Annotated in this window: 44 protein-coding genes, 1 pseudogene and 1 riboswitch; of the genes and pseudogenes, 19 read left to right on the top strand and 26 right to left on the bottom strand. The window is 70.5% G+C overall.

Annotation, left to right across the window (positions count from 1 at the left end):
• Positions 1-349: 349 nt before the first annotated feature.
• The 15 genes from glpD to thrA all read right to left on the bottom strand — a co-directional run bounded on the left by glpD (position 350) and on the right by thrA (position 19,837).
• Positions 350-1,891 (bottom strand): glycerol-3-phosphate dehydrogenase, encoded by a 1,542-nt coding sequence (gene glpD / locus AC3A57_RS14620; protein WP_487579568.1) that lies wholly within the window; start codon positions 1,889-1,891, stop codon positions 350-352.
• A 310-nt stretch (positions 1,892-2,201) separates the two neighbouring features.
• Positions 2,202-3,290, bottom strand: coding sequence for a 3-isopropylmalate dehydrogenase (gene leuB, locus AC3A57_RS14625; protein WP_487579569.1), 1,089 nt, complete (start codon positions 3,288-3,290; stop codon positions 2,202-2,204).
• On the bottom strand, positions 3,280-3,924 hold the full coding sequence (gene leuD / locus AC3A57_RS14630) for a 3-isopropylmalate dehydratase small subunit (protein ID WP_487579570.1): 645 nt from the start codon (positions 3,922-3,924) through the stop codon (positions 3,280-3,282). Before leuD ends, leuB begins: the two co-directional genes overlap by 11 nt.
• A complete protein-coding gene (leuC, locus tag AC3A57_RS14635) occupies positions 3,924-5,372 on the bottom strand; it encodes a 3-isopropylmalate dehydratase large subunit (protein ID WP_487579571.1) in 1,449 nt (482 codons plus the stop codon). The genes leuD and leuC overlap by 1 nt, the downstream gene beginning before the upstream one ends.
• A gap of 158 nt (positions 5,373-5,530) precedes the next feature.
• Positions 5,531-7,141 (bottom strand): 2-isopropylmalate synthase, encoded by a 1,611-nt coding sequence (locus AC3A57_RS14640; protein WP_487579572.1) that lies wholly within the window; start codon positions 7,139-7,141, stop codon positions 5,531-5,533.
• On the bottom strand, positions 7,138-8,310 hold the full coding sequence (locus AC3A57_RS14645; protein WP_487579573.1) for a threonine dehydratase: 1,173 nt from the start codon (positions 8,308-8,310) through the stop codon (positions 7,138-7,140). Before AC3A57_RS14645 ends, AC3A57_RS14640 begins: the two co-directional genes overlap by 4 nt.
• A gap of 4 nt (positions 8,311-8,314) precedes the next feature.
• Positions 8,315-9,175, bottom strand: coding sequence for an aminotransferase class IV (locus AC3A57_RS14650; protein ID WP_487579574.1), 861 nt, complete (start codon positions 9,173-9,175; stop codon positions 8,315-8,317).
• A 185-nt stretch (positions 9,176-9,360) separates the two neighbouring features.
• Positions 9,361-9,597, bottom strand: a complete 237-nt coding sequence (locus AC3A57_RS14655; protein ID WP_221671353.1) for an ACT domain-containing protein — start codon at positions 9,595-9,597, stop codon at positions 9,361-9,363.
• Positions 9,581-11,350, bottom strand: coding sequence for an acetolactate synthase 2 catalytic subunit (ilvG, locus tag AC3A57_RS14660; protein WP_487579575.1), 1,770 nt, complete (start codon positions 11,348-11,350; stop codon positions 9,581-9,583). Before ilvG ends, AC3A57_RS14655 begins: the two co-directional genes overlap by 17 nt.
• Positions 11,350-12,378, bottom strand: a complete 1,029-nt coding sequence (gene ilvC / locus AC3A57_RS14665) for a ketol-acid reductoisomerase (protein WP_487579576.1) — start codon at positions 12,376-12,378, stop codon at positions 11,350-11,352. Before ilvC ends, ilvG begins: the two co-directional genes overlap by 1 nt.
• A 54-nt stretch (positions 12,379-12,432) precedes the next feature.
• Entirely contained in the window at positions 12,433-14,166 is a 1,734-nt protein-coding gene (gene ilvD, locus AC3A57_RS14670; RefSeq protein ID WP_487579577.1) for a dihydroxy-acid dehydratase, read from the bottom strand.
• Between the two features lie 149 nt (positions 14,167-14,315).
• Positions 14,316-14,480 (bottom strand): hypothetical protein, encoded by a 165-nt coding sequence (locus AC3A57_RS14675; protein WP_487579578.1) that lies wholly within the window; start codon positions 14,478-14,480, stop codon positions 14,316-14,318.
• A 320-nt stretch (positions 14,481-14,800) separates the two neighbouring features.
• On the bottom strand, positions 14,801-16,099 hold the full coding sequence (gene thrC / locus AC3A57_RS14680; RefSeq protein ID WP_487579579.1) for a threonine synthase: 1,299 nt from the start codon (positions 16,097-16,099) through the stop codon (positions 14,801-14,803).
• Positions 16,100-16,271: 172 nt separating this feature from the next.
• Positions 16,272-17,249, bottom strand: a complete 978-nt coding sequence (locus AC3A57_RS14685; RefSeq protein ID WP_487579580.1) for a homoserine kinase — start codon at positions 17,247-17,249, stop codon at positions 16,272-16,274.
• Positions 17,246-19,837, bottom strand: a complete 2,592-nt coding sequence (gene thrA / locus AC3A57_RS14690) for a bifunctional aspartate kinase/homoserine dehydrogenase I (protein ID WP_487579581.1) — start codon at positions 19,835-19,837, stop codon at positions 17,246-17,248. Before thrA ends, AC3A57_RS14685 begins: the two co-directional genes overlap by 4 nt.
• A gap of 730 nt (positions 19,838-20,567) precedes the next feature.
• Between thrA and AC3A57_RS14695 the strand changes: the two genes are divergently transcribed.
• Positions 20,568-21,725 carry a M23 family metallopeptidase gene (locus AC3A57_RS14695; RefSeq protein ID WP_487579582.1) on the top strand — a complete coding sequence of 386 codons (1,158 nt, stop codon included), beginning with the start codon at positions 20,568-20,570 and terminating at the stop codon, positions 21,723-21,725.
• 49 nt (positions 21,726-21,774) lie between these two features.
• Here AC3A57_RS14695 and AC3A57_RS14700 read toward each other — a convergent pair whose 3' ends face one another.
• Positions 21,775-22,440 (bottom strand): hypothetical protein, encoded by a 666-nt coding sequence (locus tag AC3A57_RS14700; RefSeq protein ID WP_487579583.1) that lies wholly within the window; start codon positions 22,438-22,440, stop codon positions 21,775-21,777.
• Between the two features lie 172 nt (positions 22,441-22,612).
• A riboswitch (TPP riboswitch) is annotated at positions 22,613-22,715 on the top strand.
• Positions 22,716-22,779: 64 nt separating this feature from the next.
• Between AC3A57_RS14700 and thiC the strand changes: the two genes are divergently transcribed.
• The 7 genes from thiC to AC3A57_RS14735 all read left to right on the top strand — a co-directional run bounded on the left by thiC (position 22,780) and on the right by AC3A57_RS14735 (position 33,797).
• Complete coding sequence (gene thiC, locus AC3A57_RS14705) at positions 22,780-24,657, top strand: phosphomethylpyrimidine synthase ThiC (RefSeq protein WP_487579584.1); 1,878 nt, start codon at positions 22,780-22,782, stop codon at positions 24,655-24,657.
• A gap of 203 nt (positions 24,658-24,860) precedes the next feature.
• Positions 24,861-25,541 (top strand): ion channel, encoded by a 681-nt coding sequence (locus tag AC3A57_RS14710; RefSeq protein ID WP_336132549.1) that lies wholly within the window; start codon positions 24,861-24,863, stop codon positions 25,539-25,541.
• 289 nt (positions 25,542-25,830) lie between these two features.
• The gene (locus tag AC3A57_RS14715) at positions 25,831-28,164 is read left to right on the top strand and encodes a winged helix-turn-helix domain-containing protein (protein WP_487579585.1); all 2,334 of its coding nucleotides are present in this window, start codon (positions 25,831-25,833) and stop codon (positions 28,162-28,164) included.
• A gap of 143 nt (positions 28,165-28,307) precedes the next feature.
• Complete coding sequence (locus AC3A57_RS14720) at positions 28,308-29,228, top strand: helix-turn-helix domain-containing protein (protein ID WP_221671364.1); 921 nt, start codon at positions 28,308-28,310, stop codon at positions 29,226-29,228.
• Between the two features lie 367 nt (positions 29,229-29,595).
• Positions 29,596-29,832, top strand: a complete 237-nt coding sequence (locus AC3A57_RS14725) for a hypothetical protein (protein ID WP_487579586.1) — start codon at positions 29,596-29,598, stop codon at positions 29,830-29,832.
• Positions 29,833-30,037: 205 nt separating this feature from the next.
• Positions 30,038-32,956 (top strand): TonB-dependent receptor plug domain-containing protein, encoded by a 2,919-nt coding sequence (locus tag AC3A57_RS14730; RefSeq protein ID WP_487579587.1) that lies wholly within the window; start codon positions 30,038-30,040, stop codon positions 32,954-32,956.
• Positions 32,957-33,359: 403 nt separating this feature from the next.
• Entirely contained in the window at positions 33,360-33,797 is a 438-nt protein-coding gene (locus tag AC3A57_RS14735) for a VOC family protein (RefSeq protein WP_487579588.1), read from the top strand.
• Positions 33,798-33,890: 93 nt separating this feature from the next.
• On the opposite strand, the gene ppa is transcribed toward AC3A57_RS14735, so the two are convergent.
• Complete coding sequence (gene ppa / locus AC3A57_RS14740; RefSeq protein WP_487579589.1) at positions 33,891-34,439, bottom strand: inorganic diphosphatase; 549 nt, start codon at positions 34,437-34,439, stop codon at positions 33,891-33,893.
• Between the two features lie 361 nt (positions 34,440-34,800).
• Between ppa and AC3A57_RS14745 the strand changes: the two genes are divergently transcribed.
• From AC3A57_RS14745 to AC3A57_RS14760, 4 genes are all read left to right on the top strand, one after another.
• A complete protein-coding gene (locus tag AC3A57_RS14745; protein WP_487579590.1) occupies positions 34,801-35,796 on the top strand; it encodes a sterol desaturase family protein in 996 nt (331 codons plus the stop codon).
• Complete coding sequence (locus tag AC3A57_RS14750; RefSeq protein ID WP_487579591.1) at positions 35,793-36,281, top strand: discoidin domain-containing protein; 489 nt, start codon at positions 35,793-35,795, stop codon at positions 36,279-36,281. Before AC3A57_RS14745 ends, AC3A57_RS14750 begins: the two co-directional genes overlap by 4 nt.
• A 172-nt stretch (positions 36,282-36,453) precedes the next feature.
• A complete protein-coding gene (locus AC3A57_RS14755) occupies positions 36,454-37,989 on the top strand; it encodes a M91 family zinc metallopeptidase (protein WP_487579592.1) in 1,536 nt (511 codons plus the stop codon).
• Between the two features lie 329 nt (positions 37,990-38,318).
• Positions 38,319-38,918, top strand: coding sequence for a hypothetical protein (locus tag AC3A57_RS14760; protein WP_487579593.1), 600 nt, complete (start codon positions 38,319-38,321; stop codon positions 38,916-38,918).
• 101 nt (positions 38,919-39,019) lie between these two features.
• Here AC3A57_RS14760 and AC3A57_RS14765 read toward each other — a convergent pair whose 3' ends face one another.
• Both AC3A57_RS14765 and AC3A57_RS14770 read right to left on the bottom strand, forming a co-directional pair.
• Positions 39,020-39,388, bottom strand: a complete 369-nt coding sequence (locus AC3A57_RS14765; RefSeq protein ID WP_487579621.1) for an OmpA family protein — start codon at positions 39,386-39,388, stop codon at positions 39,020-39,022.
• A 93-nt stretch (positions 39,389-39,481) separates the two neighbouring features.
• A pseudogene (locus tag AC3A57_RS14770) lies at positions 39,482-41,506 on the bottom strand (sodium-translocating pyrophosphatase); the annotation flags it as partial.
• A gap of 602 nt (positions 41,507-42,108) precedes the next feature.
• Between AC3A57_RS14770 and AC3A57_RS14775 the strand changes: the two are divergent.
• On the top strand, positions 42,109-42,633 hold the full coding sequence (locus AC3A57_RS14775; RefSeq protein ID WP_487579594.1) for a hypothetical protein: 525 nt from the start codon (positions 42,109-42,111) through the stop codon (positions 42,631-42,633).
• A gap of 72 nt (positions 42,634-42,705) precedes the next feature.
• Here AC3A57_RS14775 and AC3A57_RS14780 read toward each other — a convergent pair whose 3' ends face one another.
• From AC3A57_RS14780 to AC3A57_RS14800, 5 genes are all read right to left on the bottom strand, one after another.
• On the bottom strand, positions 42,706-43,512 hold the full coding sequence (locus AC3A57_RS14780) for a hypothetical protein (protein WP_487579595.1): 807 nt from the start codon (positions 43,510-43,512) through the stop codon (positions 42,706-42,708).
• Between the two features lie 226 nt (positions 43,513-43,738).
• Positions 43,739-44,179 carry a VOC family protein gene (locus AC3A57_RS14785; RefSeq protein ID WP_487579596.1) on the bottom strand — a complete coding sequence of 147 codons (441 nt, stop codon included), beginning with the start codon at positions 44,177-44,179 and terminating at the stop codon, positions 43,739-43,741.
• A gap of 123 nt (positions 44,180-44,302) precedes the next feature.
• Entirely contained in the window at positions 44,303-45,145 is an 843-nt protein-coding gene (locus tag AC3A57_RS14790; protein WP_487579597.1) for a helix-turn-helix domain-containing protein, read from the bottom strand.
• On the bottom strand, positions 45,142-46,140 hold the full coding sequence (locus AC3A57_RS14795; protein ID WP_487579598.1) for a hypothetical protein: 999 nt from the start codon (positions 46,138-46,140) through the stop codon (positions 45,142-45,144). The genes AC3A57_RS14790 and AC3A57_RS14795 overlap by 4 nt, the downstream gene beginning before the upstream one ends.
• Positions 46,141-46,202: 62 nt before the next feature.
• A complete protein-coding gene (locus tag AC3A57_RS14800; protein WP_487579599.1) occupies positions 46,203-47,459 on the bottom strand; it encodes a 6-phosphofructokinase in 1,257 nt (418 codons plus the stop codon).
• Between the two features lie 178 nt (positions 47,460-47,637).
• On the opposite strand from AC3A57_RS14800, the gene AC3A57_RS14805 reads away from it, so the two are divergent.
• The 3 genes from AC3A57_RS14805 (at position 47,638) to AC3A57_RS14815 (ending at position 50,576) form a co-directional block, all read left to right on the top strand.
• The gene (locus AC3A57_RS14805; protein WP_487579600.1) at positions 47,638-48,216 is read left to right on the top strand and encodes an adenylate kinase; all 579 of its coding nucleotides are present in this window, start codon (positions 47,638-47,640) and stop codon (positions 48,214-48,216) included.
• A 244-nt stretch (positions 48,217-48,460) separates the two neighbouring features.
• Positions 48,461-49,849 (top strand): UDP-N-acetylmuramate:L-alanyl-gamma-D-glutamyl-meso-diaminopimelate ligase, encoded by a 1,389-nt coding sequence (gene mpl / locus AC3A57_RS14810; RefSeq protein WP_487579622.1) that lies wholly within the window; start codon positions 48,461-48,463, stop codon positions 49,847-49,849.
• Between the two features lie 145 nt (positions 49,850-49,994).
• Positions 49,995-50,576 (top strand): LON peptidase substrate-binding domain-containing protein, encoded by a 582-nt coding sequence (locus tag AC3A57_RS14815; RefSeq protein WP_487579601.1) that lies wholly within the window; start codon positions 49,995-49,997, stop codon positions 50,574-50,576.
• A 19-nt stretch (positions 50,577-50,595) separates the two neighbouring features.
• Here AC3A57_RS14815 and AC3A57_RS14820 read toward each other — a convergent pair whose 3' ends face one another.
• A complete protein-coding gene (locus AC3A57_RS14820) occupies positions 50,596-52,614 on the bottom strand; it encodes a bifunctional DedA family/phosphatase PAP2 family protein (RefSeq protein ID WP_487579602.1) in 2,019 nt (672 codons plus the stop codon).
• Between the two features lie 187 nt (positions 52,615-52,801).
• Between AC3A57_RS14820 and AC3A57_RS14825 the strand changes: the two genes are divergently transcribed.
• Together AC3A57_RS14825 and AC3A57_RS14830 are read left to right on the top strand one after the other, a co-directional pair.
• Entirely contained in the window at positions 52,802-53,470 is a 669-nt protein-coding gene (locus tag AC3A57_RS14825) for a protein kinase family protein (RefSeq protein ID WP_487579603.1), read from the top strand.
• 203 nt (positions 53,471-53,673) lie between these two features.
• Complete coding sequence (locus tag AC3A57_RS14830) at positions 53,674-54,489, top strand: SDR family oxidoreductase (RefSeq protein ID WP_487579604.1); 816 nt, start codon at positions 53,674-53,676, stop codon at positions 54,487-54,489.
• A gap of 97 nt (positions 54,490-54,586) precedes the next feature.
• Here the strand turns inward: AC3A57_RS14830 and AC3A57_RS14835 are convergent, their stop codons facing one another.
• Complete coding sequence (locus AC3A57_RS14835; protein ID WP_487579605.1) at positions 54,587-55,864, bottom strand: DUF3472 domain-containing protein; 1,278 nt, start codon at positions 55,862-55,864, stop codon at positions 54,587-54,589.
• Between the two features lie 459 nt (positions 55,865-56,323).
• Here AC3A57_RS14835 and AC3A57_RS14840 point away from each other — a divergent pair, with 459 nt between their 5' ends.
• Positions 56,324-57,544 (top strand): aspartate aminotransferase family protein, encoded by a 1,221-nt coding sequence (locus AC3A57_RS14840; RefSeq protein WP_487579606.1) that lies wholly within the window; start codon positions 56,324-56,326, stop codon positions 57,542-57,544.
• Positions 57,545-57,671: the final 127 nt, after the last annotated feature.

Here is a 57,671-nt window from a genome sequence, read left to right on the forward strand (position 1 = left end):
GCTGGGCGGGATTTGGAAAGACTCGAAAGGCTTGGCGCGATCCGGCGAGGTTTCGCGCGATCTGGCGCGGTCTGCTACCCGTTGCGAAACACTCTCCCACCGCCATCCCCGCGAGAGCGGGGATCCAGGGCCGCACCGCGACATGGCTGCGAAGTCTCCGGATTCCCGCCTTCGCGGGAATGACGGCAGCAACGAGCGCTGAAGCCCGGCCGGGGACGATGGCGAGAGGGAGCGCCGCTGGAGCCTGGCCGAGCATGAGGTGCGGCAGTCCTTCGGCGAGCGGACCTTCGGCGAGCGGATGCGGGCAGGCCGCCCGCGCAGACCTCGCGCCCTGCGGATGCGCGGCGACTCATGCCAACCCCACTTCCAGCTGCGCATCCGCCCGGCTGGCCATGCGCCGCGCCACATAGTCCTGCAAGCGTTCGACGCCGGCCGCGTCGATGCGCAGGCCGAGCTTGGACCGCCGCCACAGGATGTCTTCGGCGGTGCGCGCCCATTCGCAGTCGACCAGGTAATCGACTTCGATCGCGTACAAGTCGGCGCCGAAGCAGGCGCCCAGGTCGTCCATGCGCGCGCAGCTCTCGAGCATGCGCAAGGCGCGGCTGCCGTAGCTGCGGCACAGGCGCAGCGCCAGCGCATCCGGCAACCATGGCCGGCGCAGGCTGAAATCCTCGTGGAAGGCGCCGAAGTCGGCGCCGGGCAGGTCGCCGCCGGGCAGCGGCGCATCGCCGGTCCAGGCCGGCCGCAGCTCGCCGAGCTGCGCGGCGAGGCGGTCGCAAGCTTCCTCGGCCAGCTTGCGTGCGGTGGTCAGCTTGCCGCCGAACACGTTCAGCAGCGGCGCGCCGTCGCGGTCCAGGTCGAGCTGGTAGTCGCGGGTGATCTGCGAGGCCTGGTCGTTGTCGTCGTCGAGCAGCGGGCGCACGCCGCTGTAGCTCCAGACCACGTCGTGCGGCCGGATCGGCCGCTTGAAATAGCGCGAGGCGGCGGCGCACAGGTAAGCGGTCTCGGCCTCGTCGATGCGCGGCGCGGCCGGGTCGCCGCGATAGTCGACATCGGTGGTGCCGATCAGGGTGTAGGCCTGCTCGTAGGGGATGGCGAACACGATGCGCCGGTCGGGCTGCTGGAAGATATACGCATGGTCGTGCTCGAACAGCCGCGGCACGACGATATGGCTGCCCTTGATCAGGCGCAGCTGGCGCACGTGCGGCAGTCGCGCGACTTCGTCCAGAAAGCGCGCCGCCCATGGCCCGGCGGCATTGACCAGCGCGCGCGCTCGCGCCTCGCGGACCCTGCCGCCGGGGCCGCGCAGGCGCACCCGCCAGCCGTCGCGCTCGCGCTGCGCGGCGACGCAGGCGGTGCGGGTCAGCACGCCTGCGCCGCGCTCGGCGGCGTCCATCGCGTTGAGCACGACCAGGCGCGCGTCCATCACCCAGGCGTCGGAGTAGACGAAACCGCGTACGAACTCGTCCTGCAGCGGACGCCCGGCGATGTGCTTGCGCAGGTTGACCGAGCGCGAACCGGGCAGGCCGCGGCCGCGGCGTCCGCCGAGGCGGTCGTAGAGGAACAGGCCCAGGCGGATCAGCCAGGCCGGGCGCAGATGCGGCTGGTGCGGCAGGACGAAGCGCAGCGGCCAGATGATGTGCGGGGCCATGCGCAGCAGGCGCTTGCGCTCGGCCAGGGCCTTGCCGACCAGGGCGAACTCGTACTGCTCCAGGTAGCGCAGGCCGCCGTGGATGAGCTTGGTGCTGGCGCTGGAGGTGTGCGCGGCTAGGTCGTCGCGCTCGCACAGCAGCACCGACCAACCGCGGCCGGCGCCATCGCGCGCGATCGCGGCACCGTTGATGCCGCCGCCGACCACCAGCAGGTCGACCTTGAGATCCGTTTCGGTCATGCGTTCCCGCGACTGGCTGCAGGTCGCGCGTGGCCGACCCAGGTTGCGTCAGGATGATGGCACAGGCTCGTGGCGCGATTGTTGCCTGGGTTCACATCAACGGCGGGTGAGGGTTGCGCGATCGCGCGGTTGTGACGCGGGCAAAAAAATCCCGAAGCCGCCCGGCTTCGGGAAGAGGGTTACAGACGGGCCGGAGAGACCTCTTTGTAATGCGGAGTATCCGCGCGAGGCTGCGGGGCGCGGCACCCGCGCGGCGATGGGGTCGAGCGCATTCGCCGCTACGGTTTCGGGTGCCGCTGGCCGCGCCCGGTCAGTCGCGCAGCTCGGCCACCTGGCACGGCAGCTCGAGTTGGGCCAGCACCGCCGCGGTGACCTCGGCGGTGGTCGCGGCGCGGCCGGCCGGGGCCAGGTCGGCGGTCAGCGTGCCGGCCTCCAGCACCGCGGCGACCGCGCGCTCGACGCATTCGGCCTCGGCCTCCAGGCCCAGCGAATGGCGCAGCAGCAGCGCGGCGCTGAGGATGGTGCCGCAGGGGTTGGCGATGCCGCGGCCGGCGATGTCCGGCGCCGAGCCGTGGATCGGCTCGTACAGCCCGACCTTGCCCTCGCCGAGCGAAGCCGACGGCAGCAGGCCCAGCGAGCCGGCCAGCATCGAGGCTTCGTCGGTGAGGATGTCGCCGAACATGTTCTCGGTGACGATCACGTCGAAGGCGCGCGGCTTGGCGATCAGGTGCATCGCCATCGAATCGACCAACTGGTGTTCCAGGGTGACGTCGGGGAATTCCTCGCGCGCCACCTTCGCGGCGACCTCGCGCCACAGCCGCGAGGTCTCCAGCACGTTGGCCTTGTCGACCGAGACCACGTGCTTGCGCCGGCCGCGGGCCAGTTCGCAGGCGCGGCGCACGACCCGTTCGATCTCGGCCACGCTGTACTCGCACAGGTCGCTGGCGGCCTCGGCGCTGCGCTGCTTCTGGCCGAAATAGATGCCGCCGGTGAGTTCGCGCACCACCATCAGGTCGACCCCGGCCAGCAGGTGCGGCTTGATCGGCGAGGCGCCCAGGGTGGCCGCGTGCGGCTGCACCGGACGCAGGTTGGCGTACAGCCCCAGGCCCTTGCGCAGCGCCAGCAGGCCTTGTTCGGGGCGGACCTTGGCCTGCGGGTCGGACCACTTCGGACCGCCGACCGCGCCCAGCAGCACCGCGTCGGCGCGCTGGCAGGCCTGCAGGGTCGCCGCCGGCAGCGGTTCGCCGCTGGCGTCGATCGCGGCGCCGCCGATGGCGTGCTCGCGCAGTTGGAACTGATGGCCGTAGCGGGCGGCGACCGCGCGCAGTACTTCGACCGCGGCGGCGGTGACTTCCGGACCGATGCCGTCGCCGGGCAGAACGACGATGTCAGCGCGCATGGGTGAACTCCTGGGTTTGGGACTGCGCCGCGGCGCGGCGCTGTTCGTAGCGGTTGATGGCTTGTTGCTGGCGCAGCAGATAGCCGAGCTGGTCGACGCCTTCGATCAGGCAGGTCTGGGCGAAGGCATCGAGCGGGAACTCGACCGAGCGTCCGTCGGGCAGGTGCAGGCGGCGTTCGCGCACGTCGATGCGCAGCTCGATGCCCGGCTGGGCCAGCAGCTGGTTGAGCAGGGCCTGTTCGACCACCACCGGCAGCAGCCCGTTCTTGAGCGAGTTGCTGCGGAAGATGTCGGCGATCTCGCTGCTGATGACCGCGCGCAGGCCGAGGTCGGTCAGCGCCCACGGCGCGTGCTCGCGCGAGGAACCGCAGCCGAAATTGCGCCCGGCGACGAGGATCGCGGCGCCGGCGTTTTCGGGCTTGTTGAACTCGAAGGCCGGGTTGGGCGAGCCGTCGGCCTGGTAGCGCCAGTCGTTGAAGGCGAACTTGCCCAGACCCTTGCGTTCGGTGGTGGTCAGAAAACGCGCCGGGATGATCTGGTCGGTATCGATGTTGCGCTCGCGCAGCACCACGGTGCGCGAGACCAGTTCGACGAAGCCGGCGCCGGCGTCGGTAGAAGCGATGGAAGCGGACATCACGCGACCTCCTGGACGGCCGAGGCTTGGGCGGCATGGGCGAGGTAATCGCGCGGGTCGACCACCTGGCCGGCGACGGCGCAGGCCGCCGCGGTCAGCGGCGAAGCCAGCAGGGTGCGCGCCCCCTTGCCTTGACGGCCCTCGAAATTGCGGTTGCTGGTGGATACCGCCAACTGACCGGCGCCGACCAGATCGCCGTTCATGGCGATGCACATCGAGCAACCGGGTTCGCGCCATTCCGCGCCGGCGGCGCGGATCACCGCGTCCAGGCCCTCGGCCTCGGCATCGCGCTTGACCTGCTCGGAACCGGGCACGACCAGCATGCGCACGCGCGGATGCACGTGGCGGCCGCGCAGCACGTCGGCGGCCTGGCGCAGGTCGGACAGGCGCGAGTTGGTGCAGCTGCCGACGAACACCACGTCGACCGGACGCCCGGCCAGCGCGGCGCCGCCTTCGAAGCCCATGTAGGCCAGGGCCTTGGCCTCGTCGGCGTCGCCGGCCTGCGGCAGGGTCGCATCGACCGCGGCGACCTGGCCCGGGTGCGTGCCCCAGGTCAGGGTCGGCTTGATCGCGGCGGCGTCGATATGCACTTCGCGGTCGAAGCGCGCGCCCTCGTCGGTCTTGAACTCGCTCCAGCGCGCCAACGCCTGGTCCCAATCGCTGCCGCGCGGCGCGCGCGGGGTCTTGGCCAGATAGTCGTAGGTGACCTGGTCGGGCGCGATCAGGCCGGCGCGGGCGCCGGCCTCGATCGACATGTTGCAGACCGTCATGCGCTCGTCCATCGACAGTCCGCGCACGGTCGAACCGCGGTACTCGATGACGTGGCCGGTGCCGCCGTTGACGCCGATCTCGCCGATCACGTGCAGGATCAGGTCCTTGGCGCCGACGCCCGGGGCCAGTTCGCCTTCGATGTTGATCGCCAGGGTCTTGGGCTTGCGCTGCAGCAGGCACTGGGTGGCCAGCACGTGGCCCACTTCGCTGGTGCCGATGCCGAAGGCCAGCGCGCCGAAGGCGCCGTGGGTGGCGGTGTGGCTGTCGCCGCAGACGATGGTCTGGCCGGGCTGGGTCAGACCCAGTTCCGGGCCGATCACGTGGACAATGCCGCGATGGGCGCTGTCGAAATCGAACAGTTCGATGCCGTGGCGCGCGCAGTTCCGGCGCAGGGTCTCGACCTGGTGCTCGGCCTCGGCGGTGTAGTACGGCAGGCGGCCGTCGGCGCCGGCGGGCAGGGTCGGGGTGGAGTGGTCGAGCGTGCCCTTGGTCAGGTCGGGGCGGCGCGGCTTGAGGCCGCGTGCGTCGAGTTCGGCGAAGGCCTGCGGCGAGGTGACCTCGTGGATCAGATGCAGGTCGATGTACAGCACCGCCGGCGCGGCCTCGGATTCGGGCGCGACCAGGTGGGCGTCCCACAGTTTGTCGAACAGGGTGGTGGGTTGGGTGGCTGAAGTCATGATGGAGGCGACTATGGCTTTCGGCTTTGAGTGATTCGATCTTCGGTTTCCCATCTCCCGCTTGCGGGAGAAGGTGGCCCGAAGGGCCGGATGAGGGTGAGCGAGGCATGCCTGGCCTCACCCCAACCCCTCTCCCGCGAGCGGGAAAGGGGCTCAGGTCATGCGGTGGCGGCGACCTTGTGCGGCTGCGCTTGCGGCTGCGGCTGCGGCTGCTGGCGCGTGCGCACCACCCGGTTGGCCAACTCCAGCCAGGCCAGCGCGCTGGCCTCGATGATGTCGGTGCTGGTGCCCGAGCCGGTCAGCTCGACCCCGTCCACGCGCGCCGTCACGCTGGCCTGGCCCTGGGCGTCGTCGCCGGTGGTCACGCTGGAGACGTTGTAGCTGTCGATGCGCAGGGCGATGCCGGTGGCGCGGGCCAGGGCGGCGAACAAGGCGTGCACCGGACCGTCGCCGACCGCGGCCTCGCTGATCGTGGCGCCGTCGGGCTCGACCAGTTGCACGCTCGCGGTCGGCAGACTGCCGTCGGCGACGCCGGTGCTGACGTGGGCGCGCACCAGCCGGTAGCCGCGCGCCGCCTTGGCGTCGGCGCCGAGCACCAGCGCTTCCAGATCGGCGTCGAACACTTCGCGCTTCTTTTCGGCCAGGGCCTTGAAGCTGGCGAACACCGCGTTCAAACGCGCCTCGTCCAGGCTGAAGCCCAATGCCTGCAGGCGGTCGCTCAGCGCGGCGCGGCCGCTGTGCCGGCCCATGACCATCTGCGATTGCGCCCAGCCGACGGTTTCCGGATGCATGATCTCGTAGGTGCCGCGGTGCTTGAGCATGCCGTGCTGGTGGATGCCCGATTCGTGCGCGAACGCGTTCTGGCCGACGATGGCCTTGTTGCGCTGGACCACCATGCCGGTGATGCGCGACAGCAGGCGCGAGGTCGGCACCAGGCGACGGGTGTCGATCCGGGTGCCGACGTTGTAGTAGGCGTTGCGCACCCGCAGCGCCATCACCAGCTCTTCCAGCGCGCAGTTGCCGGCGCGCTCGCCGATGCCGTTGATGGTGCACTCGACCTGGCGCGCGCCGCCTTCGATCGCCGCCAGGCTGTTGGCCACGGCCAGTCCCAGGTCGTTGTGGCAGTGGGCGCTGAACACCGCCTGGTCGGCGCCGCGCACGTTGGCGCGCAGGTACTCGAACAGGGCGCGGATCTCGCTCGGGGTGGTGTAGCCGACGGTGTCGGGAATGTTCAGGGTGCGCGCGCCGGCGGCGACCGCGGCGCTGCAGATTTCGACCAGGTAATCGTGCTCGGTGCGCAGCGCGTCCTCGCAGGAGAATTCGACGTCGTCGACATAGCGGCGCGCCTGCTCGACCGCGGCGATCGCGCGCTCGGTCACCTGCTGCTTGTCCAGGTTGAGCTTGTGCTGGCGATGCAGCGGGCTGGTGGAGATGAACACGTGGATGCGCGGCTTGGCCGCGCCTTCCAGGGCGCGCGCGCAGGCTTCGATGTCGCCGGGGTGGCAGCGGGCCAGGGTGGCCAGGGTCGAACCGCGCACTTCGCGCACGATCGCCCGGGTGCCTTCCAGGTCGGCCTCGGAACTGGCGGGGAAGCCGGCCTCGATCACGTCGACGCCGAGCTCGGACAGGGCGTGGGCGAAGCGCAGTTTCTGGCTGGCGGTCATGCTGCAGCCCGGCGACTGTTCGCCGTCGCGCAGGCTGGTGTCGAAAATGGTGACCTGTTGCTGCGGCGCGTCGGTCGGTACTACCGGTCCTGACGTGTCGTTCATGGGAATCGGTCCTCTAATACGGCGTAACGCGGGTTGGAAGTCGGGGCATGGTCGGTGGGGCGGGAGTCGGGGCCGCTGCGGCCCCGACTAAGTCGCATCGCGGGATCGAGATTGGCGAGCTTGTAAATGTCCGCCTCGACGGTTGCAGCCTCGCGACCGAGGCCCTCGCGGTTGCGCCGGCGCGGTCGCCGCGGCGGCCGCGGCCGCACCTCCGACAACAACTGCGCCAGCACCCCGGCATCCAGATTGCCGCCCGACACCACCGCGCATTTGCGCTTGCCGACGATGCGGCGCCCGGCCGCCAGGGCCAGTGCGCCGGCGCCCTCGGCGATGATGTGTTCCTCCAGCGCCAGCCGGACCAGGGTTTCGCGCAGTTCGGCCTCGCGCACGATCACCACGTCGTCGAGCAGTTCGGCCAGCACGCGCTCGGTCAGCCGGCCGGGGTCCTTGACCCGCACGCCGTCGGCCAGGGTCGCGGCCGGTTCGACCAGTCGGCGGTCGCCGCGCAGGGCGCGCGCCATCGAATCCACGCCTTCGACCTGGGCGCCGATCACCCGCACCTTGCGTCCGGCGGCGCCGGCCGCGAGCAGTTGCGACTTCAGCGCCATCGCCACGCCGGCGGCCAGGCCGCCGCCGCCGATCGGCACCAGCACCACGTCGGGCAGGAGCCCGGCCAGCTCCAGGCCGACCGTGCCCTGGCCGGCGATCACGTCCGGATCGTCGAAGGCCGACAGCAAACGGTAGCCGTGCTGTTCGGCCAACTCCTGGGCGAAGGCCTTGGCCTCGTCGTAGCTGTCGCCGTGCAGGCGCACCGTCGCGCCCCAATGGGCGACGCCGGCGACCTTGGTCTGCGGCGCGCAGCTCGGCATCACCGTAATCGCATTGACGCCCAGGCGATACGCGGCCCAGGCCAGGCCTTGGGCATGGTTGCCGGCCGAGGCGGCGATCACCGGGCGCTGATCGCCGCGTTCGCGCCCGGCCAGCAGCGCGTTGAGCGCGCCGCGCACCTTGTAGGAACCGGTGCGCTGCAGGTTCTCCAGCTTCAGCCAGCAGCCGAAGCGCTCGGCGTGGTGCAAAGGCGTCGGTTCCAGGTACCGGCGCAGCCGCACCTGCGCCGCCAGCAGGTCGGCGGCGTTGAGCGTGGCCAGGCTGGCTACGTCGCAGTCCATGGCCTCAGACCGCGGTCAGCCAGGCGGCGTAGCGCGGCTCTTGGCCGCGCACGACGCGTGCGTACAGGGCGGCCAGCTCGCGCGTGACCGGGTTGTCGCCGAACTCGCGCCGGTCCAGCACGCAGATCGCGGTCGCCTCGGCGGCGGTGCCGCAGACGAAGACTTCGTCGGCGTCGAGCAGCTCGTGCAGGGTGACTTCGCGCGATTGCGCGCCGGACAGCTCGATCATGGTGTCGCGGGTGATGCCGGGCAGGGCGTCGCGATGCTCGACCGAGGTGACCATGCCGTTCTTGACCATGAACACGTTGGCGCCGGTGCACTCGACCACATAGCCCTTGTCGTCGGTGAACAAGGCCTCGTCGAAGCCGCGCTGCTTGGCTTCGCGCTTGGCCAGGATCGAATTGACGTAGGCGCCGCTGAGCTTCAGCGCCGGCAGCGAAGTGGCCGGGTTGCGCTTCCACGGCGACACCGTCAGGCGGGTGCCCGCGCCGCCCAGGTGCACCAGCTTGGGCAGGGTCGCGATCATCAGGTGCTGGGTCAGCGGATCGACGTCCAGGCCGATGCTGCCGGTGCCCATCCAGGTCAGCGGGCGGATGTAGGCGTCGCGGTGGCCGTTGGCGCGCAGGGTGGCCAGGGTGGCCTGGCTGGCGCGCTCGACGTCGAAGTCGATGCCGAACATGTCGGCGCCCTTGCGCATGCGCTCCATGTGCTCGGGCAGGCGGAACACCGCCGCGCCGCCGTCGGCGGTGGCGTAGCTGCGGATGCCCTCGAACACCGCGGTGCCGTAGTGCATGGCGTGGGTGGTCAGCGGCGCTTCCGGCGCATCGCCGGGGATGAACTGGCCGTCGAACCAAATGAGCGGCATTCGCTGGGAAGTCGGGACTTCGCTGCGAGCGCGGGACTTCGAACCGTGAGCCCCGCTCGAGGGCTCGACTTCAGCGCGCGCAGCCTCGCTGCGCGCCGGCGCATATGCGCGCTCGCGCACCGCGGCCGCGGCTTGCGCCGGCGATTGGTTCTCGGCGGCGGCCGGGCGTTCCAGGGTTTCGGCGGTCAGGTGCATGGGGAAACCTCAACGGCAAGACAGTCGTAGAGCTTGGCGAGCTGGGTCTGCAGCGCGGTGTCGGCGCGTTCGCCCTCCACCGTCATGCGCAGGTGCCAGCGATCGCCGTCGGGTTGCGCTTCGCCGTCCACCGACAGGGGACGGAAGCCGCGGCGTTCGGCGGCGCCCAGTACGCGAGCCAGCGCGCCTTCGGCCTGGCGCAGGGTCAAATCAAGCTGGTATCGCATGGGCATCCTCCTTCGCGTTGGGAGTGGCGGGGGTCAGGCTGACGATCGCGTCGGCGTCGCCGGCTTCGGGGTCGAGCATCTGTGCGTTGTTGTGGTTCGGCGGCACCAGCGGCCAGACGTTGGCGGCCTGGTCGATGGCGACGTGCAGCAGCACCGGACCCGGGGTTTCCAGCATGTAGGCCAGGGCTTCGTCGACCGAATCGGCGCGGTCGAGATACATCGCCTTGACTCCGAACGCGGCGGCCAGGGCGCAGAAGTCCGGGTTGTCGGACAGGTCGATCTCGGAGTAGCGGCGTTCGAAGAACAGCTCCTGCCACTGCCGCACCATGCCCAGGGCCTGGTTGTCGAGCAGCACGATCTTCACCGGCAGGCGGTAGCGGGCGATGGTGGCCAGTTCCTGCACGTTCATCAGGAACGAGCCGTCGCCGCTGACGCAGATCACCCGCGCATCCGCCTCGCCTCCGTCGGCATGGGCCAACTGCGCGCCCATCGCCGCCGGCACGCCGAAGCCCATAGCGCCCAAGCCGCCGCTGGTCAGGTGCTTGCGCGGATCGTCGAAGCGCCAATGCTGGGCGACCCACATCTGGTGCTGGCCGACATCGCAGGCGACCACCGCCTCGGGCGCCAGTTGCGACAGGCGCCGCAGCAGGGCCGGCGCGTACACGGTTTCGCCGGGCGCGTCGTAGCGCGGCGCGCAATCGCGCTTGCGCTGCACGCAGGTGTCGCGCCAGGCGCGGCGGGCGCCGCCGTTGCGGCCCTGCAGCTGAGCGGTGACCGGCGGGGTCAGTGCGTCCAGCGAGCGGCGCAGGTCGCCCTGCACCGCGGCGTCGGCGTAGCGCAGCTTGCCGATCTCGCAGGCGTCCAGGTCCATGTGCACGACCCGCGCATTGGGCGCGAACTCGGCCAGCTTGCCGGTGGCGCGGTCGTCGAAGCGCGCCCCGACCACGATCAGCAGATCGCATTCCTGCACCGACAGATTGGCGGCGCGGTTGCCGTGCATGCCCAGCATGCCCAGATTCAGCGCGTGCTCGGCCGGCAGCGCGCCCAGGCCTTTCAGGGTCAGCACCGCCGGAATCTGGCTGCCTTCGACGAAGGCGCGGAACGAGGCCGTGGCCTCGGCCAGGGCGATGCCGCCGCCGCCGTAGATCAGCGGCTTGCGCGCATGCGCGATCAGCGCCGCGGCCTCGTGATAGGCCGCATCCGGCGCGTGCGGCGTCGGATCGACCGGCAGCGGCGCGTGCGCGGCCAGGTGCGAGGCGTCGGCGTTCTGCACGTCCTTGGGCAGATCGATCAGCACCGGGCCGGGCCGGCCGGAACGGGCCAGGCGGAACGCCTCGGCGACCATCCGCGGCAGCTCGTCGACGCTGCGCACCAGGAAGCTGTGCTTAACGATCGGCAGGGTCATGCCGAACACGTCCAGCTCCTGGAACGCGTCGGTGCCCATCAGGGTGGTCGCGACCTGGCCGGTGATGGCGACCATCGGCACCGAGTCCAGCATCGCGTCGGCGATGCCGGTGACCAGGTTGGACGCGCCCGGACCGGAGGTGGCTACGCAAACGCCGACTCGCCCGCTGGCACGGGCATAGCCGTTGGCCGCGAAAGCCGCGCCTTGCTCGTGGCGGACCAGGACGTGCTTGAGGTCCGACCCGTGCAGGGCGTCGTAGAAAGGCATGATGGTGCCGCCCGGATAACCGAACAGCGTGTCCACGCCTTCTGCGGCCAGTGCTTGCACCAGCCAGCGGGCACCGTTCATCAGGCGGCCTCTTCCTGTCGTTCGCCGCGGGTCGCGGCGGGAGCGGCGGGCTGCGCCTTGGGCGCGGTGTCCAGCCACTTCATGTTGGCGCGCAGCTTCTTGCCGACCGCTTCGATCGGATGCTCCAGGTCGCCCTGCTTGAGCGCCTTGTAATTGGCGTTGCCGGAGGCGTACTCGGCGATCCACTGCTTGGCGAAGGTGCCGTCCTGGATCTCGGCCAGGACCTTGCGCATCTGCGCCTTGGTGTTGTCATCGACCACATAGGGGCCGCGGGTCAGCGCGCCGTACTGAGCGGTCTCGCTGATGAACTCGTGCATGCGGGTCACGCCGCCTTCGTAGAACAGGTCGACGATCAGCTTCAGTTCGTGCAGGCATTCGTAGTAGGCGACTTCCGGCTGGTAGCCGGCTTCGACCAGGGTTTCCCAGCCGGCCTGGACCAGCTTGGTCGCGCCGCCGCACAGTACCGCCTGCTCGCCGAACAGATCGGTCTCGGTCTCTTCCTTGAAGGTGGTCTTGATCGCGTTCTGGCGCGCGCCGCCGATGCCGGCGCAGTAGGTCAGGGCGAACTCCTCGGCGCGGCCGCTCTTGTCCTGGTGCACGGCGTAGACGCTGGGCACGCCGCGGCCGATTTCGTACTCGCGGCGCACCAGCGCGCCCGGACCCTTGGGCGCGACCAGGACCACGTCCAGATCGGCGCGCGGCGCGATCTGGCCGTAGTGGACGTTGAAGCCGTGCGCGAACAGCAGGCAGGCGCCCTGCGCGATGTTGGGTTCGATCACCTCGCGGTAGAGCTGCGCCTGCACCATGTCCGGGGTCAGCACGGCGACGAGTTCGGCGCCGGCGACGGCTTCGGCCGGCGACTTTACGGCGAAGCCGTCGGCCTTGGCCTTGAGCTCGGTCGGGCCGCCCGGGCGCAGGCCTACGGTGACGTCGAAGCCGGAGTCGCGCAGGTTCAGCGCATGGGCGCGGCCCTGGCTGCCGTAGCCGACGATGGCGATCTTGGGGCTGGAGGCGGTGCTGGTGGTCATAGCGGTCTCGGGAGGAGTGAGTGGAGAAGAGCGAGGGGAGAGGAACGAGTTGCGTCAGGCGGGTTCGGGAACGGCGCTGTCGATCAGCGCCGCGTCGATCCTTCTGGGCGCCGGCGACTGCAGCGGACCGGGCGCGGTGACCGCGCCGCGCGAGGCCGAGCCGACCAGGCGCGCGTACTTGGCCAGCACGCCGGTGGTCACGCGCGGCGCCATCCGCGCCGGTTCGCGCGCGGCCAGGTCGGCGTCGACGCTGAGGGTGCGGGTCTTGACGTCGATGCCGACGATGTCGCCCTCGCGCAACCGCGCGATCGGGCCGCCGTGCGCGGCCTCGGGCGAGATGTGGCCGACCATGAAGCCGTGGGTCGCGCCGCTGAAGCGGCCGTCGGTGATCAGGGCGACGTCGTTGCTCAGTCCCTGGCCGACCAGAGCCGCGGTGACCGCCAGCATCTCGCGCATGCCCGGGCCGCCGGTCGGGCCTTCGAAGCGGATCACCACCACGTCGCCGGCGCGGATCTGCCGCGCCTGCACCGCGGCGAACGCGGCTTCTTCGGAGTCGAACACCCGCGCCGGGCCGGCGAAATGCTCGCGGCCGTGGCCGGCCAGCTTGAGGATGCAGCCGTCCGGCGCCAGGTTGCCGTAGATGATCGAGTAGCCGCCGCGCGGCTTGATCGGATCGGCGACCGGACGCACCACGTCCTGGGTCTCGCTCATCGCCGCGTCGGCCAGTTCCTGGAAAAAGGAACGGCCGGTGACCGTGGGAATGTCCTCGATCAGACCGGCCGTCTTGAGTTCGCGCGCCACCAGTGCCGCACCGCCGAATTCGAACATCTCCGCGGCGGTGTAGCGCCCGCCCGGTTTCAGGTCGGCGATCACCGGCGTGTGCGCGGCGGCTTCGAACTCTTCCAGGTCGAAGGCGACGCCGGCTTCGTGGGCGATCGCCAGCAGATGCAGGGCGGCGTTGGTGGAGCCGGCGGTGGCCGAGACCGCGCGCGCGGCGTTGCGCAGCGCCTGGGGAGAGAGCAGTTCGCGCGGTCCCGGCCCGCCGTCGCGCAGGCGTCGCATCACCATTTCGCCGCAGGCGCGCGCGGCTTCGGGCTTGTCGGCGTGGATCGCCGGAATATCGTTCAGGCCCAGCGGCGACAGGCCGAGGAAGGTCAGCACCATGGCCATGGTGTTGGCGGTGAACTGGCCGCCGCAGGCGCCGGCGCCGGGGCAGGCGTGGGTTTCGATGCGCTGCAGTTCGGCGTCGTCGATGCGCCCGGCCGAATGCGCGCCGACCGCTTCGAACACGTCCTGCACGGTCAGCGGCTTGTCCTCGCCGGTGCCGCGCTTGGACGGGCAATGGCCGGGCATGATCGTGCCGCCGTAGAGGATCACGGTCGGGATATCCAGGCGTGCGGCGGCCATCGCCGCGGCGGGGATGGTCTTGTCGCAACCGACCAGCAGCACCATCGCGTCCAGGCAATGGCCGGACACCGCCAGTTCGATCGAGTCGGCGATGGTTTCGCGCGAGGCCAGCGAGGCGCGCATGCCGTCGCTGCCCATGGCGATGCCGTCGGTGACGGCGATGGTGTTGAACTCGATCGGCGTGCCGCCGCCGTCGTGCACGCCGCGGCGCACGTGCTGGGCCAGATCGCGCAGGGTGATGTTGCACGGCGACACGTCGGACCAGGTGTGGACCACGGCGACCAGCGGTCTGGCGATGGCCGCGTCGTCCAGCCCGGTGGCGCGCAGCATCGCGCGCGCCGGGGCTCGGGCCGGGCCTTGCTTGATGGCGTTGCTTCTCACGTACAACGGTTCCTGTGTTGCGCGTCCGTGGCGCGAATCCGCACGTCCGCGTGCGGTGCTGCAGGAACCCAGGGCCGTAAAAACGAAAAACCCCGCGCCTTTGGGGCGCGGGGTTCGAGGTTCTTTCGACCTTGGGTTGTGTGGTTTTGCTACACGAACCCGACTCCCGCGCTGGTAAGCGAGGTAATAAGTACGAGGACGAGAATAATCGTGGCGATCGCGGGTGCGAGCTTGAGCGCGGCGCGCGCGGCGTCGTTCGAGGCCTTGGCGGCCTGGAGCGAAGTCGTCTGCGTGCGGGTGCTGCGCTGCGTCATGCGAACGAGAAGAACACGCCCGTTTGCGGCTTGTCAATAGTTTCTTGGAAAACCATCGCGGGCCGTGCGAGCAGTCACAGCAGCGAAACGGACGCGTTGGCGCTCGGTCATCCGAATTAGTGTGCTTTAAGAGGAAATTACGATCGGCACGAGTCGGCGCTTGCGTGCTTGCGTTGCGGCGTCGCGAGCGTTCAGCGCGTTCAGCCGCACCGCGCGTTTGTGCCGAGTCGGCGCAGCCATCGCGAAGGCATCGCGAAAGGGACGGACGGGTAAGCCGCCGGCTTAGCCCCCTCCGTCCCTGGGGCGCCCACCTGGGGCGCTCAGGCCCAGGCGGTCGCCAGCAGACGATCGCGCAAGGCGGCGTAGTCGGCCGCCAGCGGCTCGGCCGAGGCCGGCCGCGCCAGCGACTCGGCCAGGGCCGGCGGCGGTTCGACTGCATGCCCGACCAGCGGCTCGACGATGCCGTCGAACTTGGCCGGATGGGCGGTCGCGACCACCGCCCACGGCCGCTCGTCGCCGTGCGCGCGCAAGGTCTCGAGCAGGTGCAGGCCGGTCGCGGTGTGCGGACAGGGCACCACGCCGTGCCGTTGCGGCGCCGCGGCGATGGTGGCGCGGATGGTGGCGTCGTCGACGCCGACCGCGCGCACCGCCGCGCGCAGCTCGGCGTCGTCGCGATGCCAGTGGCGCAGGCGTTCGAAATTGCTCGGCGCGCCGACGTCCATCGCGTTGGCCAGGGTGGCGCGGGTCGGCTGGGCGGCGTAGTCGGCGCCGGCGAAGTAGCGCGGCAGGGTGTCGTTGGCGTTGGTGGCCAGAGCGATCTCGCCGATCGGCAGGCCCATGCGGCGGGCGACGAAGGCGGCGCAGGCGTTGCCGAGATTGCCGGTGGGGACGATGAAGTTGAGCGGCTCGCCGCGCTGCGCGTAATGCTGGCTGGCGGCATGGGCGTAGTAGGCGGCCTGCGGCAACAGCCGGCCCAGGCTGATGCTGTTGGCCGAGCTCAACGGCAGGCGCGCGCGCAACGCCTCGTCGGCCAGGGCCTGCTTGGCCAGGCGCTGGCAGGCGTCGAAATCGCCGTCCACGCGCAGCGCGCGCACGTTGTCGCCCCAGCAGCCCAGGCCGTGGGCCTGGCGCGGCGAGACCCGGCCGTCGGGATACAGGATCGCCACTTCGAAACCTGGCCGGCGATGGAAGGCGGCGGCGACCGCGGCGCCGGTATCGCCCGAGGTCGCGACCAGGATCGTGGTAGGCGCGTCGTCGGCGCGGCGCAGGCCGGCCAGGGCGCCGGCGAGGAAACGCGCGGCGTAGTCCTTGAACGCGGCGGTCGGGCCGTGGAACAGCTCGAGCAGCCAGTCGTCGGCGCCGGCGAGCGGGCGCAGCGGCGCGTCGAACGAGAACGCCTGCGCGCAGATCTCGCCGAGCCGTTCGCGTAGCGAGGACTGTTCGAAGTAGGGCGCGAGCAAGGCATGGGCGGTCTGGTGCAGCCGCTCGGCGGCGAGCGGTTGCGGCAGCGCCGGGATGCGTTCGGGAACATACAGGCCGCCGTCGGGGGCGAGGCCGGCGGCGAGCGCGGCATCGACGTGCGTCGGGGCGGTGCGGCCGCGGGTGCTGAGGAAGTTCATGCGGGGTCCGGTGATGGGGCGTGGGTGCTTGCCGGGAAGAGCGAATCCGCCTCGGCCCCTTTTTAAAGGGGGAAGACAAGCAGGTCGAATAGGTGAGGGCCTAGGCTCTTGCGGTTGCCTTTGCCTTTGCTGTTCCCCTTTTGTCGAGGGGGTAGGGGGGGCTTTGCTCTGCCTACCCGATCACCTCCGCCCGCGGTCCCGCCACCGGACCGACGTAGGCGCGCGAATCGAATCCCGCCGCCGCGAAGGCCGCGCGCATCGCCGCCGCCGCGGCCTGCGCCTGGGCCTCGTTGACGAACCAGGCGAAGCAACTCGGGCCGGCGCCGGAAATGCTGGCGCCGAGCGCGCCCTGCGCCAGCGCGGCGGCCTTGACCTGGGCGAAGCCGGGAATCAGCGGCGCGCGGCGCGGCTCCACCAGCAGGTCCACCAAGCCTTCGCGCAGCAGGCTGGCGTCGCCGCGTTGCAGGCCGGTCAGGAACAGGGCCAGGTGCTCGCTCTGCTTGACTACCTGCGCCAGCGGATACGGCTCGGCGAGCGCGGCGCGCGCGCGCCGGGTTTCCAGCACCTGGTCCGGATGCACCACCACCGCATGCAGGAACGAGGGCACTTCCAGCGCGATCATCCGGGTCGAGGTCGCCATGACCACGCCGCCGAGCAGCATCGGCGCGACGTTGTCGCCGTGGCGGCTGCCGCTGGACACCGACTCGCCGTCGAGGGCGAATTCGTACAGCGCTTCGCGCGACAGCGGCTGGTCGAGCAGCGCGTTGGCGGCGACCAGGGCGGCGACGCAGGACGCGGCCGAACCGCCGAGGCCGGAGCCCAGTGGAATGCCCTTGTCGAGTTCGAGTTCGAAGCCGTAGCCCAGGCCGAGCTTTTCGCGCAGCGAAATCAGCGCCTGGCCGGCGGTGTTGCGCGCCGCCTCCAGCGGCAGCGCGTCCGCGCCCGGCACTTCGCCGCGGATCGCGCGGATCCGCACCGTCGCCTCGTCGATCCGCCGCACCGTGGCCAGGTCGCGCGGGCCGGCGATGGAATGGCCGAGCACGTCGAAGCCGACCCCGATGTTGCCGACGCTGGCCGGGGCGAAGGCCCGCGCCTGCCGCGCCGCGGCTGCGGACGAGTCGGCGGCGGATGAAGACGTAGCAGCGCTCATGCACGGGCTCCCAAGGCTTGCGCGATCGTCAGCAGGTCGCCGAACACGCCGGCGGCGGTAACGTCCGGGCCGGCGCCCGGCCCTTGCACCACCAGCGGATTATCCGCGTAACGCAGGGTGCGGAACTGGATCAGGTTGTCGGTCAGCGCGCCGTGCAAAGCCGCGTGCCCGGGCGGCGGCGAAACCACGCCGACGCTGGCGCGGCCGTCGCGGCCGAGCCGGGCCAGGTAGCGCAGGCTCAGGCCGGCGGCGCGGGCGGTGTCGAAGCGTTGCTGCAAGGGCGCATCGAGTTCGTGCAGGCGTTCGAAGAACTCTTCCTTCGATACCGAGCGCAACGCTTCCGGCACCAGGCTCTCGACTTCGATCTGCTCCAGCGACAGGGCGCGGCCGGCCTCGCGGGCCAGGATCACCAGCTTGCGCGCGACGTCGGTGCCGGACAGGTCGTCGCGCGGGTCGGGCTCGGTATAGCCCAGCGCGTGCGCCTCGCGCACCAGTTCGGAGAACGCGGTGCGGCCATCGTAGCGGTTGAACAGCCAGGCCAGGGTGCCGGACAGGATGCCCTCGACTTCGGTCAGTTCGTCGCCGGTGTCGAGCAGCGAGCGCAAGGTCTGGATCACCGGCAGGCCGGCGCCGACCGTGGCCTCGTAGCGGAACTGGCCGCCGTTGCGCGAGGCGTCGCGGATCGCCTGGTAGCGCTCCAGCGGGCCGGCGCCGGCGTGTTTGCTCGGCGTGACCACGTGGATGCCGGCGGCGATCCATTGCGGGTAGTGCGCGGCGACCGCGTCGCTGCCGCTGCAGTCGACGATCAGCGCGTGCGGGATGTGCTCGGCGCGCACGTGTTCGGCGAAACGCTCCAGGTCCAAGGGTTCATGCGCGTCGGCCAGCGCCGCGGCGCCGTCCTCGAACGCCAGCGCGCGCGGCGCCAGGTGCATGCGCCGGCTGTCGGCGAGCGCGCGCAGGCGCAGGTCCAGGCGCGAATTGCGCTGGAAGCGCGGTTGCGCGGCGGCGAGCTGGGCGAGCAGGGCGCGGCCGACCTTGCCGGGGCCGATCAGGCCGATCGAGATGCAATGCGGCGACAGCCAGAACGCCGAATGCGCGGCGCGCAGGGCGCGGGTCGCGTCGCGCGCGGCGATCGCCACCGAGATGTTGCGCTCGCCGGCGCCCTGGGCGATCGCGCGCAGATTCACCCGCGCTTTGGCCAGGCCGTCGAACAGTTGCGCGGCGACCCCGGGCAGGCCGACCATGCCGTCGCCGACCGCGGCCAGCACGCAGATGTCGTGCGTGACCGTGACCTCCTGGGCCTGGTCGTCGGCCAGCGCCTCGGCGAACGCGGCCAGGATCGCCTCGCGGCCGCGCTCGGCCTGGTCGGCGCGCACCGCGCAGCAGATCGAATGTTCGGACGAGCCCTGCGAAATCATGGTCACCGATACGCCGGCGCTGCGCAGCGCGCCGAACAGGCGCTCGGCGGTGCCGGGCACGCCGACCATGCCGTTGCCGACCAGCTCCAGCACCGCCAGGTCGTGGACCAGGCTCAGGCCTTTCACCGGCACCGCATCGGGCTGGCTGTGCAGGCTGATCAGGGTGCCGGGCGCCTGCGGGTTGCGGGTGTTGCGGATGCGCAGCGGAATGCCGCGCTGCTGCACCGGCGCCAGGGTCTGCGGGTGCAGCACCTTGGCGCCGAAGTAGGCCAGTTCGCAGGCTTCGGCGTACGACATCGACGGCAGGCAGACCGCATCCGGCACCAGGCGCGGATCGGCCGAGAGCACGCCGTCGACGTCGGTCCAGATGGTCAGCGCGTCGGCGTCGAACAGGTTGGCGAAGATCGCCGCGGAAAAATCGCTGCCGTTGCGGCCGAGCGTGGTGTCGCGCCCGTGCGCGTCGCGGGCGACGAAGCCGGTGATCACCACCTGACGGTCGTCGTGATCGCGGCGCCACTGCGCCAGGCGCTCGCGGCTGGCCGTCCAGTCCACGCCGACGCCCATTTCGCCCGGGTGCACCACCAGCACCTCGCGCGCGTCCAGTCGGCTCCACCCCGCCGGCGCGCCGCCGAGCGCGGCCTGCAGCAGATGCGAGGACAGCACTTCGCCGAGCCCGGGCAGGGCCGCGGCCAGCGCCGCGTCGTCGTGCGCGGCCAACTGTTCCAGGCGGCGGCGCAGGCCTTCGCATTCGGCTTCGACCGCCTCGCGGGTGCCGTGGCGGCGATGCGGGTCCAGCGAGTCGGCGGTGTCGACGTGACGCTTGCGCAGCGCCGCCCAGGCCGGCGCCCAGTCCTGGCCGGCGCGGACTTGCGCGACCAGGGCGACCAAGGCGTCGGTGACGCCCTGCATCGCCGAAACCACCGCCAGCCGCTGCGGTGCGCCGTCGTCGAGCAGGCCGACCGCGACCCGGTAGCGGTCGGCATCGGCCAGGCTGCTGCCGCCGAATTTATGCGCGTGGCGCTGCGGCAGCGGCGCGGGGCGGGCGATCGGCCCGGCTAGACAGGCGTCGGGGTCGGAAGGATCGGGCAGGGACGCACCCGGCGCGGACGGATCGGCATCGCGATCGAGCGCGGGGGATTCGAGTACGGCTTGGGAGAGGGCGGACGACATGGGGAGGCTCCTGGTGGAGCTCCGCGTCCGGTTCCGGGTTCAGGCTGCCAGCCCGCACCCTGGTCGGGTGCGGAGCGGCGTGGTGGTTTACCTGGACACGCCCGTCCGCACCCCTGGCGAGGTGGTACCGGTACCGGTGGTGGTAATCGACATCGACGCGCACGACGACGAGCCGGCGGACCGGGTCGAGGCGCTGCGTACGAGGGCGATGGCGGGGTGCATGGGGTTAGCAATAACCCGCCGTTGTGCGGCGCGTCAAGAGGGGCGGCGAAGGTTTCCGGCGGACGGTCGTCCGCTGCGTGGGCCGCGCAAAGAGGCCCCGCGCGGGCGCGGCCAGCGCTCGCATCGGGGCTTACGCGCTCGTGGAATCCGCCCGCGACGGCATGTTGCGCGACGCGATTTCGCCCTGCGTTGCAGCAAATACCATTGTCGCCTGCGACGGCACACTGCGCGGGCGGGAAAAGATGTGCCTTCGCATCGCCCGCCGTCTCACTCCGAATCTCGGCTGTTTCGCGTATTCCTGCGTTTCGCCGCTGCCTGCGCAACGGAATAGCCAAAGCGTCGAAGCCGTCGCACTCGCGACTAGACGCGATGCGTCAATCGCCCGGCGCCGGCGCGTCGCAGCGGGCAGAGTCGGGCCGCTCGCGTTCTTCAGGGCGGCGGAGGCGAGCGATATCCGTGCGCTTCGGTATGCGCGCAGTCGCCCGCATCCATCAGCGAAGAGGGCGACATGAAGCGAGTTTCCAAAGTGGGTTGTGCGGTGCTGGCCGGTTGCGTGCTGGCGGCGTTCGGCGCCGGCGCGGCGGCGGCCGAGCGCGCCGAGGCGGGCGGCTTGAACAGCCGCGACCTGGTGTATTCCTACGACGAGATGTTCGATTTCGACATCGAGCGCTATCTCGACAAGCAAGCGCCGCACCTGCGGCCGTATGCCGAGACCATCTCGCACTGGGCCGGCTACAGCGCGATCAGCCCGAAGGTGTTGATCGCCCTGATGGAGCAGCAGAGCGGCGTGGTCAGCCGCAAGCAGGCCAGCCGCGACGCGCTGCGGCGCCCGTTCGGCAAGCTGGCCAAGGCCGGCGATTTCAACGGCCAGACCCGCGAAGTCGCGCTGGCGCTGCGCCAGGCGCTGTACGAGCGCGAAGACGCCGACCTGGCGGCGAAGGGGCCGGTGCCGCTGGCGCGGGCCAATCCGCTGCAGGCCTTGTACGCGCAGTCGGGCGAGAACGAAGCCAATGCCGCGCTGCTCGGCGACGGCCAGTTCCAGTTGGTCTACGGCCGTCTGTTCAACGAGCCGCGCCGGGCCAAGGCGCCGTCGGCGCGTTTCGCCGCGCAGGGCGACATGGCCGCGCTGGCCGGCCCGCCGAACGGCTTCCTGCAGTTCCCCTACCCGCGCGGCCAGCGCTGGCACGTCGGCGGCGCGCACACCAACACCGGCTCGGGCAATTACCCGATGTCGTCGCTGGACATGTCGCTCGGCGGCGGCTGGGGCAGCAACCAGAGCGGCGTGTGGGTGTCCTCGTCGGCATCGGGTTCGTTCAAGCGCCACTCCTCGTGCTTCGCCGAGGTCGTGCACAGCGGCGGTTGGTCGACCACCTACTACCATCTGATGAACATCCAGTACGGCACCGGCGCCAGCGTCGCGGCCAACACCCGCATCGCCAACCCGGCCAACACTCAGGCCCAGGCGCTGTGCAACGGCGGCGCGTCGACCGGCCCGCACGAGCACTGGTCGCTGAAGTCGAACGGCAGCCACTACCACCTCAACGGCGTCTACCTGTCCGGCTTCCAGATCACCGCGATCGGCAGCAGCTACGACACCAACTGCAGCCGTTTCTATCTGACCAAGAACGGCACGCGTTACTGCTCGGGTTGGTTCACCAACCCCTAAGCGCTTCGCGACGCGCCCGGCCGGCATCCCCGGCCGGGCGCGTCGGCGCTCAGCCGCCCCAAGGCGGCGGCGGGGCCGGGACCGGCGCGCTCAGGTCGAACTCGACCCGGAACAGACGCCCGGGCCGGGCCAGTTCGTAGACGAAGCGGCCAGGCTCGACTTCGAGCGCCCAGACGTTGCCGATCGACGCCTCGCGTCCGAGCCGGCGGAACAGCGCCTGGCTCTCGGCATCGGCCGGAAATTCCCAGCGCCCGGCGGTTGCGCCCGGGCCCAGCTCGCCGCCGTACCAGGTCAGCGCATCGGCGCTGCCGTCGCGGTGGCGGTGATCGTGTTTCAGCCGCAGGCGGCCGTCGCCGAGCGCGTCGATCACCCAGGTGCGCGAGCGGTCCTCGCCGACCTGGAACGGAATGCGGATCTGGCCGGCGCGACAGTCGCGCACGTGCATCACCAGGCGCTTGCCGGCGAACGGGTCGTCGGCGCTGGCCGGGGTGTCGGTCGCGACCCGTCCGGCATAGGCGCGGCCGCACAGCGGGCGCAGGGCCGCGAGCAGGTCGGCCGTGGCGGCCGTGGCCGCATCGGCGCCTGCCGGGCGCGGCGCCGGCGCGGCGCGGGCGGCCAGTCCCAGGCCCAGGGTCACGGCGAGGGCCGGCAGCAGGCGGCGGATCGGGGCGCGACGGCGCGGGTAGCGGAAACGAGGCGGGAAGAGTGGGCGCATCCGGCCACGCTAGCCGCAGCGCCGGTTGCGGGCAATTGCCGTGGCAGGGCGGTGACGGCCCCGGGGCGGCAGGCCGCCGCGGCCCGCTGTCGCCGGCTTCCGGGCGGGGCCGCCTGAACGGGGTCGGCCCCGCGCGCCGATTGGCGCCGGCTGCGGTTTCCATGTCTAATGCGCACTGAAGCGGGGGTACCGCGGTCTTCGGATCGACGGTTGAGACAGTCCCTTCGAACCTGATGCGGTTGAGACCGCCGTAGGGAAGCTTCGCCGGACGCGCCGCGGGCGCGGCCGCGCGCGCCCGCTTCGTCCCGGCTCGAAAGAGCGAATCTCAGGACGAAAGCCATGAATGCGGTGCCCTCCGAACTGATCCAGCAAGCCGAGCAGCTCTCGGCCGACGTCACTCGCCCGATCCCCGGTTCGCGCAAGATCCACGTGCAAGGCTCGCGCGCGGACCTGCAGGTGCCGATGCGCGAAATCGCGCTGGCGCGCACGCCGACCATCTTCGGCGGCGAAGACAACGCGCCGCTGGCGGTGTACGACACCTCGGGCGCCTATACCGATCCGGCCGCCGCCATCGACCTCGCGCGCGGCCTGGCGCCGCTGCGCGCGGCCTGGATCGCCGAGCGCGGCGACACCGAACAGCTCGCCGGCCTGTCCTCGGAGTTCGGCCGCAAGCGCGAGCACGACCCCAAGCTGGCCCACGTCCGCTTCGGCAACCGGCCGCTGCCGCGGCGCGCGATCGCCGGCGCCAACGTGACCCAGATGCACTACGCGCGCCGCGGCATCGTCACCCCGGAAATGGAATACATCGCGATCCGCGAGAACCAGCGCCTGGAGGCGATCCGCGAGGCGCACCTGCTGAATCAGCATCCGGGCCACAGCTTCGGCGCCGACATCCAGAAGATCATCACCCCCGAATTCGTCCGCGACGAAGTCGCCCGCGGCCGCGCGATCATCCCCAACAACATCAACCACCCGGAAAGCGAGCCGATGATCATCGGCCGCAACTTCCTGACCAAGGTCAACGCCAACATCGGCAATTCGGCGGTGTCCTCCGGCATCGCCGAGGAAGTCGAGAAGCTGGTGTGGTCGATCCGCTGGGGCGCGGACACGGTCATGGACCTGTCCACCGGCAAGCACATCCACGAAACCCGCGAGTGGATCATCCGCAACTCGCCGGTGCCGATCGGCACGGTGCCGATCTACCAGGCGCTGGAGAAGGTCGACGGCCGCGCCGAAGAGCTCAACTGGGAGATCTTCCGCGACACCCTGATCGAACAGGCCGAGCAGGGCGTGGACTACTTCACCATCCACGCCGGCGTGCTGCTGCGCTACGTCCCGCTGACCGCCAAGCGCGTCACCGGCATCGTCTCGCGCGGCGGCTCGATCCTGGCCAAGTGGTGCCTGGCGCATCACAAGGAGAATTTCCTCTACACCCATTTCGAGGAAATCTGCGAAATCATGAAGGCCTACGACGTGGCCTTCTCGCTCGGCGACGGCCTGCGCCCGGGCTCGATCGCCGACGCCAACGACGCGGCCCAGTTCGGCGAGCTGGAAACCCTCGGCGAGCTGACCCAGATCGCCTGGAAGCACGACGTGCAGACCATGATCGAAGGCCCCGGCCACGTGCCGATGCAGCTGATCAAGGAAAACATGGACAAGCAGCTGGAGGTCTGCGGCGAAGCGCCGTTCTACACCCTCGGCCCGCTGACCACCGACATCGCCCCGGGCTACGACCACATCACCAGCGCGATCGGCGCGGCGATGATCGGCTGGTACGGCACCGCGATGCTGTGCTACGTGACGCCGAAGGAGCACCTGGGCCTGCCCAACAAGCACGACGTGCGCGAAGGCCTGATGGCCTACAAGATCGCCGCCCACGCCGCCGACCTGGCCAAGGGCCATCCGGGCGCGCAGGCGCGCGACAACGCGATGAGCAAGGCGCGCTTCGAGTTCCGCTGGGAAGACCAGTTCAACCTCGGCCTGGACCCGGAGCGGGCGCGCGAGTACCACGACGAGACCCTGCCCAAGGACGCGCACAAGGTCGCCCACTTCTGCTCGATGTGCGGCCCGCATTTCTGCTCGATGAAGATCACCCAGGACGTGCGCGACTACGCCCGCGAACACGGCGTCGACGAGCAGGCCGCGCTGGACGAGGGCATGGCCGAGAAGTCGGCCGAGTTCCGCGCCCAGGGCGCGGAGGTGTATCACCGCGCCTGAGGGCGCGCCGGGACGGAGGCATCGGACGTGCTGGATGCCTTCCGCCCCGGCTGCGGCGCGACGCATCGCCGCGCCTGAGGACGCGGCCGGCGGCCCCCGGATGGCGCACAGTCGCCGGCGCCGCGGGGCAGGCTTGCCGCGGCCCCGGCTTTGGCCCCTACTATCCGCCGACTCCAGCCCGCGACCTCCCGGCTCCCCGCTCCATGGCCAGCTACGCTTCGCTCAAATGGCGCGCCCTCGCGCGCCGGCATCCGTCCGCCTTCCTGCTCGCGGCGCAACTGTTGAGCATGCTGGCCTATCCGCTGTTCGAGCCGGCCGGCGGCGGGCGGGTGGTGTTCGGCGCGTTCGGCGTGCTGGTGCTGGCGCTGGCGGTGTGGGTGGTCAACCGCAGCCCGGCGATCAAGTGGATCGCCTGGATCATCGCGATACCGGCGTTCGCGCTGTCGGTGCTGTCGGTGCTCTACGCCAGTCCGGTCCTGCTGGTGATGTCTTCGGCGCTGGAGGCGGCGCTGTACTTCTACGCCGCCGGCGCGTTGATCGCCTACATGATGAGCGACCACCGGGTCACCGCCGACGAACTGTTCGCCGCCGGGGCGACCTTCACCCTGCTGGCCTGGGGCTTCGCCTATGCTTTTCTGGTCTGCCAGGCTTGGTACCCGGGCAGCTTCGTCGGTGCCGAGCGTCCAGGCGAGCCGCGGACCTGGATCGAGCTGCTGTTCCTGAGCTTCACCAATCTGTCGGCGGTGGGCCTGGGCGATATCCTGCCGATGAGCCCGGCGGCGCGCGTACTGACCATGTTCGAGCAGTTCGCCGGGGTCGGTTACATCGCCGCGGTGGTGTCGCGCCTGATCGGCCTGACCATCCTGCGCCACGACCCGCGTTAAGCCGTCGGCGGGTTTTCTTACAGAAAAACACACACTTATCGGCGCCTTTTGGAACGATACGTTTCGGCGTCTTCACGCTAGCCAGGCGTTTTCGCCCAGCCAAACCGACCCGTCCCGGCTGCCGGGGCGCTAGAATAGTGTGCTGGTGGTGCGCTTTTCCCATCGCGCCACCGCGCCATGCCGGATATGTCGGTTTGTCGTTCGGCCGCCCATGCGTTCAGGCACATGACTGGCGGTGGGCGAGTGCGCACCATCAGCAGGATCCATGCCCCGAGTTCACGAGCCATCGATGCCGCCCTTGCCCGCAGAGCACCTGCGGGTCGGCGATTGCCTGGTCGACATCCCCTTGCGCGAGATCCGCGCACCGGGGGCGCGTCGTCCGCGCCGGATCACGCCCAAATCCATGGGCGTGCTGCTGGTGCTGGTCGAGCACGCGGACCGGGTGGTCAGCCGCGACGCGTTGATGGCCGAGGTCTGGCCGGACACCCTGCCGACCGACGACGTGGTGACCCAGGCGATCACCCAGCTGCGCAAAGCCTTCGACGAAGACCGCGGCAATCCGCGCTACATCGAAACCATCGCCAAGAACGGCTACCGCCTGCTGGCGCGGGTGGAATGGCTGCGCGCCGAAGGCGCGCCTGCGCCGGCCGCGGACGCCGACATCGAAGCCGCGGTTGCGCCGGCCCATGCCGCCGCGACGGCGCTGCCGGGGGCGCCGGGCTACGCCGGCCGGCCCGCCACCGAGCGGCTGGACCCGATTCCGCCGCTGCCGGGCAGCGCGCGCCCGCGCGGCAACTGGCGCTCGATCCTGGGCGTGATCGGCGCGGTGCTCGGCCTGGTCGCCGGCCTGGTCTGGTGGTCGCTGGCGCGCCAGCCCAACCTGCAGGCGGCGCTGCCGACCGCCGATCCGGCACGGGTCGCGGCCAATACCGCGCGCGCCTACCGGTTGATCACCTCGATGCCGGGCTTCGAACTGGCCCCGACCCTGTCGCCCGATGCGGCGATGGTCGCCTATGTCGCCGTTCCCGAGGGCCAGCGCGGCACCGCGATCCTGGTCCAGACCACCGACCAGACCCCGCCGCGCCAGTTGACCCAGCCCAGCGGCCTGGCCGAAGACAGCGCCCCGGCCTGGTCGCCGGACGGCCGCTCGATCGCCTTCCTGCGGGTCGAGCCGGGGGTGTCGTGCCGGATCCTGATGGTCGCCGCCAACGGCGGCGCCGAACGCGAGCTGGGCGACTGCGATTCGCGCAGTCCTCCGACCTACGACTGGACCCCGGACGGCCGCGGCCTGATCTTCGGCAGCATGTGGACCCCGCAAGGCACGGTCGGCATGCGCGTGCTCGACCTGGCCAGCGGCGAGTGGCGCGCGGTGCCGTACGAGCCGGGCGTGGGCAATCTGGACCTGTGGCCGCGCTTCTCCCCGGACGGGCGCTGGCTGGTGTTCGTGCGCAACAACCCGCAAGGCGATTTCTGGCGCCTGCCGGCCGAGGGCGGTACGCCCGAGCGGCTGAGCAAGCTCGGCGCCGACGTGCGCGGCTGGGACTGGCTGCCGGACAGCCGCGGCCTGCTGTTCGGACGCATGATCGACGGCGATACGCGCATGTTCCGCCTCGATCTCGACGGCGGCCAGGCCCGCGACCTCGGCATCGAGTCGGCCCAGGCGCCGGCGGTGGCGGCGGCGCGGCCGGCGGCCGCCTTCGTCCAGCGCAAGCCTTACTTCGGCCTGTTCCGGGTCGTGCTCGGTGATACCTCCAAGGGCGCGGTGCACGTGGTCGATCCGCTGTTCCCCTCGTCGGCGCGCGACATCCTGCCGACCGTGGCTCCGGACGGGCGCCAGATCGTGTTCGCCTCCGACCGCTCGGGCAGCACCCACCTGTGGTGGGCCGATCTCGACCAGCCCGATTCGCTGCGCATGCTGCAAGGGGTGCTGCCGAACATCCGCTACGCGCCCTCGTGGTCGTCCGACAGCCAACGCCTGACCGCGGTCGGTACCGATGCCGAAGGCCGCAATGCCCTGTACGAAATCGTTCCGACCAGCGGCAAGGTGACCCGCCTGCCGGCGCCGGTGGCCGAACCCTTGCAAGTGGTGCAGATGCCGGACCCGGATCGCCTGCTGGTCGTGGCCGGCGGCAGCGACGGCCGCCTGCAGGCCCAGCTGTTCGACCGTCGCCGTTCGCCCTGGCGCCCGGTCGCCGCCCTGTCCGACGTGTCCCAGGTCCGGCTGGACCGGGCCCAGTCGCGGCTGCTGTTCACCCGCCAGACCGAGGCTGGGCTGTGGCAGTCCGATCTGCAGCTGTCTCCGGCTAGCGTGCGACGCATCGACGCCAACGAACCGGTCGCCGACCGCTACCGGCTGTGGGATGTGGCCGGCGCGACCGGCGAGCTGCGCTACCTCGACCAGCAGCCGACCTGCCTGTCCTTGCTGCGCCGGGTGGCCGATCCGAGCGCCGCGCCGTCGGTGCTGTGCCTGGACCAAAGCCGGCGTTCGGCGATCAACGGATTCAGCCTGAGCCCGCGCGGCGACACCGTCTATCTGGCCCTGGCCAAGTGGGATGGCGCTGATATCGGTTACATGGATCTGCCCGAAGAACCGAAGACCTTCGTTCCGGGCTGGCTCAACTGATTGATAACAAAGGAAAATGAGCTTTCGGAAAAGCTTCGGTTGTGACCTCGTTCCGAATTCGCCTAACTCTCCGTCAAATTTCCGGCGCCGCGGTCCTTGCTCAGGCAAATAAAAACCTCATTCCCCGCAAATGAGGTGGACCAATGGAGCAAGCATTGTGGGCGGATCGCGGACAGCTGTTGCAGCTGGACGCGCAGGATCCCGCCGCCCAGGCCAGTTGCGTCGGCGTCTCGCGTCTCGGCAGCGCCCAGCTGGCCGGGGCTCATTTCTCGATCTGGGTCCAGCTGCGCGGCAGCTCCTGGGTCGAAGCCAAGGAAGGTAAGTTCCGGCTGAAGCGCGGCGACTGGATCGCGTTCGAGCGCGACTCCAAGCCGGTGCTGCAGGCCGACCGCTACGGCGTCTGCATCGGCCTGAACCTGACCGGCGAGGCGATCAAGGCCATGGCCCGCCTGGCCGACTGCACCCTGTACTCCGGCCGCGGCCGGATGAGCGTGCACGACGCCCGCATCGCCCTGCGCCTGTGGCGCCAGGCCCATGCCCGCAACGGCGAGGCCGATACCGGTTTCGACCTGAACGCCCTGCGCCCGATCCTGCTCCACCTGGCCGGCGTCCAGCGCGACCTGACCGCGCGCATCCAGCGTTGCCCGGGCCGCTCGCGCAGCCGCAAGCGCCAGGTGTTCGGCCGTCTGCAGCGCGCCCGCCTGTACCTGGAAGGCAACTGCGACCGGGTGGTGCGGATCAGCGAACTGGCCGAGCTGACCAGCTTCTCCAGCTGGTACTTCTCCAAGACCTTCCACAGCCTGTACGAGGAGAGCCCCCAGGCCGCCTCGGCGCGGATGCGTCTGGAGCACGCGGCCGATCTGCTCGAGAACACCTCGATGATGATCGGCGAAGTCGCGGCCGCCAGCGGTTTCGACAACTGCTGCAGCTTCGCCCGCGCCTTCCGCGCCCGCTTCGGCACCTCGGCGACCCGCTACCGCAGCGCCGCGGCCAACGCCAAGCAGGAAGCGGCCAAGCCCAAGCCCGCGCCGGTGGTGGCGATGGTGCGCAAGCTCGCGGCCTGAGGCCCGTCGCACCGTTTCAGTCGTTCGTTCTACGCCAGCACGCATTACCGCAACGCCAGCAACACGACTCCCCCAAGTCGCAGACCGTCTGAAGCCGTCCGAGTGACGCCATAGCCCGCCGAAGTTTCGACCGCGCCGCGCGCGGCGAAACTTCGGCGCCGCGCAAGCCGGCGCACCGCCTTCCGTTCCGCCCTCCCGTTCCCGGCTCCGCATGCGCGCTGCGCCTGCGGGCTCGGCCGCGCCCGGCGGATCGGACGCGGTCGACGCCCTCCGCCGCTGCGTCGTCGCCGCGCCTGCGCGGATCGCCCGCCGCGCCGGCGCCATACATATGCACGCGCGCGAGTAACCGCTGGCGGCCAAACGAGGCATGAACGAAGCCGGCGCGGCGATGCCGGATGCGCCGATGCCTTTGCCGAATGCGGCCGATGTTCGTCCGAAATTCTTCCGCGCGCGTCGCGCGACGGGTCGGAACGTCTTGCGCCATCGGCGCGCGCGACGCGATCGCGTCGTCGCACAGCGCGCCGCATGCGTCCGGCAGCGTTGTCGCGCATCGTCCGCGCCGCGATTCGCGTCCGATAACCGCGCGATGCAAAACAGCGCATGAACGCAGCGATGGATGCGATCCGATGCGCGAAACCGCAACGCGATTGCATCTTCGCGCTTGCATTTTTCATGCGCATGCGCGCGCGTCCGCGACGACTCACTCAGCAAAATCTCTCAACGTCAGCCGCAAAGCAGTCCAGGCGCATGGGCCGTACTTTTGCGAGGCGTTTTAACACGCCTATAACGAGATTACTGGAGAGAGATAGATGAACCATCGCAGTCTGCGCCACGAGGCGCGGTTCGGCATGCTGCCGACCGCCATCGCCGCGGCGTTAGTGTCGGCTCTGGTCCCGGCGGTTGCCGGCGCTCAGGAAGCCGATGCCTCCAAGAGCACCACCACCCTCGACCGCATTGAGGTCACCGGTTCGCGCATTCGCCAGGCCAACCTGGAAACCGCGCAGCCGGTGGTCACCATGTCGCGCGCCGACATCCAGAAGCAGGGCTTCACCAGCGTCGCCGACATCGTCCAGAACATCACCGCTTCGGGCTCGCCGGCGATCTCGCGCGCCGACGCGCTGTCCTCGGGCGAAGAAGTCGGCGGCCAGTACGTCGACCTGCGCAACCTCGGTCCGGAGCGCACCCTGGTCCTGATCGACGGCAAGCGCATGGGCATCAGCTCGGCCGGCTACTCCGACCTGGCTTCGATCCCGAGCTCGATCGTCGAGCGCATCGAAGTGCTGACCGACGGCGCCTCGGCCCTGTACGGTTCGGACGCCATCGCCGGCGTGATCAACATCATCACCCGCAAGCGTTTCGACGGCCTGGAAGCCAGCGCCTACCTCGGCCAGTACGGCCAGGGCGACGGCAACAAGGAGATCTACAACTTCGTCATCGGCCAGACCGGTGAGCGCGGTTCGATCACCCTCGGCGCCGAGTACAGCAAGGAAGATCCGGTCCTGGCCAAGGATCGCAGCTTCACCCGTTACCCGAACGGCAAGGGCCACCCGGTTCCGGATCTCGACGCCAACGGCGAGTACCGCGACAACGGCTGGAGCAACATCTCGCGCAACGGCATCCTGGTCCGCGACAGCGGCAACCTGACCGCGCTGCCGGGCCGCGGCACCACCGGTTCGCAGGCCGATTTCCGCGCCTACAACCCGCTGACCGACGCCACCAACACCAACGAGCAGATGTACCTGCAGACGGGTCTGGAGCGTCGTTCGGTGTTCGCCAACGCCGAATTCGACATCACCGACAACCTGCGCGCCAAGGCCGACGTCCTGTACACGGACCGCGAAGCCACCCAGCAGATCGCCGGCTATCCGTTCCGTTCGTTCGGCTTCTCGCGCTACGAGGGCGACCTGTCGCTGTCGGGCCAGAGCGCGTTCAACCCGTTCCAGGGCGAGAACGTCGACTACATCCGCCGTACCTGGGAAGTGCCGCGTCAGACCAAGTCCGAGCTGACCACCTACCGCTTCAGCGCGGGCCTGGAAGGTTCGTTCGAACTGGCCGGCAAGCCGTGGGACTGGGATGTGGGCTACATCTACAACCAGAACAAGGGCAGCAAGACCGGCACCGGCAACCTGTTCCTGCCGAACGTGGCCAAGGCCGTCGGCCCGTCGTTCATCGACGCCGCGGGCGTGGCCCATTGCGGCAGCGCCGGCGCCGTGATCGCCAACTGCGTGCCGTGGAACCCGCTGCTCGGCTACGGCCAGGTCGGCCCGGGCTCGCTGACCAATAACCCGGAACTGCAGAAGTACCTGTTCCTGCCGACCCACGACCGTTCGGAAACCGAAACCCAGGTCTACAGCCTGAACCTGAGCGGCGTGCTGGCCGCGCTGCCGGCCGGCGACCTCGGCCTGGCGGTGGGTTACGAACACCGCAAGGAATCGGCCCGTTACGAGCCGGACGCGCTGCTGCAGTCGGGCCTGAGCTCCGACCTGGCCGGTGCGATGACCGAAGGCGGCTACAAGCTCGACGAGTTCTACGCCGAACTCAGCGTGCCGGTGCTGGCCGACGTCGCCTTCGCCAAGGAACTGTCGTTCAACATCGCCGGCCGTTACTCGGACTACGACACCTTCGGCGACACCACCAACGGCAAGTTCAGCCTGAAGTGGAAGCCGATCGACGACTTGCTGATCCGCGGCACCTACGCGACGGGCTTCCGCGCCCCGACCGTGGCCGACCTGTACGGCGGCACCAGCGAAACCTTCGACAACTACACCGACCCGTGCGATACCTCGTTCGGTTCGGCGGTGCGCAACCCGCAGGTTGCCGCCCGTTGCGCGGCCGTGGTCCCGGCTAACTTCCGTCAGGCCGCTTCGGGCGGTCCGGCGACCGGTCCGAACGCGCAGTCGAACTCGCCGTTCGCTTCGGGCTCCAACGCCCTGCTGAAGCCGGAAACCTCGAAGTCGACCACCGTCGGTTTCGTCTACAGCCCGAGCTTCGTCGGCGGTCTGGACATCAGCCTGGACTGGTGGAAGATCAAGATCGAAGACGTGATCGCCGCCGAGACCGTTACCTCGCTGCTCAATAACTGCTACGTGCTGGGCATCCAGTCGGCGTGCAGCCGCTTCGAGCGCGACTCGGACGGTCAGGTGGTCGACGTGACCCGCACCCTGATCAACGGCGGCTACCAGGAAACGGCCGGTTACGACCTCGGCGTCGCCTACCGCCTGACCGACACCCGCTTCGGTAACTTCACGTTCAACTGGAAGACCAGCTACGTCGATTACCTGGAGTACAAGCGCGACAACGAATCGACCACCCCGGTCGAGCAGAAGACCAGCTGGGCCATCGACGGCACGGCCAACTTCCGCGTCCGCTCGAACTTCAACACCGACTGGCAGTACGGCGACTTCGGTGCGACCTGGAACGTGCGTTACTACTCGGGTCTGAAGGAAGACTGCGCGTACGACACCGCCGGCGGTCCGGAGTGCGGCAACCCGAACTACACCTCGGCTTACCGCGGTCAGCAGCCGGTGCGCGAAGTGGGCGCCAACACGTTCCACGACGTCCAGGTCCGTTACAACACCCCGTGGAACGCCACGGTGGCCCTGGGCGCCAACAACGTGTTCGACCACCAGGGTCAGACCATGTACAGCCAGCCGAACAGCAGCTTCGTCTACAACGGCAGCTTCGACATCGGTCGCTTCGTGTACATGAAGTACACCCAGCGCTTCTGATCCAAGCGGTTGCTTCAAAAAAACTACGGCCCCTTTTGGGGCCGTAGTTTTTTGGGACTCGGGACTCGGGACTCGGGACTCGGGACTCGGGACTCGGGACTCGGGACTCGGGACTCGGGATTCGGGATTCGGGATTCGGGTTTGGCGAGGGCCGGCGGCCCAGCTCCTGCAGGAACGGCGTGCGCGGCGACCCAGACCCGGCGAACGGCCCGTCCCGCAGCGAACTACCCAGGCCGCCGGAGGCGGCTTTTTCATGCCGCGCGCGGCCGGCGCCTGCGCGACTCGTTGTTCTTTGCTCTTTCTTTACTCGTTCCTGCTCGCCGCCTCGCGCCGCCGCCCGGAATCCTCTAGGCTGGGGCGCATCGCAAGCCTTGCTGCGGCAGGTTCAAGACGGAAACCGGACATGGCGCTCAAGCGGATGGACAACGTGGGCATCGTGGTCGAAGACCTCGGCGCGGCGATCGATTTCTTTGCCGAGCTCGGCCTGGAACTGGAAGGGCGGGCGACGATCGAAGGGGAGTGGGCCGGGCGCGTCACCGGGCTGGCCGACCAGCGGGTCGAGATCGCGATGATGCGCACCCCGGACGGCCACAGCCGGCTCGAACTCTCGCGCTTCCTCGCCCCGCCGGTCGCCGCCGACCACCGCAACGCCCCGGTCAACGCCCTGGGCTATCTGCGGGTCATGTTCGCCGTGGACGGCATCGATGAGACGCTCGCCCGGCTGCAGGCGCGCGGCGCGCAACTGGTCGGCGAAGTCGTCCAGTACCAGGACACCTATCGGCTCTGCTACATCCGCGGGCCCGAAGGGCTGCTGATCGGGCTGGCCGAAGAACTGCGCTGAAGCGCGAACCAACAAAAAGGCCGCCCGTGGGCGGCCTTTCTGCATCGAATCGGCGGCAGCGGCGACTGGTTCGCGTTGCCCCCCGCCGGTCGCTCAGAACTTGGGCTTGTCTTCCTCGGCGGCGTAGCGCTCGATCGCCTCGACCAGGATCTTCTTGGCCTCGTCGGCGTTGCCCCAGCCGTCGAGCTTGACCCACTTGCCCTTCTCCAAGTCCTTGTAGTGCTCGAAGAAGTGGCCGATGCGCTCCAGCCAGTGCGGGCTGACCTGGTCGATGTCGTGGATGTGGCTGTAGCCGGCGAACACCTTGTCGACCGGCACCGCCAGCAGCTTCTCGTCGCTGCCGGCCTCGTCGGACATCTTCAGCACGCCGACCGGACGGCAGCGGATCACCGAGCCGGGGATCAGCGGCAGCGGCAGGATCACCAGCACGTCGGCCGGGTCGCCGTCGCCGCAGACGGTGTGCGGGACGTAGCCGTAGTTGCAGGGGTAACGCATCGGGGTCGAGAGGATGCGATCGACGAAGATCGCGCCCGAGGCCTTGTCGACCTCGTACTTCACCGGCTCGGCGTCCTTCGGGATTTCGATGATGACGTTGATTTCGTGCGGCGGATTCTTGCCGGTGGAAACGTGGTCCAGACCCATTGTGTTCCGACTCCTGGCGGGCCCGCGGCGGGGGCGGCGGGCACGGTGATGAAAAGAAAGGGTGGGGCATTCTACGCGCCCGGGTGTTGCGATGCAGCAGGGGCCGGGGCGGGCAGGGGGCCGGCCCGGGAACGCGCCGGCGCCGGCGTAATCGTCGAACGGCCGCGAAGCGGCGCGCTACGGCGCCGATCGGCCGCCCAGCGGACCGCACCGGAGCGATAGGCGCAGCCGGCGATGCGGCGCCGTCCAAACCGGTCTAGCGCGCGTCCAATGCCCGCAGGCGGTCTGTCCGGGGTCGGACTTGAGTCCGCCCAGCGCCCTGGCTATACCGTATGGATCGATCTAAATCCGGGGAATCGCGATGGATTGGGGAGCGCAGGCGCTGCACGAGCTGGTCGGCTTCTTCGGCCTGGGGGCGCTGCTGGAATTGCTGGCCGCCGACGGCTACCGCGCCTTGCTCAGCGCCGACGGCGCCAAGGCTCTGTTGTACCCGGTGATCCCGGTCCTGCTGGTGTACGAACTGTTGCGCACCATCGCCCGGCGCCGGTTCAAGTTCGAGGACTACCGGGTGCCGTTCCTGACCCTGGTCGCCAACCGCCTGATCGGCGCGGTGCTGAGCTTCGGCATGGTCGCCGCCTGCATCGGGCTGTTCCAGCCGTACGCGCCGTTCCAGGCCGAGATCGGCCCGCTCGGGCTGATCTACGGCTATCTGGTCTGGGAATTCGCCCACTTCGTCTATCACTACCTCGCCCACAAGGTGCGGCTGCTGTGGTGCCTGCATTCGACCCACCATGCGCCGGCCGCGATGAATCTGTCGGTGAACTACGCCCATCTGTTCCTGGAGGCGCCGTACGCCGACATCGTCCGCACCACGATCTGCATCCTGGCCGGGGTCAGTCCGCCGCTGCTGCTGTTGATCATGTTCATCGACGGGCTGTGGGGGCAGTTCATCCACCTGGGCGAGCATGCGCTGGGCGATGGCCGGCTGGGCCGGCTGCATCGCTGGATCCTGACGCCCGCGCATCACCGCGTGCACCACGCGCGCAACCCCCTGTACATGGACACCAACTTCTGCAATCTGCTCAACGTCTGGGATCGCGCGTTCGGCACCTACCAGGCGCAGCGCGAGGACATCCGGATCGAATACGGCATCACCCGGCCGGTTCGGCCCGGCAGTTTCCTGGATGCCTATCTGGGCGAATTCCAAGTGTTGCTGCGCGACGTGGTCGCGGCGCCGGGGTGGCGCAACAAGCTGCTGTACCTGGCGATGCCGCCGGGCTGGAGCCACGACGGCCGCTACAAGACCGCGTTGCAGAGCAAGCGCGAATGGCTGGCGCAGCAGCAGGGGGCGGCATGAAGCGCGCGTCCGCCGCGCTGCTGGCCTGGCTGGCGCTGGCGGCCGCGCCGCCGCTGCCGGCGGCGGACAACCTGGCCTTGCGCCGGCCAGCCACCGGCTCGCCGACCTGCAAGCCCGGCGAGGAAGCCGGCAAGGCCTTCGACGGCCGGCTCAGCAGCAAGACCGAGCACAAGTTCTGCACCCTGCAACGGCCCGGGTGGCTGCAGGTGGACCTGCAATCGCGCCGGCAGGTGCGCGAATTCGTGCTCAAGCACGCCGGCGCCGGCGGCGAGCCGGAAGCGATGAACACCCGCGCCTACACGCTGTCGCTGTCCGACGACGGCGCGCGCTGGCGACCGGTGGCGCAGGTGCGCGACAACCGCGACAGCGTGCGCACGCACGTCATCGCGCCGGCTTCGGCCCGCTATGTGCGACTGCAGGTCGACCAGCCGGCGCAGGATCCGGCCGACCCGGCCACCCGGATTTACGAGCTGGAAGTGCGCTGAGCGATCGCTGCAGGCCGGTCCGGCCGGAAAACAGACCGGCCGCCGCAGGTCCTCCTGCGGTCCGCACCGGGCGGCCTGGGGACGACCCTAGCGTGGGGTACGCCCTAGCTTGGCCGTGGCCATACCGGTGCGTATCCATGGAGGCCGATTCCGTCCAGCAGGTCCGCCCGCCATGTCCGTAACGCTCGATGCCCGCTCCGCGACTGCGCCCAGCACGACCCAGTCTTACTGGGACCCGACCGCCTCCGGCGAGGCCGCCCGGCAGGACAGCGCGCCGCTGGCCGAGACCGCGCCGGCCGCCGCGCCGACGACCGCCGAAGCGGGCGCCGACGAGGCGGTCGCGATCGACGGCAACGCGACCAACCCGCAGCAGCGCAGCGAAGGCCGCACCGCGGACGGCAAGACCGTGCAGATCGACCCGCTGCACCGCGGCGGCGAAGTCCAGATCGCGCGCGAGCGCACCCTGGCCGACGCCGGCTTCGGCCGCAGCTACGTCAGCACCGACCAGGTCGTGCTCAGCACCGGGGCCAAGAACGATCAGGTGCGCGTCACCCAGCGCGACGACGGCACCCTCGACGTCGCCGTCAACGGCGAGCGCTACGAACTGCGCCTGGCCGAGAACCAGGAACTCACTATCCGCAGCGGCGCCGGCGACGACACTATCGAGGTCGCGCCCAACGTCAAGGTCAACCTGGTGGTCGAGGCCGGCGACGGCGACGACCGGATCGCCACCGGCGCGGGCAACGACCGCATCGATGCCGGCCTGGGCGACGACACGGTCGCCGGCGGCGACGGCCGCGACGACCTGTTCGGCAACGCCGGCGCCGACCGCCTGGAAGCGGGGGCCGGCGACGACGTGGTCTACGGCGGCGACGGCGCGGACCGACTGCACGGCGGCGACGGCGTGGATTTCCTCGAGGGCGGCCGCGGCAACGACGCGCTGGCCGGCGACGCCGGCAAGGACATGCTGTCCGGCGGGCTCGACGACGACAGCTTGCGCGGCGGCGACGGCGACGACGCGGTCTACACCGGCGACGGCCGCGATACGGTCGACAACCAGGCCGGCAACGACACCGTTTACGCCCAGCGCGCGGTCGACCTGATCAACGCCGCCAGCGGCGCGCGCAACACCGTGATCAACGTCGAGATCGGCGCCGCCAAGGGCGTCAGCATCGAAGGCTCGGACGCGTTCAAGCAGCGCGTCGGCGCCGAAATCGACTTCCTGCGCAGCTCGCCGAACGGCCAGCGCATGCTGGCCGAGTTCGACCGCGCCGCCGCGCGCGGCAACACGGTCACGATCAAGGAGCTGGCCAACGAGCAGAACGGCTACGCCCAGACCTTCAGCAACGACGCCGACATCGTCGCCGGCAAGCCCGGCGCCGGCGGCGACGTGCAGATCAGCTACAACCCGTCTTTCCACATGGACGCGTTCCCGGCCCCGGTGGTGGTGCTCTACCACGAGATGTCGCACGCCTATAACGGCGTGACCGGCACCTTCCAGCAAGGCACCTACCAGGGCAGCGGCCCGGACAGCGGCCAGGTGCCGAACGCCGAGCGCCAGGCGGTGGGCCTGGAGACCAGCGCGCCGGCCTACGACTTCGACCGCGATGCGAGCACGCCCAAGACCACGACCAATCCCGATCATCTGACCGAGAACGGGTTGCGCGGCGAACTGGGCCTGCCGGACCGCCCGAGCTATACGCTCTGAGCCGGATGCGATTGAGCTGGATTGGGCTCGATCGGCGCGCGCGGGGTAGCGGCCCGAGCGGGTGCGGTCGCATTCGGTCCGCGGCCGACCGCGGGGCGGGATCGCCGCGACGGCGGGTCGTCCCGTCGTCGGGCGGCGGCAGCTCGCTGGCCCGAGGTTAAGGGCCGGCGGGCGATGCTCGCCGAGTCCCGTCGCGCAAGGCCCGCAGCGCTTGTGGAGAGGCCATGTCATCAACCCGCACCCTTCGCCGGTTCGCCCGCCACGCGGCATGGGCCGTCTGCGCCACCGCCGGCGTGGCCGCCGCCCACGCCCAGGAGCCCCTCGTCGCCATGAGCGCATCCATCGTCAGCACTGGGATCGCCGGCCCCGACGCGGGCGCCGGCGCCGCTACCGATATCGCCGGCGAAGGCGTGCGCCTGCACGCCGGCTTCGTCTTCGACCCGGCCCGACGCACCCTGCGGGTCGACTACCGCCTGCGCAATACCGGCCCGGCGCCGCTGGCGGTGTTCGACCGCGGCGATCGCCATGCCGTCGCCAGTGGCCGCATGTCGCTGGGAGCGATCGCCGAGCCGACGGTGCAGACCCTCGGCGACGACCTGGTGTTGAGCCATGTCGCCTTGCCCCTGCCGCATCCGGCGCCGGTATCGCCGCCGACGCCGCTGGCGCGCCGGCTGGCGCCGGGCGCCGAGTCGGCGGCGCAGTTCGAGTTCGCCTTGCCCGGCCTGCAGACGCCGCGGCGCCTGCGCTGGTGCCTGGGCGTGGCCGGCTTCGACGAGCAGCGCTTCAGCGCGCCGCAACAGGTCGGCGAGATCGAACTCTGGCGCGCTTCGTTCGCGCTGGCGCAGAGCCAGCAGCGCTTGTGCACGCCGTGGTTCGACGTGGCGACGGCGCGGTTCGAAAGCGCGAAACCAGCGCACGGTAACCGATAACGAGCCCGAGCCGGTTAGCCGGTATGCCGGGTTCGCTACGGCCTTGCGCAAACGACGACGGCGGCCGCGGCCGCCGTCGTCGCGGTTCCAGCGGTCCGGCCTTACTCGACCGCCACCTCGACCCGGCGCGCTTCGCGTGCGTCGCCGCTGCCGGTGGTGACCGCCGGCTTGTCCAACTCGATCCGTTCGGCGGCGATGCCCTGGCTTTCCAGCCAGGCCTGCACCGCCTGCGCGCGTTGCTTGGCCAGCTCGGCATTGGTCGCGGCGCTGCCGGAGGTGTCGTGGAAGCCGGAGATGCGCGCCTTGCGTTCGGGCTCGGCCTTGAGCGCGGCGGCCACGCCGGCCAGTTCGGCGGCGGCGTCGGCCGGCGGCGTCGCCGAACCCACGTCGAAGTAGAGCTTGGCCTTGGCCGCCCCGGCCGCGTCGGCGCTCGCCGCTGCGGCATCGCCCATGCCGGCAGCGCCCGACATCGGCGCCGGTTCGCCGGCGGCCGGTGCGGCGACCGTGGCCGAACTGGTGCCGTGGGTGGCGGCGCTCGCGCCGACCGCGGTGCCGGCCACCGGCAGCAGCGGCACCAGCAGCAGGGCGACGATATTGATGATCTTGATCAGCGGGTTGATCGCCGGGCCGGCGGTGTCCTTGTACGGGTCGCCGACGGTGTCGCCGGTGACCGCGGCCTTGTGCGCGTCCGACCCCTTGCCGCCGTGGTGGCCGTCCTCGATGTACTTCTTGGCGTTGTCCCAGGCGCCGCCGCCGGTGGTCATGGAAATGGCGACGAACAGGCCGGTGACGATGGTGCCGATCAGCAGGCCGCCCAATGCCTTGGGCCCGAGCAGCAGGCCGACCACCACCGGCACCGCCACCGGCAACAGCGAGGGCACGATCATTTCCTTGATCGCCGACTTGGTCAGCATGTCGACGGCCTTGTCGTACTGCGGCTTGCCGGTGCCCTGCATGATGCCCGGGATCTCGCGGAACTGGCGCCGCACCTCCTCGACCACCGCGCCGGCGGCGCGGCCGACCGCTTCCATGGCCATCGCCCCGAACAGGTAGGGGATCAGGCCGCCGAGCAGCAGGCCGATGATCACCATGTGGTCGGACAGGTCGAAGGTGAAGACGTGGCCGGGATGCGCGGTCTGCAGGTTGTGGGTGTAGTCGGCGAACAGCACCAGCGCGGCCAGCGCCGCCGAGCCGATCGCATAGCCCTTGGTCACCGCCTTGGTGGTGTTGCCGACCGCGTCCAGCGGATCGGTCACGTCGCGCACCTCCGACGGCAGCTCGGCCATCTCGGCGATGCCGCCGGCGTTGTCGGTGATCGGGCCGTAGGCGTCCAGCGCGACGATCATGCCCGCCATCGACAGCATCGAGGTCGCGGCGATGGCGATGCCGTACAGGCCGCCGAGCGCGTGCGCGGCGTAGATCGCGATGCACACCGCGATCACCGGCAGCGCGGTCGACTTCATCGACACGCCCAGGCCGGCGATGATGTTGGTGCCGTGGCCGGTGGTCGAGGCCGCGGCGACGTGCTTGACCGGGCCGTACTGGGTGCCGGTGTAGTACTCGGTGATCCAGACGATGGCGCCGGTCAGGACCAGGCCGATCAGGGCGCAGAAGTACAGGTTGAGCGCGCCATGGCTGGCGTCGCGCATCAGCTCGGCGGTGATCGGGTAGAACGCGATCGCCGCCAGCACCGCCGAGACGATCACGCCCTTGTACAGCGCGCCCATGATCGAGCCGCCAGCCTTTACCTTGACGAAGAACGCGCCGATGATCGAGGCGATGATCGACACCCCGCCGAGCACCAGCGGATACAGCACGCCGTGCGCGCCGACCTCGCCGACCATCAGCCCACCCAGCAGCATGGTCGCGATCACCGTGACCGCATAGGTTTCGAACAGGTCGGCGGCCATGCCGGCGCAGTCGCCGACGTTGTCGCCGACGTTGTCGGCGATCACCGCCGGATTGCGCGGATCGTCCTCGGGAATGCCGGCCTCGACCTTGCCGACCAGGTCGGCGCCGACGTCGGCGCCCTTGGTGAAGATGCCGCCGCCGAGACGGGCGAAGATCGAGATCAGCGACGAGCCGAACGCCAGCCCGACCAGCGCGTGCAGCGCCTTTTCGCCGACGATGCCGAAGTGGCCGAGCGCGGCGTAGTAGCCGGCGACGCCGAGCAGGCCGAGGCCGACCACCAGCATGCCGGTGATCGCGCCGCCGCGGAACGCCACGTCCATCGCCGGGCCCATGCCGCGGCGCGCGGCTTCGGCGGTGCGCACGTTGGCGCGCACCGACACGTTCATGCCGATGTAGCCCGCCGCGCCGGACAGCACCGCGCCGAGCAGGAAGCCGATCGCGGTCGGCCAGTTGAGGAACAGTCCGATCACCACGAACAAGACCGCGCCGGCGACGGCGATGGTGGTGTATTGGCGGTTGAGATAGGCGCGTGCGCCTTCCTGGATCGCGCCGGCGATCTCCTGCATGCGTTCGTTGCCGGCGGGTTGTGCGCTGATCCAGCGCGCGGAGACGATACCGTAAAGGATCGCGATGACGGCGCAGCCCAGCGCCAAGGTCAAACCGTACTGCTCCAGCATGAACCCCTCCCCGAAAGTAGAAGTGGACATCACAGGACAACAGGTCGATCGGTTTTTGCCGCGGGCTGCGCGTGGGGCGATTCCGCGGATCGCGTGGTGCGCTGCAGGTGCTGCATTGCAGCGACGCCGTGTTGCGGACACGGCGTCTTCGCGACTATCGCATAGGGGCCGGTAGGGCGAAACCTCGCTGCGCGCAGGCCCTCGCCGCGCGCCCGCAAGCGGCTGCGACCCCAGTCACGGATCGGCCGCGCGGCGCACGGGTGCGGACGCTGCATGCGCGGGCCCGCAACCGCGCCCGCAAGCGCGGCCGGGCCCCGCTCGGGCGGAACTAATGTGCCGGTGCAATCGCGGCGCGCGCGGGCGGTGGTGCCGCGGCCCGGGCCTGCGTCGCCAGCGGTCATGCCGCGCCGGGTCGTGTCCCGGCGGAACCGTTCGGACCAGGCTCTGGGCTTTGTTCGCCGCGGCCCATGCGCGGGGGCGAGCGCGGCCGGCGGCGCAGCGTCCACGTCCGGACAGGCATGGCGGACGGGCGTGCCGGGGCGGCCGGGACCGGTTCAGCCGTTGCGTGCCAGTCTGCCGGCCTGAACCGAACGGAGCCGACGATGCGACGCGTCCTGATCGCTTCCCTGCTGTGCACCGGCCTGGCCGGCGGCGCCCATGCCGCCAGCGAGCCGATCCCCGAAATCAAGCGTGCGCCGGCGCCGGCGCCGGCGCAGGCGGCGGGCCGGGTGCACACGCTGCGCCAGATTCCCGAAGCCTGCGCGCGCATCGAGGGCCTGTTCACCGGCCAGGCCGCCGAGCCGTACAAATTCGCGGTCGTGCGCACCAGCCCCCATTGCCAGCCGCGCGCGCGTTTCGTCGATGCGGCCAAGGCGCAGCCGTCGGAGCAGGCGGGCTGGAAGTTCAACGACCTGATCCGGGTGCCGAACGCGGCCTGCCCGCAGCAGCAGGCGGTGCTGCGGATCTGGCGCAAGCCGGCCGCAGCGGCGCCGCCGCAACTGGACGCACAGGGCCGTTCGCGCCTGTACCTGCAGGACGAGAAGCAGAAGGCCAGCGCCGCCCAATTGGCGGCGATCCCGATGTTCGCCGCGTCGATGAAGGTCGAAGGCCAGGCCTGCGGTTCCTGAGCGCGTCGCGGGCGCGGGAAAACGAAAGGGGCCGCGAATGCGGCCCCTTTGCGTTGCGGCGCTCGGCGCGGCTTACTTGGCCGCGCGGCAGTTGGCGATGATCGCGGCGCGGTTATTGGGCTGGTATTCGGCGAACTGGCCGATCAGGTCCAGCTTGGCGCCCTTGCGCAGGCCCAGCGCGAAACCGCGTTGGTCCTTGGCCATGCGGCACATCACCCGGGTGTAGATGATCTTGTCCGACTCGCTTTCGACGTAGCCCGGCAGCAGGGACGGCGTCATGTCGTAGAACACGTCCATGCCGCTGCTGCTCGAATCCGAGCCGAGGAAGTAACCGCTGATGCGGTAGGTCTTGCCCTTGAAGCGGGAGTCGATCAGGCCGGCGTTGTCGTCCAGGGTCTGGGTGACCTGTTCGCCCAGCTTGATCGCCGAGATCGCGATCGGCTTGACGTTGTTGGTGCTCTTGGCCACCGGCGCCTTGCCGGCCTTGAGCTGGTACAGCATCTTGCACATCGAGGTCTTGATCGAGTCCGCGTTGGCCAGCGAGCCGCGGCGGGTCTTGAGCAGCATCTTGGTTTCGCCGCCGGCCACGGCGGTGAAGTAGACCTGCAGGCCGCGATGGGCGACGTTCGGGGTGACTTCCAGCAGCATCGAACCGGCATCGACGCTTTCGTCGATGATGGTCATGCCGTCTTCGATCGCGATGTTGTGCATCTGCGCGATCGCGCTGGGCACGGTCAGGCCGGGCACTTTCAGCGTGGTGGAATACTCGGTGCCCTTGAGCGGGTTGCCGGATTTGGTGAAGTTGTCCTCGCACTGGCCGGCCAGGGCCGAAGCGGAGGGAAGCAACAGGGCGAACAGCGTCAGCAACTTGCCTTTCACGAAGGCCTCCTTGTATGTCGAAACGGCATCCGTGCGTTCCGCCGTCGATTCGCATGAACGCGCGCGCCGGCAGATTGCCGCAATCGCCGAGTCGAATCAACGGGTTTTGAGACCATCGTATGCGCCTGTGCGCCGAAGCTCGGACGCAGCGCACACCTTGCCATGGCTCCGTCGCCGACGGCGCGCGCCTGAACGGACGCCGGACCGGCGTCCGCCGCAGCGCGGCTCAGCAGCCCGGCGCGTCCTGGTAGCGGCGCTGCATTTCCTCCGGCGTCACCTGTTCGATGCTGTGGCCGATGTTCCAGCGGTGGCCGAACGGGTCGATCACGGTGCCGGAGCGCTCGCCGTAGAAATGGTCGCGCGGCGCCATCGCCAGGCGCGCGCCCGCGGCGACCGCGCGCGCGACCACCTCGTCGGCGTCGTCGACGTGCAGGTGCAGGCTGTGGCTGTGGCCGCGCTCGGGATCGGGCCGGCGCACGTCGATTTCCGGAAACTCTTCGCACAGCATCAAGGTGGTGCCGGCGAAATCCAGCTCGACGTGGCCGACCCGGCCGCCCGGCTCGACCAGGCGGAACGTCTCGGTCGCGCCGAACGCATGGCCATAGAACTCGATCGCGGCGCGCGCGTCGGCGACGCAAAGGTAGGGGAATAGTTCGTGCACGGCCATGGCGGACTCCGGTGGCGGAAGCGGGTGGGACAAACGGTGCGCACAGCATGCGGCCGGGCGAGGCGGCCGGATTGGACGAAATTGACCCGGACGGGACGCGCCGATCCCCGGGCCCGCCGAGGTTCAGTCGACCGGCAGGTGATGCGGCGAGCGCACGCCGGCGGCCAGATAGCGGCCCGGGCTGACTCCGGCGAATTCGCCGAATTCGCGGATCAGGTGCGATTGATCGGCATAGCCCGCGGCCAGGGCCAGATCGGCCCAGTCGGGATCGGGCAGGGCGCGCAGGCGTTCGAGCAGGCGGCGGAAGCGCTGCACCCGCGCGTAGCGCTTCGGCGACAAGCCGGTGGCATCGCGGAACCCGGCGATGAAATGGCGGTGGCTGCGTCCGCTGCCGGCGGCCATCGCCGCCACCGCCGCCGGTTCGCGCTGCAGACGCTGCGCGGCCAGGGCGATCTGCGGGTCGAGCCGGCGCAGCGGGCGCAGGCGTTCGAGCAGGAAGCGCTCGAACACGACCCGGCGGCGCTCGGGATCGGCGCAGGCGGACAGGCGCTGATACAAGGCTTGCGCCGGCGCGCCGCACAGGTCCTGCAAGTCGACGTGCTGGCCGGCCAGCTCGGCCGCCGATACGCCGAACAGGGCCATCGCCGCGCCCGGGCGCAGTACCGCGCCGACCGAGGCCGCCGGTTGCGACAGGTCCTTGATGCAGTATCCGCAGCGCACGCCGGCCAGGGTCGCCGGGCCGAATGCTCGGCCGCGGCGGTCGGCGGCGTCGGCGTACAGCCGCAACGGCGGCCCGTCCAGCCGCACCACCAGGTGCATCGCGCCGCTGGGCAGCGAGTGCTCGCGCGCGGCCGCTGCGGTCCGCTCCGGACGCGCGCAGGACCAGACGCCTTCGATCCAGGGCCGCAGCGCCGCGTGCGCAGGCGCCGCCGGCGCCGTCGTCGCGGTGGCAGCGCCCGGTGTCACCGGTTCGGTCCCGGCGGCAGTTGCGCCTGCCGGCAGTACGCGGCCGAGCCGCCGGTTTGGTAATCGCGGACCAGGCCGTCGCGGACCAGGAAGCGCACCGAGCAACGCCCGGACGGCGCGGTGCCGCCGGCGACGATCACATAGTCCAGCCAGCGCGCGTCGGCCTCCTCGCCATGGGCCTTGGGCTCGCCCCAGGCGCCGACCAGCAACTGCACCGGCGCTTCGATCCACTGTTCCAAGGCCGGCGCCGGCGTCTGCCCGCGCCGCTCGGCTTCGCGCATGGCCAGCGCGGCCTGCTCGCTGGCGTTCTGCTCTTGCTGCTGCAGACTGGTGCGCAACCGCTCCATGCTGCGCGACAACTGGCCCATGGCCTCGTCGATCTTCTGTTCCTGGATTTGCGCCGCGGCTTCGCTGCGCTCGCCGGTGTAGGGCGGGCGACGACCGTCGGGCCATTGCTCGGCCCAGGTCCGGTCGACCGCTTCGAGCAGGCCGATCGGTTCGGCCAGGGCCTGCATGCCGTGCGCGGCGTCGCGCGCCGCGGGCTCGCAGGCGAAGCGTTGCGCCTGCCGCTGCCAACCGGCGGACGCAGGCGCCCAATCCTGGGGTGGCAGGATTCGCCGGGTGTCGTCGCGCAGATGCGCCTCGCTGGCGACCACCCGTATCCGGCCGGCCGCGCAGTCGACCTGCAACTCGTGGATCAGTTTGTCCGGCGCGCCGCGGTGTTCGCGCACTTCGATCAGCTGCAGGCTGCGCGGCGCCGCGGCGCGGGCGGCCTCGGCCGCGTCGGGCCCTTGTTCGAACAGCAGCTTGGTCTGCTCTTCCAGCGCGAGCACCGGTTCGACCGAGCCGGTGTCGGCGTAGATCAGGCTGCGCTTGGGCTTGGCGCCTTCGCGGTGGATCACATAGCTGTCGCCGGCCGCGGCCGGCGCGGCGATCAGCGCCAGCGCGAGGGCGGCAGTCCAGGGCAGGCGCGGGCGGGACGTTCCGGATTCCATTCGAACGGGTCCTGATGGGGGCGGCGGGGAAGGGCGCTGGCGCCGCCGCAGCGGCGCCGCGCTCAGCCTTCGTAGGCCGGCAGCTTGGGTTTTACCGCGAGGTTCTTCAGCGTTACGTATTTGGGCAGGCCGTCGCGGCCGTACGGCGGCGGCGCCTCGCCGCGGATCAGCGGTTCCAGGTAGCGGCGCGCGCTGGCGGTGATGCCGTAGCCGTCCTTGCGGATGAAGCCGGCCGGCATCTTCTTCTCGTGGTTGGCGACCTTGTCCAGCGCGACCGGCTCGACCTTCCAGCGGTACGGCGCCTGCGAGGTGCGCACGATCGCCGGCATCACCGCGTTGCGGCCCTTCAGCGCCAACTCGACCGCGGCCTTGCCGACCGCGCGGGCCTGCTCGACGTCGGTCTTGGAGGCCAGGTGGCGGGCCGAGCGTTGCAGATAGTCCGGCAGGGTCCAGTGGACCTTGTAGCCCAGCGCGTCCTTGACCCGCCCGGCCAGGTGCGAGGCGACCCCGCCGAGCTGGGTGTGGCCGAACGAGTCCTTGCCGCCGCCGGCGTCGGCGACGAAGCGCCCGTCGGCGGTCTGGATGCCCTCGCTGGCGACCACCACGCAGTAGCCGACCCGCGCCACCGTGGCCTGCACCTTGGCGAAGAAATCGGCCTCGTCGAACGGCCGCTCGGGGAACAGGATCAGGTGCGGGGCGGCGTCCGGGCCCTCGCCGGCCAGGCCGGCGGCGGCGGCCAGCCAGCCGGCGTGGCGGCCCATGGCCTCGTAGACGAAGACCTTGGTCGAGGTCTCGGCCATCGCCGCCACGTCCAGGGCCGCCTCGCGCACCGACACCGCGGTGTACTTGGCGGCCGAGCCGAAGCCCGGGCAGCAGTCGGTCACCGCCAGGTCGTTGTCGACCGTCTTGGGCACCCCGACGCAGGTCAGCGGGTAGCCGAACTCGGCCGCCAGGCGCGAGACCTTGAGCGCGGTGTCGGCCGAGTCGTTGCCGCCGTTGTAGAGGAACCAGCGCACGTCGTGGGCCCGCAGCACCGCCAGCAGGCGCTCGTAGCGGGCCCGGTCGGCCTCCAGCGACTTGAGCTTGAGCCGGCAGGAGCCGAAGGCCCCGCCGGGGGTATGGCCGAGGGCGCGGATCGCCGCGGCCGACTCCTTGGAGGTGTCGATCAGTTCCTCGCGCAGGGCGCCGAGGATGCCGTTGCGGGCCGCCAGGACCTTGACCTTGCGGGCCCGGGCGGTCTCGATGACCGCGGCGGCGGTGGCGTTGATGACGGCGGTCACGCCGCCGGACTGTGCGTACAGCAGGGTTCCTTGGGGCATGGGGGTTCCAGAGATTTGCGCCGGAGTGCGGTAAGCTGGCCGCAATTTTCCGCCCGGCGGGTGGTCGGCCGCTTCCGAGTGTAGCGCCGCCCCGCGAACTGGCCAGCCTGGGGCTGGCCCGGGCCTGGTCCGGCGCAGGGCGCCGGGCGCGGTTTCATGTGTCTTAGGAGCGATGTTGATGCGATTGGTACTTCTGGGCGCGCCGGGTTCCGGCAAGGGCACGCAGGCTGCGCGGCTCAAGGAGCATCTGCAGGTGCCGCATATTTCCACCGGCGACCTGCTGCGCGCCGAAGTCGCGGCCGGCAGCAAGCTGGGCCTGGAAGCCAAGGCGGTGATGGACGCCGGCAACCTGGTCAGCGACGAAATCCTGCTCGGCATGCTCGAGGACCGCTTCTCGCGTCCCGACACCGCCGGCGGCTTCATTCTCGACGGCTACCCGCGCAACCTGGCCCAGGCCGATGCGCTGGACGTGCTGCTGAAGAAGATCGGCCAGCCGATGGACTTCGCGGTCCAGCTCGAGGTGCCGACCGACCTGCTGGTCGACCGCATCGCCGGCCGCGCCGCCGCCCAGGGCCGCGCCGACGACAGCCCGGACGCCGTGCGCACCCGGCTGAAGGTCTATGACGAGGTGACCGCGCCGGTGATCGAGTATTACCGCCAGCACGGCCGCCTGACCGTGGTCGACGGCGTCGGCTCGCTCGACGAGGTCTTCACCCGCATCATCGAAGCGCTCGAACCGGCGCCGACGGTGGGCTGAGCCGTTCTTGCTTTGCTCCCTCTCCCGCTGGCGGGAGAGGGCCGGGGTGAGGGCCGCGAGCCGCCGCCCCGTTCTGTTCGAATCCAGATCCCGGTATTGAAGGCCAAGCGCGGCGGTAGGATGGTTTCGTCGTTGGCCGTTCGCGCGCGCCCTCACCCATCCCTCTCCCGCAGGCGGGAGAGGGGGAGTCGGTGCCAGCGGGAGTCGCTTCGTTGAGCATTCGCAAACTCTTTTGGAAACTCGGATCTTGAAGCTGCATATCTTGGGCATCGCCGGCACTTTCATGGGCGGCGTCGCCGCGCTCGCGCGCGAACTCGGCCACGACGTGGAAGGCAGCGACCAGGCGGTGTACCCGCCGATGTCGACCCAGCTCGAGCAGCTCGGCATCGTCCTGAGCCAGGGCTATCGTCCCGAAAACATCTCGCCGGACTGCGACGAGATCGTGGTCGGCAACGCGCTTTCGCGCGGCAACCCCGCGGTCGAACAGGTGCTCGACGACGGCCGCCGCTACACCTCCGGCGCGCAGTGGCTGAGCGAACGGGTGCTGCCGGGCCGCGACACCCTGGCCGTCGCCGGTACCCACGGCAAGACCACCACCACCACCATCTTGACCTGGCTGCTGCAAGCCGCCGGCCGCGAGCCGGGCTTCCTGATCGGCGGCGTGGCCGAGGATTTCGGCGTCTCGGCCCGGGTCGGGAGCGGGCGCGAATTCGTGGTCGAGGCCGACGAGTACGACACCGCGTTCTTCGACAAGCGCAGCAAGTTCGTCCACTACCGGCCGCTGGTCGCGATCCTCAACAACCTCGAGTACGACCACGCCGACATCTTTCCCGACGTGGCCGCGATCCAGCGCCAGTTCCACCATCTGGTGCGCACCGTGCCGCGCCGCGGCCGGCTGATCGTCAACGGCGAAGACGCGCGCCTGGCAGAAGTGCTGGCGATGGGCTGCTGGACCCCGGTCGAGCGCTTCGGCCTCGACGCCGGCGACGGCGCGGCCGGGTTCGACTGGAGCGCGCGCCTGATCGATCAGGACGGCAGCCGTTTCGCGGTGCTGCAGCAAGGCCGCGAACTGGGCGAGGTCGAATGGCCGCTGCTCGGCCGGCACAACGTGATGAACGCGCTGGCCGCGCTGGCCGCGGCCAACGCGGTCGGCATCGACGTCGCCGCGGTGCTGCCGGCGCTGGCCCGGTTCCGCAGCGTCAAGCGTCGCCTGGAAGTGATCGGCGCAGCGGGCGGCGTCACCGTCTACGACGACTTCGCCCACCATCCGACCGCGATCGCGACCACCCTGGCCGGCCTGCGCGCGCGGGTCGGCGCGGCGCGGATCGTGGTGGCGATGGAGCCGCGCAGCAATTCGATGCGCCTGGGCGCGCACGCCGATGCGCTGGCGCCGTCGCTGGACGGCGCCGACGCGGTGGTGTTCCTGCACCGTCCCGAGCTGGCCTGGGATGCCGGCAAGGTGGTCGCCGGCCTGCGCGGCGAAGGCGTCGCGGTGGCCGATGCCGACGCGCTGATCGCCGCGCTGCGCGAACGCGTGCGCGCCGGCGACCACGTGGTGTTCATGTCCAACGGCGGCTTCGACGGCGCGCCGCGGCGGTTCTTCGCCGCCTTGGCCGGGGCGCAGACCGCCTGAGCCGCGGGCCGGCCGACGCCTCGCGGACCTTGCCCTGCGGATCGCACCCCGCGGATCACGGTCTGCGCGGGCCGCGTGGGACGCCGCATCTGCGGACGCGCACGCCGTCTCTCGACGCCGACCGGGCCGCGAGTACACTGCGGCCATGCGCGTAGACGACCCAGCGCTCGGACTGTTCCCGTTGCATACCGTGCTCGTGCCGGGCGCGTCGATCGGCCTGCGCGTATTCGAGCGCCGCTACCTCGACCTGATCCGCGACTGCGGCCGCGAAGGCCGCGGCTTCGGCGTATGCCTGATCATGGAAGGCGACGAAGTCGGCGCGCCGGCCAGCGCGGCGGCGTTCGGCACCGAAGCGCTGATCGAGGATTTCGGCACCGGCGACGACGGCCTGTTGCTGTTGCGCGTGCGCGGCGCGCGCCGCTTCCACGCCGGCCGGGTGCGGGTGCGCGACAACGGCTTGCAGGTCGCCGAGGTCGAATGGTGCGCGCCGGATCCGGACGACGAACTGCGGCCCGAACATTCGTTGCTGGCGACCCTGCTGGAGGGGCTGCTCGAACAGGCCGGCGGCGAACACCACCTGGCGCCGCACGCGCGCCGCGACGAGGCCGCCTGGGTCGGCTGGCGCCTGGCCGAACTGCTGCCGCTGGCGCCGGCGCAGCGGCAATGGCTGTTGCAACTCGACGACCCGCACCGGCGCCTGGATCACCTGCTGACTCTGTTGCACTGAGCCGCCACGCGGCCGCTTTTCAGGGCGCGGGCGCGACGCTGTGCGGCAATTGATACTGCGAACGCAGGCGCAGCACCGGCGCGCCGTTCTTCGGATGCGGCTGCTCGAGCAGGACGAAGCCGGTCAGCGCCTTGCGCACTTCGGCATGGGCGCGGCCGCCGTCGGCCTGCGGCAGCCACAGCGCGGCGGCGTCGAAGGGCTTGGTCAGGCGCAAGGTCTGGGTGGTACCGACCCACAGCGGCGTGCCGTCGGCGAGTATCGCCGGCGCCGGCCACAGGCGCAGCGCGTACTGCTGGTCCGGCGTCGGTCCGTCGCGCAGCATCAGCAGGGCTTCGGCCTGCGCGTCCAGGGTGGCCGGCAACACCACCTGCTCGCGCGCCGGGGTGTCGTCGTCGAGCAGGGCGATGGTCGCCAGCCAATTGGCCTGTTCCTGCACCCGCCAGCCGGCCGCCTCCAGGCTGGCGCGCAGCGGCGGCAATGCGCCGGCGACCTGCACGTCCAGCGGCCAGCGCCCGCGCGCGTCGCGTTCGTTGCGCTGCGCCGGCAGGCTGGCCCAGTCGCTGCGCCACCAGGCCTGCGCGTCGAGCACCGCGCTGGGCTGGGCGGCGGCGAACTTGGCCAGCAGCGCATCGGCGGCGCGCGGCGCATGCCACAGCGCGGCGGCGGCGAACACGGTGTAGAACAGCACCGCCAGCGGCCGCATCCAGAACGAACGGGCGACGTGGCGGCGATAGGCGATGCCCAGCACCAGCAGCCAGACGATGCCGAACAAGGTGCCGCCGACCAGGTCGCTGGGCCAGTGCGCGCCCAGGTACAGGCGCGAGAAACCGACCAGGGTGGTGACCACGCCGGCCATCAGGTACGGCCAGACCCGCTGCCGGCCCGGCAGCTCGCGGGCGATCAGCACGGCGAAGAAGCCGAACACGATCGTGGTCATGGTGACCGCGACCGAGGGGAAGCCGAAGCCGGCCGGCGCGGTCGGCGGACGCGGCATGTCGATCGCCGCTTCCAGCAACTGGGTCAGGGCCAGGCCGAACACGATCGCGCCGACCCAGTGCGCCGCCGCCATCCAGCGCCGGCGCCAGGCCAGATAAGCCAGCACCGCCAGCGCCGCCGGCGCCAGCACCGCCGGATCGCCGAGGCTGGCCAGCGCCGCCATCAGCCGGTCGGCGAGCGGATTGCGCAGGGTCCACATGAACTCGTGCACGCTGTGGTCGATCGCCAGCGGCCCGCCGCTGGCCAACAGCGAGGCCAGCAGGGTGAACCAGATCCAGCTGATGCCGAGCAGGCACGCGGCCAGCATCACCAGCGAGGCCGATTCGGGCCGGTTGGGGTCGATCAGCGCCGCGGCGTAGCGGCCCAGGCGCGGGTGCGCGCGGGTCCAGCGCAAGGCCCGGGCGAGCAGGTTGTCGGCGTGGTTGGCGAACCAGCGCCAGGTGTAGAGCACCCCGGCCCAGACCAGGGCCAGGGCCACCAGCAAGCCGCCCAGCACCACCGCGAGCCGGTCGGCGACCGCAGCGACCGCGTCGTAGGACGCGCCCAGGATCCAGCCCGGCGCCAGGAACAGCCCCGACCAGACGACGCAGGCCAGCAGGCTGGGAATCGCGTAGCGCCGCATCGGCATGCGCAGCATGCCGGCGATGGCCGGCACGAACGGCCGCACCGCGCCGACGAAGCGGGCGATCACGATGCTCTTGCTGCCGTGGCGGCGGAACAGGTTCTCGCCCCGGTCCAGCCATTGCGGATAACGAGAGAACGGCCAGCGTTCGCGCAGGGTCGGGCCCCAGCGATAGCCGACCCAGTAGCTCAAGCCGTCGCCGGCGAAGGCGCCCAGGGTCGAGCAGATCAAGGCATAGGGGCCGTTGATGTGGCCGAGTCCGACCAGCGCGCCGACCGCGAACAGCAGCGGCAATGCGGGCACGACGATGCCGACGATGACCAGCGCATCGCAGAACGCGATCAGGAAGATCACGATGCCGGCGGCGATGGGATTGGCCGCGATCCATGCGGTCGCGCTTTCGAGCCAGGCAGGTTCCATCGGCCGATTATAGGCAGGGCGTGCTGTGGCGAGGATGACCGGAGCGGGAGCGGGATTCGGGACTCGGGACTCGGGACTCGGGTTTCGGGTTTCGGGACTCGCCGGGCGCACCATCGCGACCGCCTTGCCCGAGTTCCGAATCCCAAAACCCCGAGTCCCGAGTCCCGGCTGCAAGTAAACTTGTGGCATGCCGACCGTCCCCACAGAAGCCAGCGAAGTCGCCGCGCTCAAGGCCGACAGCTTCGGCCGCATCGCCTTGATGCGCGGGCCGCAGGGTTTGTTCGTGCGGCGCGATCTCGGTCACGTGCCGTGGTGGCTGCGGCTGCCGGCGTGGTGGCTGGCGCGGCGCGAAGCGCGCGCCTTGCGGCGCGTCGACGGCCTGGAGGCGACGCCGCAGTTGCTGGCCTGGGACGGCCGTCGTCTGGACCGCAGCTATCTCGACGGCGCGGCCATGTACCAGCGTCCGCCGCGCGGCGACCTGGCCTATTTCCGCCAGGCCCGGCGGTTGCTGCAGCGCCTGCACCGGCGCGGCCTGGCGCACAACGACCTGGCCAAGGAAGCCAACTGGCTGGTCCTGGCCGACGGCCGACCGGCGATCATCGACTTCCAGCTCGCCACCCGCGGCGACCCGCGCGCGCGCTGGATGCGCCTGCTCGCGCGCGAGGATTTGCGCCATCTGCTCAAACACAAGCGCACCTACTGCGCGCAGGCGCTGACCCCGGTCGAGCGGCGCCTGCTGCAGCGCCGCTCCTGGCTGCGCGAGGCCTGGTTCGCCACCGGCAAGCCGGTCTACCGCTTCGTCACCCGCCGCATCCTGCATTGGGAAGACAACGAGGGGCAGGGGCCGAAGCCCTGAGGGTTTCGGGTTTCGGGACTCGGGACTCGCAAGAGCGGGGGCATTCGAATGCGTGGGCGGGGCGGGCCTTGCACCTCATCCGGACGCCGGCGTAGGGATTAGGATGTCGCGCATCGCTTTGCCCGATCCCTGATCCTGACTCCCGAGTCCCGAGTCCCGAGTCCCGAGTCCCGAGTCCCGAGTCCCCATACCCGAGTCCCCCAATGACCCTCCAAGGCAAAACCCTCTTCATCACCGGCGCCTCGCGCGGCATCGGCCGCGAGATCGCGCTGCGCGCGGCGCGCGACGGCGCCAACATCGCCATCGCGGCCAAGTCCTCGGTCGCCAATCCCAAGCTGCCGGGCACCATCCATAGCGTCGCGGCCGAAGTCGAAGCGGCCGGCGGGCGCGCGCTGGCGCTCAAGTGCGATATCCGCGAAGAGGACGAAGTCCAGGCCGCGGTCGCGGCGACCGCGGATGCGTTCGGCGGCATCGACATCCTGGTCAACAACGCCAGCGCGATCTGGCTGCGCGGCACCCTGGACACGCCGATGAAGCGTTTCGACCTGATGCAGCAGGTCAACGCACGCGGCAGCTTCCTCTGCGCCCAGGCCTGCCTGCCCTACCTGCGCCAGGCCGCCAACCCGCACATCCTGACCCTGGCGCCGCCGCCGAGCCTGGATCCGAAGTGGTGGGCGCCGCATACCGGCTACACCCTGGCCAAGATGGGCATGAGCTTCGTCACCCTGGGCCTGGCCGGCGAGTTCGGTCCGACCGGGATAGCGGTGAACGCGCTATGGCCGAAAACCATCATCGCCACCGACGCCCTGAACCTCATCCCCGGCGTGCCCGTCGACCGCTGCCGCAAGCCGGAGATCGTCGCCGACGCGGTGCGCGAGGTGCTGATCCGGCCGGCGCAGGGCTTCTACGGCCGGTTCCTGATCGACGAAGAGGTGCTGGGCGAAGCCGGAGTGAGCGATTTCGGCCGCTACGCGGTCGAGCCGGGCAAGCCGCTGTTGCCGGATCTGTTCCTGGATTGAGCCGGTCGCTTCCAGGCGATGTTCGATCAGGCGATGTTCGATAACAAACGGCCCCGCGATGCGGGGCTGTTTGCTTGAACGACGGGTCAACGACGGCTCAGGGCGCTGCCTCGGGCAGCGCCGCCAGGTTCACCCGCGGCTTGAACCACGACGCGCTGCGGGCGAACACGCTGCCGGGCGCCGCCGCATGACTGAAGAAGCCGGTGTTGCGCAGATAGAAGGCCGGGGCGATCGCGCCGCCGGTGATGTCCAGGCGCTGCCGGTTGTGCGCGGTGGCATCGACGGTGAAGCGCGCCGATTTGATTTCGGTCCACACGCCGTCGGCGGACACCGCCCACTGGTTGCCGTACAGGGCCAGGCGGTCGAGGTAGCCGTAGTTCGGGTTGAAGGACTCGATGAAGGAGTACACGCCCTTCTGATAGGTCGACCCGCCCTCGTACTTCCAGGTGGCGATGAAGCGCCAGCGGCAATCGCCGTGGCCGAGCACGCAGGGCGTACCGAACCAGGCCGAGAACAGGGTGTTGCCCTGTCCGTCCGGACGCGCCCGGGTGATGAAGCGGTAGGTGTGGCCGGGTTTCCAGTCGTAGCGCAGGAAGCTCTGGCCGCCGGTGCCCTCGCCGCCGAAATCCTGGGCGATCACGTCTTCGCCTTTCTTCAGCAACGTGGTCTTGCCGGTCGGCGAATCCCACACCGAGAACAGCACCCGGCGCTCCTTGGCGGAGTTGACCTGGATGCCGAAATAGCCCTGCGAGAAGCCATTGGCCATGAAGTACGAGCCGATCGGGTCGTGGCCCTTGGCCACGGTGACTTCGTTGTAGAAGTACTCGGTTTGGTCCGGAACGCTATAGCCCAGGTGGCCGGACGGGCCGCGCCGCGACCAGTAGAAGTTGGCCGGATCGTTGGCGAACACCAGGCCGGCGTCCGCGGCGCTGCCGCTGACCTCGAGCCCGGAAATGTCGCCGTAGTAGCCGCCGTCGCTGCTCACTCCGCGAAGATCGACCTTGACGTAGCCGGGCCGGGCGATGGCGAAGCTGCCGACGTGGAAAGACGAGGTGGCCGTACCCGACAGCGCGGCGAGCCGGCGCTGGCCGTCGATCGACACCTCGACCGTGCTGCGGTTCGCGCCGTGCAACGCGCCCACCAGCGACAGCTCGACCCGGCCGGCGCGGTTGGCGAAGAAATACACGCTGGCCACGGCCTTGTCCGAACTCCAATTGTGCAGCCCGGTGTCGTTGACCAACTCTTCGCCCGCCGGCGCGGGCTGGGTGATGAAGGCGTTTCCGCCCAGCGGGACGACGGTCTTGGCGGTCTGCGCGAACAGGGGACTCGACAGCAACGACAGGGACAGCAACAACCCGATGGCGGTGTTTCGCATGGTCGTTCTCCGTAGGCGGGGATGGATGACGCTGGGCGGCGCAGCGCGGCGGCGATTACCTCACCGCGTTTCGAAACGCGTCAATGGACACGAAGCCGTGTAAATCGATGAGGCCGCAGCGACGGGGGCTCGCGGCGAAAAGCGGCGCCGGTGAAAGTCGTTCGCGGCGCGGGCAATGGGCGCAATTCGCGAAATTGCGCGAAGTCCCGCGCCGGCGGCCCGCTGCGCGGACGCGTCCCCTCCGGTCGGGCCGCGCGCGCCGCAGCCGGCGATTCGGTGTGGCGGCTGCTGCCTGCCGATTCCGTCTTCGCGCGGTGCGGACCGGGCGCGGCGGACAGCAGGCGGCGGCCGGGCGCCTGACAACCCCGGCGGTGGCCGCGGCAGGCCGGCGCCGCTGCGCGTCCCGGCACGATGCGCGACAATGACCGCTTCCTCCCGCACCGCGAACCGCCGCCGTCCATGGACACCGCCTCGCTCTACGCCCTTTCCGAGCGCTATTACCTGCCCGTCTACCGCCCGCGCCGGATCGTGCTCGATCGCGGCCAGGGCTCGCGCATCTGGGACCTGGACGGTCGCGAATACGTGGATTTCGGCGCCGGCATCGCGGTCAACGCGCTCGGCCACGCCCATCCGGCGCTGATCCGGGCCCTGACCGAACAGGCCGGCAAGCTGTGGCATACCAGCAACGTGTTCGTCAGCCAGCCGCCGCTGCAGTTGGCCGAGCAACTGGTCTCGGCCTCGGGCTTCGCCGAGCGCGTGTTCCTGTGCAATTCCGGCGCCGAAGCCAACGAGGCGGCGATCAAGCTGGCGCGCAAGTGGGCCACCGCCCAGGGCCGCGAACCCGAGCGCCGGGTCATCCTGAGCTTCCGCGGCAGCTTCCACGGCCGCACCCTGGCCGCGGTCACCGCGACCGCGCAGCCCAAGTACCACGAAGGTTTCGAGCCGCTGCCGCCGGGGTTCCGCTACAGCGAATTCAACGATCTGGCCGCGGCCGAGGCGGCGATGGCCGACGGCGCGGTGTGCGCGGTGCTGGTCGAGCCGGTCCAGGGCGAGGGCGGGGTGACCGCCGCCGACGAAGCCTTCCTGCAAGGCCTGCGCGCGCTGTGCGACCGTCACCAGGCGCTGCTGATCCTGGACGAGATCCAGTGCGGCATGGGCCGCACCGGCCGGCTGTTCGCCTGCCATGCCTACGGCGTGGTCCCGGACGTGGTCACCCTGGCCAAGGCCCTGGGCAGCGGCTTCCCGATCGGCGCCATGCTGGTCGGCGCCCAGGCCGCGCAGGCGATGCAGTTCGGCGCCCACGGCACCACCTTCGGCGGCAATCCGCTCGCCGCCGCGGTCGCCGGCGCGGCCTTGCGCGAACTGCGCTCGCCCGAGTTGATGGCCAACGTCGAGCGCCAGGCCGCGGCGATCCGCGCCGGCCTGCACGCGCTGGATGCCGAGCTGGAATTGTTCACCGAGGTTCGCGGCCGCGGCCTGATGATCGGCGCGCAGCTGCGCCCGGCGCATGCCGGCAAGGCCGGCGACATCCTCGACCTGTGCGTCGAACAAGGCCTGCTGCTGTTGCAGGCCGGCCCCGACGTGCTGCGCTTCGTGCCGGCACTGAACATCGCCGATGCCGACATCGCCGAAGGCCTGCAGCGCCTGCGCGCCGCGCTGTTGAAGTTCCTCGGCCGCTGAGCCGAACCGGCGCGGCGCGAACCGCCGCGCCGCTTGCGGCCTGTCTGCGCTGCGGCCGCGGCATGGGTAAAAGCGCCGTCCCACGCGGATTTCCTCCGGCCATAAGCCGCGGCCCACGAAGCCGCGC

This window comes from Lysobacter sp. Soil_C_15, from assembly GCF_057657315.1.

Coding starts and splice junctions, on each gene's coding strand:
- glpD (WP_487579568.1), bottom strand. CDS start 1,891: ATGACCGAAACGGATCTCAAGGTCGACCTGCTGGTGGTCGGCGGCGGC.
- leuB (WP_487579569.1), bottom strand. CDS start 3,290: ATGCGCGCTGACATCGTCGTTCTGCCCGGCGACGGCATCGGTCCGGAA.
- leuD (WP_487579570.1), bottom strand. CDS start 3,924: ATGTCCGCTTCCATCGCTTCTACCGACGCCGGCGCCGGCTTCGTCGAA.
- leuC (WP_487579571.1), bottom strand. CDS start 5,372: ATGACTTCAGCCACCCAACCCACCACCCTGTTCGACAAACTGTGGGAC.
- AC3A57_RS14640 (WP_487579572.1), bottom strand. CDS start 7,141: ATGAACGACACGTCAGGACCGGTAGTACCGACCGACGCGCCGCAGCAA.
- AC3A57_RS14645 (WP_487579573.1), bottom strand. CDS start 8,310: ATGGACTGCGACGTAGCCAGCCTGGCCACGCTCAACGCCGCCGACCTG.
- AC3A57_RS14650 (WP_487579574.1), bottom strand. CDS start 9,175: ATGCCGCTCATTTGGTTCGACGGCCAGTTCATCCCCGGCGATGCGCCG.
- AC3A57_RS14655 (WP_221671353.1), bottom strand. CDS start 9,597: ATGCGATACCAGCTTGATTTGACCCTGCGCCAGGCCGAAGGCGCGCTG.
- ilvG (WP_487579575.1), bottom strand. CDS start 11,350: ATGAACGGTGCCCGCTGGCTGGTGCAAGCACTGGCCGCAGAAGGCGTG.
- ilvC (WP_487579576.1), bottom strand. CDS start 12,378: ATGACCACCAGCACCGCCTCCAGCCCCAAGATCGCCATCGTCGGCTAC.
- AC3A57_RS14675 (WP_487579578.1), bottom strand. CDS start 14,480: ATGACGCAGCGCAGCACCCGCACGCAGACGACTTCGCTCCAGGCCGCC.
- thrC (WP_487579579.1), bottom strand. CDS start 16,099: ATGAACTTCCTCAGCACCCGCGGCCGCACCGCCCCGACGCACGTCGAT.
- AC3A57_RS14685 (WP_487579580.1), bottom strand. CDS start 17,249: ATGAGCGCTGCTACGTCTTCATCCGCCGCCGACTCGTCCGCAGCCGCG.
- thrA (WP_487579581.1), bottom strand. CDS start 19,837: ATGTCGTCCGCCCTCTCCCAAGCCGTACTCGAATCCCCCGCGCTCGAT.
- AC3A57_RS14695 (WP_487579582.1), top strand. CDS start 20,568: ATGAAGCGAGTTTCCAAAGTGGGTTGTGCGGTGCTGGCCGGTTGCGTG.
- AC3A57_RS14700 (WP_487579583.1), bottom strand. CDS start 22,440: ATGCGCCCACTCTTCCCGCCTCGTTTCCGCTACCCGCGCCGTCGCGCC.
- thiC (WP_487579584.1), top strand. CDS start 22,780: ATGAATGCGGTGCCCTCCGAACTGATCCAGCAAGCCGAGCAGCTCTCG.
- AC3A57_RS14710 (WP_336132549.1), top strand. CDS start 24,861: ATGGCCAGCTACGCTTCGCTCAAATGGCGCGCCCTCGCGCGCCGGCAT.
- AC3A57_RS14715 (WP_487579585.1), top strand. CDS start 25,831: ATGCCGCCCTTGCCCGCAGAGCACCTGCGGGTCGGCGATTGCCTGGTC.
- AC3A57_RS14720 (WP_221671364.1), top strand. CDS start 28,308: ATGGAGCAAGCATTGTGGGCGGATCGCGGACAGCTGTTGCAGCTGGAC.
- AC3A57_RS14725 (WP_487579586.1), top strand. CDS start 29,596: ATGAACGAAGCCGGCGCGGCGATGCCGGATGCGCCGATGCCTTTGCCG.
- AC3A57_RS14730 (WP_487579587.1), top strand. CDS start 30,038: ATGAACCATCGCAGTCTGCGCCACGAGGCGCGGTTCGGCATGCTGCCG.
- AC3A57_RS14735 (WP_487579588.1), top strand. CDS start 33,360: ATGGCGCTCAAGCGGATGGACAACGTGGGCATCGTGGTCGAAGACCTC.
- ppa (WP_487579589.1), bottom strand. CDS start 34,439: ATGGGTCTGGACCACGTTTCCACCGGCAAGAATCCGCCGCACGAAATC.
- AC3A57_RS14745 (WP_487579590.1), top strand. CDS start 34,801: ATGGATTGGGGAGCGCAGGCGCTGCACGAGCTGGTCGGCTTCTTCGGC.
- AC3A57_RS14750 (WP_487579591.1), top strand. CDS start 35,793: ATGAAGCGCGCGTCCGCCGCGCTGCTGGCCTGGCTGGCGCTGGCGGCC.
- AC3A57_RS14755 (WP_487579592.1), top strand. CDS start 36,454: ATGTCCGTAACGCTCGATGCCCGCTCCGCGACTGCGCCCAGCACGACC.
- AC3A57_RS14760 (WP_487579593.1), top strand. CDS start 38,319: ATGAGCGCATCCATCGTCAGCACTGGGATCGCCGGCCCCGACGCGGGC.
- AC3A57_RS14765 (WP_487579621.1), bottom strand. CDS start 39,388: ATGTCGGGCGCTGCCGGCATGGGCGATGCCGCAGCGGCGAGCGCCGAC.
- AC3A57_RS14775 (WP_487579594.1), top strand. CDS start 42,109: ATGCGACGCGTCCTGATCGCTTCCCTGCTGTGCACCGGCCTGGCCGGC.
- AC3A57_RS14785 (WP_487579596.1), bottom strand. CDS start 44,179: ATGGCCGTGCACGAACTATTCCCCTACCTTTGCGTCGCCGACGCGCGC.
- AC3A57_RS14795 (WP_487579598.1), bottom strand. CDS start 46,140: ATGGAATCCGGAACGTCCCGCCCGCGCCTGCCCTGGACTGCCGCCCTC.
- AC3A57_RS14800 (WP_487579599.1), bottom strand. CDS start 47,459: ATGCCCCAAGGAACCCTGCTGTACGCACAGTCCGGCGGCGTGACCGCC.
- AC3A57_RS14805 (WP_487579600.1), top strand. CDS start 47,638: ATGCGATTGGTACTTCTGGGCGCGCCGGGTTCCGGCAAGGGCACGCAG.
- AC3A57_RS14815 (WP_487579601.1), top strand. CDS start 49,995: ATGCGCGTAGACGACCCAGCGCTCGGACTGTTCCCGTTGCATACCGTG.
- AC3A57_RS14820 (WP_487579602.1), bottom strand. CDS start 52,614: ATGGAACCTGCCTGGCTCGAAAGCGCGACCGCATGGATCGCGGCCAAT.
- AC3A57_RS14825 (WP_487579603.1), top strand. CDS start 52,802: ATGCCGACCGTCCCCACAGAAGCCAGCGAAGTCGCCGCGCTCAAGGCC.
- AC3A57_RS14830 (WP_487579604.1), top strand. CDS start 53,674: ATGACCCTCCAAGGCAAAACCCTCTTCATCACCGGCGCCTCGCGCGGC.
- AC3A57_RS14835 (WP_487579605.1), bottom strand. CDS start 55,864: ATGCGAAACACCGCCATCGGGTTGTTGCTGTCCCTGTCGTTGCTGTCG.
- AC3A57_RS14840 (WP_487579606.1), top strand. CDS start 56,324: ATGGACACCGCCTCGCTCTACGCCCTTTCCGAGCGCTATTACCTGCCC.